Raw genomic sequence first — 57,245 nt, forward strand, 5'->3', positions numbered from 1 at the left:
CTCGGCGGCGCCGGCTGGTGGCGGATCGCCCGCCGCGAACTGCTGCCGTCGCTGGCCGCGCCCGTGGTGACGTACAGCGCGCTGCTGGTGCCCTCCAACATCGCCTCGGAGGCCGGACTGTCCTTCCTCGGCATCGGCGTCAAGCCCCCCACGCCCTCCTGGGGTCAGATGCTCTCCTCCGCGACCACCTGGTACCAGGCCGATCCGACGTACGTGCTGCTGCCCGCAGGCCTGATCTTCGTCACCGTCCTCGCCTTCACCGCGCTCGGCGACGGGGTGCGCACCGCCCTCGACCCGCGGGCGGGCAGTCGCCTGCGGGCCGTGGTGCGCCGCCGGAAGGAGGCGCGGTCGTGACGCTCCTCGCCCGTTTCGCCCTCCGCCGGCTGCTCGCGGCCGCGCTGGTCCTGCTCGTGCTCAGCGTCGCGGTCTACGCGCTCTTCTACGTCCTGCCCGGCGACCCGGCACAACTGGCCTGCGGGCCCAAGTGCACCCCGGACCAGGTCGCCCAGGTCCGCACCCAGCTCGGCCTCGACGACCCCGCCTTCGCGCAGTACGCGCACTTCCTGCACGGCCTGTTCGCCGGTTCCGACATCAGCACCGGCGTCGGCACCGAGCACTGCGGCGCCCCGTGCCTGGGTTTCTCGTACCAGAGCGGCGAGCAGGTCACCGCGCTGCTCGCGCAGCGCCTGCCGGCCACCGCCTCGCTCTCCCTGGGCGCGATGGTGCTGTGGCTGGTCATCGGCGTCGGTACCGGCGTGCTCTCGGCGCTGCGCCACGGCGGGCTCACCGAGCGCCTGCTGACCGCGCTCACCCTCGCCGGCAACGCCGTGCCCGTCTTCATCATCGGCATCCTGCTGATGCTGCTGTTCGTCTCGGTGCTGGGCTGGCTGCCCTTCCCGTCCTACGTCCCGCTGACCGAGGACCCCGAGCAGTGGGCGTGGAACCTGGTGCTGCCCTGGCTCGCCCTCGCCATCCTGGAGAGCGCCAAGTACTCCCGGCTCACCCGCAGCTCGATGCTGGACACGCTCTCCGAGGACCACGTGCGCACCTTCCGTGCCTACGGCGTCAGCGAGCGGTCCATCGTCGGCCGGCACGCGCTGCGCGGCGCCCTGCCGCCGGTCATCGCGCTGACCGCGCTGGACCTGGGGACGATGTTCGGCGGTGCGGTGCTCACCGAGTCGCTCTTCGGCATCCCCGGGCTCGGCAAGAGCCTGGTGGACGCGGTGAAGACCGAGGACCTGCCGGTCGTCGTCGGGCTCGTGCTCGTCACCGGCTTCTTCGTGGTCCTCGCCAACGCCCTCGCGGACGTCCTGTACGCGGTGGCCGACCGACGGGTGGTGCTGGCATGACGTCACCGCTGATCGAGGTCGAGGACCTCACGATCGACTTCCCCACCGGCACGGGCACCGTCCGCGCCGTGGACGGGCTCTCCTTCTCCGTGGCGCGGGGCGGGGCGCTCGGCATCGTCGGCGAGTCCGGCAGCGGCAAGAGCGCCACCGCCTTCACCCTGCTGGGACTGCACCGCGGCAGCGGCGCGCGGATCGGCGGCTCGGTGCGCGTGGCCGGCGTCGACGTCCTGACCGCGGGGGAGAAGGAACTGCGCGGGCTGCGCGGCGGGCTGGCGGCGATGGTGTTCCAGGACCCGCTGTCCTCGCTCGACCCCTACTACGCGATCGGCGACCAGATCGCCGAGGTGTACCGGGTGCACCACCCGCAGGCGTCCCGGCGGGCGGCCCGCGAGCGGGCGGTCGCGGTACTCGACCGGGTCGGCATCGCCGACGCCCCGCGACGGGCCCGCCTGCGGCCGCACGAGTTCAGCGGCGGCATGCGCCAGCGGGCGCTCATCGCCATGGCGCTCGCCTGCGAACCGCGGCTGCTCGTCGCGGACGAACCGACGACGGCGCTGGACGTCACCGTCCAGGCCCAGATCCTCGACCTGCTCGGCGACCTGCGGCAGGAGACCGGGATGGGGCTGCTGCTGGTCACCCACGACCTGGGCGTGGTGGCCGGGAGCGTCGAGGAGGTGCTGGTGATGAAGGACGGCCGCGCCGTGGAGCGCGGACCGGTCGGCAGCGTGCTGGGCGCGCCCCGGCAGACGTACACGCGGGACCTGGTGGCCGCCGTCCCGCGGGTGGGGACGGCGAAGCCGCGTGCCGCCGCCGCGGGCGAGGTGCTGCTCGAAGCCGTCGACGTGCGGCGCGAGTTCGGCCGGCGCGGCGCCAAGGTCGCGGCGGTCGACGGCGTCTCGCTGACCGTGCGCGCGGGCGAGACGCTCGGCGTCGTCGGGGAGAGCGGCAGCGGCAAGACCACGCTGGGGCGGATGCTCGTGGGGCTGCTGGAGCCCACGGGCGGCGAGCTGCGGCGGCCGGGCGCGCGCCCCGGCGCGCCGGGGCTGCAGATGGTGTTCCAGGACCCGGTGTCCTCGCTCAACCCGCGACGCAGCATCGGCGAGTCCATCGCGGACCCGCTGCGCACGGCCGGGGTGCTCGACGACGCCGCGATCGTCGCCCGGGTGCGGGAACTGCTGGAACGGGTCGGGCTCGACCCCGGCTGGTACCACCGCTACCCGCACGAGTTCAGCGGCGGACAGCGCCAGCGGGTCGGCATCGCCCGGGCGCTGGCGCCCGAGCCGCGGCTGATCGTCTGCGACGAGCCGGTGTCCGCACTCGACGTCACGACGCAGGCCCAGGTCATCGCGCTGCTGGGCGACCTGCAGCGGGAACTGGGACTCGCGCTGGTCTTCATCGCCCACGACCTGGCCGTGGTGCGCCAGGTCAGCGACAACGTCGCGGTGATGCGGGCGGGCCGGGTCGTGGAGTACGGGCCCGCCGGGCAGGTCTACGAGGCGCCGGAGCACGAGTACACCAAGGGGCTGCTCGCGGCGGTCCCGGTGCTCGACCCGGAGGAAGCCGCCGCCCGCCGCGCCGCCCGCGGCGCCCTGGCGGCCACTGCCTGAGGCGGCCGGGGCGCGCCCGGCCCGGTCGGACGGGCGCACCCCTGTGCCCCGCCTCGCGCGAGGTCAGGCGGCGTCCTCCGGCTCGGGCCACAGCTCGACGCCGTGCACGTCCACGGCCGCGCGGACGCGCTCCGTTCCCTTGGGGACCATCCGGCGAACGTCTACTCGGTCCCAACGCGCAACGCCGGGGAAAGTCACGTCTCTTCACCCCTTTCGGTGGCACGGCGGACAACCGTCCGTCGTGCCCCCACTTCGCCGGAATACGGTCATCGCGCCCGAACAGACCGGTGCCGAGAGGGGGCAGACGTGCGTATCGCATTACTCGCGGAGGGTGGTTATCCGTACGCCCGGGGTGAGGGGGGCGCCTGGGTCGACCGGCTCGTGCGCGGGCTCACCGGGCACGAGTTCGCGGTGTACGCGCTCGGCCGGAGCGAACGGGCCGAGGCGGCGGGGATGCTGCCGTTGCCGCCCCAGGTACGGCACGTACGCACGCTGCCGTTGTGGGGCCAGGGGCCAGGGCCCGGGGCCGGGCCCGGCAAGGCCCGCCGACGGCGGGCGCAGGCGCTGGAGCGGTACCGGGACCTCGTCGGGGTGCTGGCGGGGGACGCCGGGGCCAATGGTGCGGAGGACCGTTTCGCCTCCGCGCTGTACGGCCTCGCCGAACTCGCCCGCGAGGACGGCGGCGTCCCGGCGCTGCTGCGCTCCGAGCACGCGGTGCGCGTGCTGGAGGAGGTCTGCCGGGCGCCCGGCGCGCGACCCGTGGCCGGGGAGGCCGGCGTGGGCGACCTCCTGCTCGCCGCCGATCAGTTGGAGCGCGTGCTGCGGCCGCTCTCCGCGCCCTGGTACGACGATTTCGGCGACGCCCTCGCCACCTCCGACCTCTGCCACGCCGTGACGGGCGGCACCGCGTTGCTGCCCGCCCTCCTGGCCAAACGGTTCTTCGGCACACCGCTGCTGGTGACCGAGTACGGCGTGCGGCTGCGCGAGACCCTGCTGCTGCACCGCGCCGCGGGCGTGTCCGCCCCCGTACGCGCCCTGCTCGCCGCCTTCCACCGCCACCTCGCCGGCGAGGCGTACCGCCTGGCCGCCCTCGTGACCCCGGGCAACGCCCACGCGCGCCGCTGGCAGGAGCACTGCGGCGCGCACCGGGACCGCGTCCGTACGGTCTACCCCGGCTACCAGGGGTCCGTGCCCGAGCCCCCGGCCGATGCCGAGGGCGACGACCCGGCGCTGGTGTGGGTCGGCCGGGCCGACCCGGGCAAGGACCTGGTCGGGCTGCTGCACGCCTTCGGGGAGGTGCGCAAGAAGGAGCCCGGAGCACGGCTGCGCGTCGTCCTCGCCGGTGAGGGTGACCCCGCGTACCTGGAGCAGTGCCGTTCCCTGGCGGCGCAGCTCTTCCCCGACGAGGCGGCCGACGCCGTCACCGCGGGGGAGAACCCGGTCACCTTCGAGGAGCTCGGCTCGCCGGGCGCCCCGGCGCTGCCCGACGCGTACGCGGCCGGGGACGTGGTGGTCCTCTCCAGCGTCGTCGAGGGATTCCCGGTCACCCTGGTCGAGGCCATGTTCTGCGGCCGGGCGACCGTCTCGACGGACGTCGGCGCCGTACGGGAGGTCATCGGCGGGACCGGTCTGGTCGTGCCGCCGCGCAACCCGAAGGCGCTCGCCGAGGCCTGCGTCGCCCTGCTGTGCGACCCCGAACGCCGGCAGCGGCTCGGCGCCGCCGCCCGCGAACGCGCCCTGGAGCTCTTCACCGTCGAGCGGAACCTGGCGGCGTTCCGCGAGATCTACCTCGACCTGGTCGCCCACGCGCCCGGCCGGCACGCCCCGCTGCGCGATCCCGACGGCATCCCCGTCCCCTTCGGAAGGCCCGCCGAATCCCACGTCCCCGGCCGCTGGACGGCCGCGCCGGCCTGGGCGCTCGCCGCGCGCGAGCCCGCGTACGCCGGAGCCGAGAGGCGGGAGCGCACATGAGCGACGTGCAGGAGACCGAAGCCGGCGCCCGTAGGAGCGGCCCCCGCAAACGCGGCCCCGCCGACCCCGTCCGGGCTCTGATGCACCGTCACCAGGAGTTGTGCGCCGAGGCGGTGGACCCGCTGGAGATCGTGGCGGGACTGGAGGCGCAGGGCGTCACCGACCGCGTCGCGGGGGGCTTCCGGCACCGCGACGTCTTCACCCTCGCCGAGGAGCTCTACGCCCGGGTGCCCCGCGCCATCGCCCCGCCGGCCACGGGTCTGCCCGTGGACCGCCCCGGCCTGCTGCTCACCCTCGCCCCGGGCGCCGTCTGCGCCGCCGCGAGCGGGGCGCTGCGCGTGCTGCCACCGGTCACCGTCGTCGCCGTGGCCGTGCCGCTGCTCCTGCTCGCGCTGCTCGCCGCCCTGCGCCGCGGACCGCTGCGGGCGCCGTACGGCACGGGCCCTGGCGGCGTGGTGTGGAGCTGCTGGCTGGTGGGGTTCGGGCTGTTCGGGCCGCGCGCCGTCGACGGCTTCGCCGGGGGTGTTCTGCCCGCCGCGGACGCCGCGGAGCTGACCGCGCTCGCGCTCTCCCTCGCACCGGCCGTCTGGTGCGCCCACCGCTTCGCGGTGCGTTCCCGCGGGCATCTGCTGCACAGCCGCACCCTGGAGGAGTTCGGCGGCGCCGTGCGGCCGCTGCTGGCGGGCACGCTCGCGCTCTTCCTCGCCTGCGTACTCGTGCTGCTGTGCGCCGCCCGCGCGGTGACAGGCGCCTCGTTCACGGCCGCCGCACTGGCCGCGCCCGCGGCGCTCGCGCTGCTGCTGTTCACCGCCCGCCTGCTCGCGGTGCACGGCCACCCCGACCCGGCCGCCATCGGCACCGGGCTCGCCTGCGCCACCGAGGCCGTGGCCCTCGCCACCGCCCTGCTGGACCGGTTCCCCCTGCCGCCGGCGGCCGTCCCCGCCCTGGCCTGTGCGGCCGCCGCCCTGGCGCTGGCGGCCCACGCCCTGACCACGCTCTCGCGCGCCTCGGCGCACACGGCCGCGGCGGCGCCGCGATGAGCGGGCGGCGGCCGGGTCGGCCCGGCACACCCCGCAGTTCCGAAGAAGAAGCCAAGGAGCGACCCACGATGACCCACCCGCACCCCCGGCCACGGCACGCGCAGCGGAGGCGCTCGCTATGAGAGTCCTCCTCCTGGGCGCCAACGGATTCGTCGGCCGCCACGTGGCCGAGCGACTGCTGGCCGACCCCGCGGTGCAGCTGACCGCGCTCGGCCGCAGCGACGACGCCGACGTGCGCTTCGACCTGTCGTCCGGCAGCCCCGGCGCACTGGCGCGCTTCATGGACGCCGTCCACCCCGGGGTCGTCGTCAACTGCGCGGGCGCCACACGCGGCGGGGCACGCGAACTCACCCGGCACAACACGATCGCCGTCGCCTCCGTGTGCGAGGCCATGCGCCGCAGCGCCACCTCGGCCCGGCTGGTCCAGGTGGGTTGCGCCGCGGAGTACGGGCCCTCGCCCGTGGGCTCCTCGACGGCCGAGGACGCCGTGCCCCGGCCGGGCGGCCCGTACGGGGTCAGCAAACTCGCCGGGACGGAACTGGTGCTCGGCTCCGGGCTCGACGCCGTCGTGCTGCGGGTCTTCACCCCGGTCGGGCCGGGCACGCCCACCGCCTCGCCGATCGGGCGGCTCGCGGAGGCGATGCGCCGGGCCATGCAGACCGGCGACGGCGAGCTGAAACTGACCGGCCTCGGTGTGCAGCGGGACTTCGTGGACGTGCGCGACGTGGCCCGCGCCGTGCACGCGGCCTCGCTCTCCGCCGCCCAGGGCCTGGTCAACATCGGCACGGGCCGCGCAGTGCCGCTGCGCGAGGTGGCCGCGGTCCTGGCCAACGCCGCGGGCTACGCCGGCGCCCTCCACGAGGTCGAGGACCCGCACCTGATGGTGAACGGCAGCGGGCACCCCCACTACCCGGACGGCTGCGGGGCCTGGCAGCAGGCCGACGTCCGCACCGCCCGCGACCGCCTGGGGTGGCGCCCGCGCATCGCTCTTGAGGAATCCCTGGCCGACGTCTGGATGGAGGCGGCATGCCGCGTGTGACACCGAGCGGCCTGCGCAGGCCGATCGACCGCTGTGACGGACTGGGCTTCGGGGTCCCCGCGTACGCGCACCCGCTGGTCGCCCCGGGCGAGTGGGCCGAACTGGCCCGCCCGCAGGCCCCGGTGCACTGGGTGGTGCTCAACGTGGCGCGCGGCCCCGGCGCCCGGATCGACCCGCTCTGCATCGAGGCGTGCGCCCGGCTGCGCGACGCGGCCGTGCCCGTGCTCGGCTACCTGGACACCCGGCACGGGGCGCGGCCCTTCGGCCAACTGGTCGCCGACGCGCACCGCTTCCTCGACTGGTACCGGGTCGACGGCTTCTACCTCGACCGTGCCCCGACCACGAGTTCGGAGCTGTCCGACTGCCGGCGGGTGATCACCACCCTGCGCGCACTGCTGAGCGTGGCGGGCGGCAGCACCGGGCACGTGGTGCTCGGTCACGGCTGCCACCCGTACGAGGGCTATGCCGAGGTCGCCGACCAGCTGGTGACCTTCGCCGGGCCGTGGACGCAGTACCGCTGGTCGGAGGCCCCGGAGTGGACGGCCGCGTACCCGCCGGAGCGCTTCTGTCACCTGGTGCACGGCGTTCCCGCACCACACCTGGAGAACGCCATGCGGATCGCCCGCTGGCAGGGTGCGGCGACCGTCTACTTCACCGACCGCACCGACCACGCGGCCTGGGACGGCCTGCCGGGTTACTGGGACGAGGCGTCGCGCATGCTGCGGCGTCAGCCGCCGCCCAGCATGTGACCAAGAACCGTCTCGCCCCTCGGGACGGCGGTCTCGGAATGAAGAAGGGCGTGGCAGTGTTACGGGAAGAACAACCGTAGTGATCGATCGACAAACGGAGTCCCCGTGTCGCTGCCACCCCTGGTCGAGCCGGCCGCCGAGCTCACCGTCGACGAGGTCCGCAGGTACTCCCGCCACCTGATCATCCCCGATGTGGGGATGGACGGGCAGAAGCGGCTGAAGAACGCGAAGGTGCTCTGTGTGGGCGCCGGCGGTCTCGGCTCGCCCGCCCTGATGTACCTGGCCGCCGCCGGTGTGGGCACGCTCGGCATCGTGGAGTTCGACGAGGTCGACGAGTCCAACCTGCAGCGCCAGATCATCCACAGCCAGGCGGACATCGGCCGCTCCAAGGCGGAGTCCGCCCGCGACAGCGTCAAGGGCATCAACCCCTACGTCGACGTGGTCCTTCACGAGGAGCGGCTCGAGGCCGACAACGTGATGGACATCTTCAGCCAGTACGACCTGATCGTCGACGGCACGGACAACTTCGCGACCCGCTACCTGGTCAACGACGCGTGCGTGCTGCTGAACAAGCCGTACGTATGGGGCTCCATCTACCGTTTCGACGGCCAGGCGTCGGTCTTCTGGTCCGAGCACGGCCCCTGCTACCGCTGCCTCTACCCCGAGCCCCCGCCGCCGGGCATGGTCCCCTCCTGCGCCGAGGGCGGCGTCCTGGGCGTGCTGTGCGCGTCCATCGGCTCCATCCAGGTCACCGAGGCGATCAAGGTCCTCACCGGCACCGGCGAGCCGCTGGTCGGCCGGCTGATGATCTACGACGCCCTGGAGATGCAGTACCGCCAGGTCAAGGTCCGCAAGGACCCGGACTGCGCGGTCTGCGGTGAGAACCCGACCGTCACCGAACTCATCGACTACGAGGCCTTCTGCGGCGTCGTCTCCGAGGAGGCGCAGGAGGCGGCGATGGGGTCGACGATCACTCCCAAGCAGCTCAAGGAGTGGATCGACGACGGCGAGAACATCGACATCATCGACGTCCGCGAGCCCAACGAGTACGAGATCGTCTCCATCCCGGGCGCGCGTCTGGTCCCCAAGAACGAGTTCCTCATGGGCGACGCCCTCCAGGACCTCCCGCAGGACAAGAAGATCGTCCTGCACTGCAAGACCGGTGTCCGCTCCGCCGAGGTCCTCGCCGTCCTGAAGTCCGCGGGCTTCTCCGACGCGGTCCATGTCGGCGGCGGCGTCATCGGCTGGGTCAACACGATCGAGCCGGACAAGCCGGTCTACTGACCTGTGCGAACGAAGGCCCACGGCGCCGACCCGGTTCGGACGCCGTGGGCCTTCGCCGTTGCCGGGGGCCGGACGTCACGGACCCGCCGGTGTGGTCTCGGCGGGCCCGGGCCGGGCCGGGCCCGCGATCCGGGAACGGCCGGGCGCGAGCAAGGACTTCCAGGAGCGGTTCCGCTTGAAGGGCGCCTCGAAGATCCGGGCGAACAGCCACGCCCCCAGCACCGAGGCGGGCAACGCCAGCACGAGGGTGAACCAGAACGTGGGCAGCCCCGGGGAGACGAACCGCGGGGCGACGCGCCGGATGACGGTCATCACGACCGGCAGGTGGACGAGGTAGAGGCTGTACGAGAAGCCGCCGAGTCCGCGGACCGGACGCGCGGTCAGCAGTCGCAGCGGCAAGGCGGGTCTTCCGGTGGCGACCGCGGAGATGAGCATCGTCATGGCGGGCGCGACGGCCAGGTCCACCCAGAAGTAGTGGTCCGCCGTCCAGACCGGGCCCTTGACGGCGGCGAGCGCCGCGACCGGCACGGCGGCCAGAACGGCGAACCAGTGCCACGGCAGGCGCCGGACCCGGGCGGGGGCGACGACGATCCCCGCGCCCGCCAGGCCGGCGGCGAACACCGGGGCCAGATGCGGGGTGAGCCAGTTGTTCCCCTCCACCGGGGTCGCGCCCGGCGCCGTCAGGCCGTGAGCGACGACCGGCAGTGTCACGCCGGCGAGCAGCACGACGGCGCCCAGCCGGCGCCGGACGAGCAGGAGGAGCGGGAAGAGGAGGTAGAGCTCCGCCTCCACGCCGATCGACCAGAACGTGCCGTTCGGTGTCGGCGCGGTGAACACGTCCTGGGCGACGAGCCCGTACACCACGACCGTCGCGCCGGTGGGTGGCCCGAAGTGCGAGGCCGGCACCACGAACGAGGCGATGACCAGGCTCATCGCGAGGGCCGCCCAGTACGGGGGAAGGATGCGCCAGGCCCGGCGGCGCAGGAAACGGCCGGCGCCGCCCAGCCGCCAGCCGTGCCGCGCCGCGGGGATGGCCAGGGAGAACCCGGACAGCACCAGGAAGAAGACGACGGCGAGACGGCCGTACATGAGCCCGTCCAGCCACCAGGGGGCCGAACTGTCGGGATACCCCGGGAACGTGTAGAGCCAGCAGTGGAACAGCAGTACGTACAGTGCGGCCAGGCCGCGCAGTCCCTCGAGGCCCGGCACCTCCCGCCGGCGGTGCGCTGCGCGGTCGCTGCTGACGGTACGGCTCGATTCCACGGGGATCGCTGGGCCCTTTCCTGCGGTGTCGGCGACGCGGTGCCACCCACGGTGACTGATACGTCGCGTTCGGCCGAGCGGTTCAACGGGCCGCACACGCACCCGTCCGGGTCACTCCACGCCGTTACGGATGACGTCCGGGCGGTTGGTGATGATGCCGTCGGCGCCGAGGGCCGCCATGCGGACGGCGGTGGTGAGGTCGTCGACCGTCCACGCGTTCACGCGCAGCGGCTTGCCGTCGGGGCCCTTCTGGCTGTGCACCGCCTGCACGTAGGCGTAGGTGACGTCCTTCTCGTCCGGGTTGATCTGGTCGGCGAAGGCCGCGTACTCCTTCAGGCGGGAGACGGGCGGGCTGCCCAGGAAACCGGTCTCGATGGCCGGGCGCAGCTCGTGGGTGCGGCGCAGGGCGTCGGCGCTGAAGCTCTGGACGACCAGGCGGCCGTTGAGGTGCGCCTGGTCGAGCCAGCCGGCCTTCTGGAGGGCGTCGACGGTCTGCTTCTCGATGCCGGGGTACAGCTCGGGCTGCTTGAGCTCCAGCAGCAGGCCCTGCTGGTCGCGGTCGAGGAGGGCCAGGTACTCCTGGAGGGTGGGGACGCGCTCGCCGCGGAAACGGGGGGCGAACCAGCTGCCGGCGTCGAGCCGGCGGATCTCGGCGAGGGTGAAGTCGGCGACGCGCCAGGGGGCGCGGTCCGGGAAGACCTGCTCGACGTCGGTCGTGCGGTTCAGCGTCGAGTCGTGGATCACGACCAGGGCCCCGTCCTTGGTGCGCTGGACGTCGTTCTCGATCCACTTGATGTGCTGCTCGTGGGCCCGGCGCACGGCCGCCAGGGTGTTCTCGGGGGCCTCGGTGGAGGCGCCCCGGTGGGCGAAGACCGTGGGGGAGGAGGGGGCCGCGGGGGCCGCGTGGGCCGGCATCGTGACCAACGCGGAGGCTCCCAGGAGGGCGGCGGCCGCGGCGGTACGGGCGAGGTGCTGGTGCATGCGTACTCCTCACGACGGCGCGGGACCCCTCCCGACCGAGGGTCGCAGTCCGTACCCGGACACAGCAGTGCACGACATGACAAAAGGGTGATTATCATCAGTCCATTCCCCCGTCAGGGTGGCACGGATGGCGTCCGTCCGCAGGTCGTGGGGAGTGCCCGGGCGGGCGGCGGGCCGTCCGGAGCACCGCTGCGGGCGCCCCGGACATCTCGCCGTCACGGAACGTGAGGTTCTGGCGTGGTCATGGGGGGTCAGCGGTCGCGGCCCTCCACCATCGCCTCCAGCGTGTCCCGGTGCGGGATCAGCGCGTCCGCGTCGGCCGGCATCTCGCGCTCCCCGAAGTGGACCTGGCGGTGGCCGATCCGCAGCATCACGACCGCGTGCCGCAGCGCGGCGTAGGCGAGGTGGAAGCCGAGGTCGCGCGGGGTGTGCCCGGTGAGCTCCGCATAGGTCGCGGCGACGCGGTCGCGGTCGAGGAAGCCGGGCATGCCGGGGAAGCCGGCGGCGACGGTGAGGTCCTGGAAGAAGCGGTGCAGGTGCACCAGCCAGGCCAGGTCGAGTTCACGGGGGCCGGAGGAGGCCATCTCCCAGCCGAGGACGGCCACGGGGCTGAAGTCGGCGTCGTAGACGATGTTCCCGATCCGGGCGTCGCCCCAGCTGAGCACGGACGGCCCGGGGTCGGTGGGCCAGTGCTTCTCCAGCCAGGCGAAGGCGCGCTCGATGACAGGGGAGCGGGGCGCCTTGTCGACGACCCACTCGTAGTAGGCGCGCTGGGCGTCGACGTGCGCGCGCAGTGTCCCCTCGCCGGGAACGGTGTGGAGTTCGGCGAGGACGCGCACCGTCGAACGCTCCAGCCGCGCCCGGTCCTCCTCGGAGGCATCGAAGAGCCAGTTGCCGCCGTGGGTGTAGGGCATGACGTCCGGCGGGACGCGTCCCGGGACGCGCTCCATGACGAAGAAGGGCGCGCCGAGCGGCCCCGGGTCGGGCTCCAGCCACAGCAGCTCGGGCACGGGGACGCGGGTGCGGGCGGCCACTGTCCGGATGACGCGGTACTGCGCGGCCATGTCGTACGTCGGGAAGACGGTGTACGCGTCGGGATCGCCGGCCAGCCGCAGCACGCAGGGGCGGATGCGCTGGCGCGCGGTGCCCGCCGGGTGGGGGACGGCCAGGTCGAACAGGACGGTCTCGCTGGACAGGCCGTTCGTGGAGGGGAGGTGCACGCCGCGGCTGTGGGCGCCGGGGTGCTTCGCGGCCAGCCACTGGTCGAGGCGGCTGCGCAGCAGCCGGGGATCGCGGGTGGTGGTGCGCACCGTTGTCACATGGCCTCCTGACCGGTGAAGCCGCTGGGGGTGTGGCGGCCGAAACCGCCGTGCTCAAAGATGCCGTAGCCGACCCGGCCGTCCCAGGCGAAACGCGCGGCGTGGCCGGTGACTCCGTACGCGGCGGGCGCCATGACCGCCGGATCCGTCAGGTCATACGCACGGCGGCCGAGCCGGCCCCGGCCCTTCCACCGGCCGTGCTGCCAGTCGGGGGCAGCCGGGTAGCCGGCCCCGGCGAGCGGGCAGTCGTGGGCGTCGCGGTCACCGGTCGCGACGTGGCGCGTGGAACGGGCGGTCCGATGGACCGGGTACTCGTCCGGGGGCACGGGTCGAGGCGCGGGCATGCGCCTGATGATGCGTCAGCGACGACCGCCGTGGGAAGGGGGCGTGCCGTACCGTCAGACCTCGCTCCCGGCGGGGCCCGGCTTGTCCCTGGCCCGGCTGGGCTGCACCCGCGGCGGCTCCCCGGGCATCTTGGGGTGGTCCGGCGGGTACGGCATGTCGCCCAGCCCGCGGTCGTGTTCGTCGCGCTCGGCCAGCTCCAGGACGGCGTCCAGGCGGAAGGCGTGCTCCTCCATGCCGGCGTGCACGTCGCCCAGCTCCGCGTACCGTGCGGGCATGGTGGCCAGGTCGAAGTCCCGCGGGTGCACCTGCGGCACCTCCTCCCAGCGCAGCGGCGCGGACACCGGGGCGTGCCGCCCGGGCCGTACGGAGTAGGCGGAGGCGATGGTGCGGTCGCGCGCGGTCTGGTTGTAGTCGACGAAGATCTTCTCGCCGCGCTCCTCCTTCCACCAGGCGCTGGTGACCTGGCCGGGCATCCGCCGTTCCATCTCGCGGGCGATGGCGATGGCGGCCCGCCGCACCACGGTGAACGTCCACGCGGGCTCGATGGGGACGAAGACGTGCAGGCCCCGCCCGCCGGAGGTCTTGGGCCAGCCGCGCAGGCCCAGTTCCTCCAGCAGCCCGCGCAGTTCGCCGGCGACGCGCACCGCGTCGGCGAAGTCGGTGCCGGGCTGCGGGTCGAGGTCGATGCGCAGCTCGTCGGGGTGGTCGAGGTCGCCGCGCCGGACCGGCCAGGGGTGGAAGGTGAGGCAGCCGAGGTTGGCTCCCCAGACGACCGCGGCCGCCTCGGTCGGGCAGATCTCGTCGGCGTGGCGGCCGGAGGGGAAGCGGATGCGGGCGGTGGGGATCCAGTCCGGGGTGTTCCCCGGCGCGCGCTTCTGGAAGAACGACTCGCCCGCGACCCCGTCAGGGTAACGCTCCATCGTCGTCGGCCGGTCGCGCAGCGCCCGCAGGACGCCGTCACCGACCGCGAGGTAGTAGCGGGCCACGTCCAGCTTGGTGAAGCCCGGTTCCGGGAAGTACACCTTCCCCGGGTTCGAGATCCGGACCGTCCGCTCGCCGACGGTCAGCTCGACCGCCTCTGCCATGCCGTCACCGCCTCTCCCGTCCCCGACACGGTAGGCCCGACGGGCGGGCCGCGCCCGTCGGGCGGACAATCGCGGCATGGACCTGCCGGTGATGCCGCCCGTGAAGCCGATGCTCGCCAAGTCCGCCGCCGAGATCCCGCCCGGCATGCTGTACGAGGGCAAGTGGGACGGGTTCCGCGCCATCGTCTTCCGGGACGGCGCCGAGGTGGAGATCGGCAGCCGCACCGGCAAGCCCCTGACCCGCTACTTCCCGGAGGTCGTCGAGGCGGTCCGCGCCGAGCTCCCGCCGCGCGTCGTCGTCGACGGGGAGATCGTCATCGCCCGCGAGGGCCGGCTGGACTTCGACGCCCTGCTGGAACGCATCCACCCCGCCGACTCCCGGGTGCGGCAGCTCGCCGAACGCACCCCCGCCTCCCTCGTCGCCTTCGACCTGCTGGCGCTCGGCGACCGCTCCCTGATGGCGGACCCGCAGACCTGGCGCCGCCAGGCCCTGGTCGACGCGCTCGGCCCGGCACGGGCCCCGGTCCATGTCGCCCCCGCCACCACCGACATCGAACTCGCCCGGCGGTGGTTCGAGCAGTACGAGGGCGCGGGACTGGACGGCGTCGTCGCCAAGCCCACCGACGTCGGCTACCGCCCCGACGAACGCGTCATGGTCAAGGTGAAGCACGAGCGCACCGCCGACTGCGTGCTCGCCGGCTTCCGCCGGCACAAGTCCGGTCCCGTCGTCGGTTCCCTCCTGCTCGGCCTGCACGACGCCGCCGGCCGCCTCCAGCACGTCGGCGTCTGCGCCTCCTTCTCCATGCGCCGCCGCGAGGAACTGGTCGCCGAACTGGAGCCGCTGCGCATGGACTCCGCCGAGGGCCACCCCTGGGCCGACTGGGCCGAGGCAGAGCCGGGCGGCCGCATGCCCGGGGCGCAGAGCCGCTGGAGCGCCGGGAAGGAGCTGTCCTGGATCCCGCTGCGGCCCGAGCGTGTCCTGGAGGTCGCGTACGACCACATGCAGGGCGACCGCTTCCGGCACACCGTCCGGTTCCGCCGCTGGCGGCCCGACCGCGACCCGGCCGGCTGCACCTACGCGCAGCTGGAGGAGCCGGTCGGCTACGACCTCGGCGACGTCCTGCGCTGAGGCCCCGGAACGCGCACCGGGGCCAGCCGCAGCCGCTGCGGCGGCCGCAGCAAGCGCCGCTCCGAGCCGGAGGGCGGTACGGGCTCCTCGGGACCCTCGCCGGCCTCCGTGAAGGCGGCGAACCAGACCACGACGTCCTCGCCGGTGCGCACGGGCAGCGCCGGGAAGCCGTTGGCCGCGTGCTCGGTGCGGTGCACGGCGCGGGCGGACGCCGGGGGCGCGAAGCCGGCGGGGTCGGCGGGGTGGCAGACGGTCGCCACGACCAGCCCGGCGTCGTCCGGCACGCGGTAACCGGGGCCGCGCAACAGCAGGACGTCGTCGGAGTCGACCATGGTCGCGTTGGCCTCCTCGCGGTGCGCCCGCCAGACGGGGCCGTCGTAGAAGGCGTGCAGGGCGCGGGTCCTGGCCGCCATGTCGGGGAAGGCGCGCATCCACACGAAGCGGTCCGGGTCGTCCAGGTCGGTGAAACGGCCGCCGACCCGGATCCCGGCGGCCTCCTGACCGGTGACGAACTCGCGCTCGAACAGCTCGACCAGGGTGTCCCGGGCGCCGGGGTGCAGGGTGTACTGCCGCAGTTCGACGATGTGCGTGGTGTCCATGACCGGGGACCGTAGGCGCGGCCCACTGACATCTGCTGTCAGTGGGTCCGCGTCACAGCGCCTGCCGCCTGGTGAGCTGGGTGAAGGCCAGCCAGCCGGGCAGCACCGGCAGCCAGAAGGTCAGCACCCGGAACAGCAGCACCGCGGAGGTGGCCGTCGCCGAGTCCAGGTGGCCGATGGTGGTCAGACCGGCGATGAGCGCGCCCTCGACCGCGCCCAGTCCGCCCGGGGTGGGGGCGGCCGAGCCCAGCGCGTTGCCCGCGAGGAAGATCACCGCGATCGTCGCGAAGTTCACCTCGCCGTGGAAGGTCCGGATGCTCGCGTCCAGGCACAGCACGAAGGCGAGGGTCAGCAGCAGCGTGCCGCCGATGCCCGTGGTGAGCTTCATCGGCTGTTGCAGCACGTCCAGCATGCGCGGCACCACCCCGGCGAACAGCGCCCGCACCCGCGTGGAGACGAAACGCCGCAGCGGCGGGACGGCGGTGACCACCAGGAAGAGCACACCGGCCGTCAGCAGACCCGCCATCACCGTCCGGGACGGCGACAGGGACGGCGTCTTCTCGGTGCCGGTGATGTAGCCGAACACCAGCAGCAGGCTGATGTGCGAGCCGAGGCCGACCAGCTGTGAGGCCCCCACGCTCGCCACCGCGAGCCCGGGGCGCACGCCGGACTTCTGCAGGTAGCGCGTGTTGAGCGCCACACCGCCGATGGCCGCGGGGGCCACCAGCTTCACGAAGGAGCCGGCGACCTGGGCCAGCGTGGTGCGGACGAAGGACAGCTTCTCCGGCACGAAGCCGGACAGCGCCATCGCCGCCGCGACATAGCTGAGCGCGGAGGCCAGCACGGCCACGATCACCCAGATCCAGTTCGCCTCCGCCAGCAGCGTCGCCGGGTCGATGCTGCTGATCTGGGAGAGCAGGAAGTACGCCGCGAAGGCGCCCGCGATGATGCTGATCAGCGTGCGCGGCCGCACCCGCTCCAGCCTTACGGGCTCCACCGGGGCCTGCGGGCGGATGAGCAGCACTTGGTGGCGGATCCGGGTGAGCAGATCCTCCTCGCGGGCGCCGTCCAGCGCGTCCTCGAGCGCCTTCTTCTCGGCCCGCCGCTCGGCCTTGGTCTCCTTGGTCTCCTTGCCGGCGTCCTTGCCGCCGGCCTCACCGGCTTCCCCGTCCGTCCGTCCGGCCCGGGACGCGGCGAGTACGGCCTCGCGTTCGCGCTGCGCGCGTTCCCGGGCGAGCTGCTTGAGCGTGGCCCGGGTGGTGCGGCTCAGCGCGATCGGCTGCAGCAGCGGCAGGGAGTCGGCGACGGCGTCGGGCCCCAGCACGGCCACGGCGGAGGCCACCGACCGCTCCGGGCCGACGCGCAGCGCCAGGGTGGTGAGCAGTTGCGCCACGTCCATGCGCAGCACGATGTCGCCCGCCGCGATCTCCCCGCCGCGCAGGTCGGTCAGGAAGACGTTGCCGGAACGATCCATCTTCAGCGCCTCACCGACCAGCCTGCGGTGCGCGATCCGCCGCGACTGCAGCGACCGCACCTGCTCCCAGGCGCCGTGCAGCACCTCGTCGGTGATCTCCTCGTCCGACAGCGCGTCCAGCGAGCGCCCGCCCAGGTGCTCGTACACCAGCATCACGGCGTCCGGGCCCAGCTCGGAGGTGGCGATCAGCCGCGGGGCGTGGGCGCCGGCGGCGATGGCGGCGTAGGCGAGCAGCGCCTCCTGCTCCAGCGCCTGGCGCAGCGACTGCAGGCTGCGCCGCTGGGTGATCCCGCGCAGCTGGAGCCGGCGCCACATACGGTAGAAGAAGCCGTGCGCCTGCTGTTCGCGGTCCACGACCGTGACGTCCAGCAGGGGGCCGTCCTCCAGGGTGACCAGATAGCGGCGGCCCCGGTCGGAGTCGGGCGCGTCGGGGAACTCGTCCTCCGCGCGGACCGCCGTCAGCGGGGCGAAGCCGACCCGGCGCAGGCCCGCCATCAGGTTCTGGCCGGTCGGGCGGACGTTCGGCGAGCCGACCCCGTAGAGCGTGCCGTACGCCACGGTCCAGCCGATGAGCACGGTCACGATGATCGAGAACGGTGTCGTGTAGCCGCCCACCAGCACCGCGAAGGAGTCCACGACCAGCACGAACCACAGCGCCACCCGCCAGCGCGGGCGCCGGGCCATGCCGACCGCCGTCATGTAGGCGATCACCGGGGCCAGATAGCCGTGGACGGGGTCGGTGATCCCGCCGCCGGGCGCGTCGCGGGTGAGCGCGTCCCGGATCGCCACCGGTGCCGCGTCCGACACCCACAGGTCGGTCGCGAGCGACACGCCGTGCGCCAGGACCGCGGCCAGCACGCCGTCCGCGATGCGCAGCCCGTCCCGTTTGATCAGCCGTTCCACGGCGAACGCCACGGGCACGATCAGCACGGCCACGGTCGCCAGCAGCCCGGCGATCGTGATCAGCGGCTCGGGCGCGTGCGTCGCGCCCTCGGCGATGTCCTGCTCCACGCCGGAGGTCGTCGCGTGCGCGAAGCCCGCGATCATCAGCAGGATCGCGATGCCGAGGAGCCCGAACAGGAAGCGCATGAGGTCGACGGGCCGGTGCACGCGCGCGGGCAGCAGCGGCTCGTCCCGTGCCACCGGGTCGGTGTGCGGGGCGGTGCCGGTGGCGGGCTCCCCGGCGGCGCCGGGGCCATCGGTGGTGTCGGGGATGCCGGGTTCACCCAAAGTGCCGGGTTCATCCGGGATGTTGTCCCCGGAGCGCGCGGGCACCACCGCCGGCACTCCGGCCAGGGCCCCGGATGTGGCACGGGTCTCACCGCGCGGGGCGTCACCGGACGTGGACACGGCCTGCTCGGCTCGCTCGTCCGGGGTCGCCGGGGTGCCGTCCCCGCGGCCCTCGGAGGCAGCGGGGACCGCGCGAGCGGCTCCGTTCCCGCTCACGTCGTGCTCTCCGGCTGTCTCTTTTTGATCTCGTATCACCAGTCACCGCCCGGACGATGGTGGCACGAGCGGCCCGCGCATGGGCGCAGGAGGGGGCAATTCGCCGTCCCGAGCGCCCCCGCGCGCTCCCGCCGACCGCGACTGTCGGTGCCCTGGGGCACCATGTGACGGATGAGCAAGGACACCGCGCACGACCCGGACGACGGTCCGGACGACGTCCCGGAACTGCCCGCGTACGCGGAGCGCGTGCTGGACGTCGCCGAGCGGATCCCGCCCGGACGGGTCATGACGTACGGCGACGTCGCCGAGTGGCTGGGGGAGGGCGGCCCCCGGCAGGTGGGCCACGTCATGGCGCTGTACGGCGGGGCCGTGCCGTGGTGGCGCGTGGTGCGCGCCGACGGCGGGCTGCTGCCGGGCCACGAGCTGCGCGCCCTGGAGCACTACCGCGCGGAGGGCACCCCGCTGCGCCCGGCCCCGCGGGCCGCGAAGGGCCACATACCGCGCCTCGACATGCGCGAGGCCCGCTGGGACGGCACGGACCCCGCGCCCGGCCCCGGCGGGGACGACTGACGACCGCACGCTCACACCATCCAGCTTCCGCCATCCGGGACCGGTTGATGCGATCGGCCGTCCGGACGGAGTACGGCGCCCCGCGCCCCGGCGCTCCCGCATCCGTACGGGAAGCACGGGACGCGCGGCGGCCCCGGTGACCGGTGGCGTACCGTCGGCACCTGGCCTCCCCCGGCCACCGGCGGTACAGGCCCCCGCACACGCACCCGCACGCACACGGAACCGGCGAACCACGTGACCTCCTCCTCCACACGGCAGACGGACGCCGCCGCACGGCGCTCCGGGGGGACGGTCGGGCCTTCCGGCGGCTACCGGCTGCTACGGACCGCTCCGGAACCGGTGACGCCCCCTGAACTGGACGCCGCACAGCGCGCGGTGGTTGAGCACTCCGGCGGACCGCTGCTCGTCCTGGCCGGTCCCGGCACCGGGAAGACCACCACCCTGGTCGAGGCCGTCGCCGAACGCGTGCGGCGCGGCACGGACCCGGAACGGATCCTCGTCCTCACCTTCAGTCGCAAGGCCGCGGGTGAACTGCGGGACCACATGACCGCCCGGATGGGCGGCGCGGCCGCGCCGCAGGCCACCACCTTCCACTCCTTCTGCTACGCCCTGGTCCGCGCCCACCAGGACCCCGCGCTGTTCGCCGACCCGCTGCGGCTGCTGTCCGGCCCCGAGCAGGACCTGGCGGTGCGCGAGCTCCTGGCGGGCGAGGCCGAACTGGAGCGGCGGGGGCGGACCCGGGTGCGCTGGCCGGACGAGCTGCGCGCGGCCCTGACGACCCGCGGCTTCGCCGACGAGGTGCGGGCCGTGCTGGCCCGCACCCGAGAGCTGGGCCTCGGCCCGCGCGCCCTGGCCGCGTTCGCCGGCCGCACCGGGCGCCCCGACTGGTCGGCGGCGGCCGGCTTCCTCGCCGAGTACCTGGACGTCCTCGACCTCCAGGGCGTCATCGACTACGCCGAACTGGTGCACCGCGCGGTGCTCCTGGCCGGGCGACCCGAGGCGGCCCGGCATCTCGCCGGCGCCTACGAGGCCGTCTACGTCGACGAGTACCAGGACACCGACCCGGCGCAGGTGCGGCTGCTGCAGGCGCTCGCCGGCGGCGGCCGCCACCTGGTGGCCTTCGGTGACCCCGACCAGTCCATCTACGCCTTCCGCGGCGCCGACGTGAACAACATCCTCGGCTTCCCCGAGGCCTTCCGGCACGCCGACGGCCGCCCCGCCGGCGTCCGCGTCCTCACCACGTCCCGCCGCTCCGGCGCCGCCCTGCTGGCGGCGACCCGGCTCCTCACCCGGCGGATGCCGCTGACCCGGCTCCCGGCCGCCGCCGTACGCGCCCACCGCGAACTCACGCCGGTGCGCGACGGGGGCTCGGTCGCCGTCCGCACCTACCCCACGCCCGGCGCCGAACTCGACGGCATCGCCGACGTCCTGCGCCGCGCCCACCTTGAGGACGGCGTCCCCTGGTCCGAGATGGCCGTCCTGGTCCGCGCCGGGTCCCGCTCGCTCCCCGTGCTGCGGCGGGCCCTGACCTCCGCCGGGGTGCCGGTCGACATCGACGGCGACGACCTCCCACTGCGTGACGAGCCGGCCGTGGCCCCGCTCCTGCTGGCCCTGCGGGTCTGCGCCCACGCCGCCCTGCCCGAGACCCCGGAGCCGGGCCTGCGCGTCGAGGACGCGCTCACCCTGCTCGTCTCTCCGCTCGGCGGTATGGACGCCGCCGACCTGCGCCGCCTGGGCCGCGCCCTGCGCGAGGAGGAGCGCGCCGCCGGGGTCGCCGTGCCGCGGCCGTCGGACGAGCTGATCGCGCAGGCGCTGGCGGAGCCCGAGCGGCTGGTGGCGCACGAGCCGTCGTACGCGCGGGGCGCCCAGCGGCTCGGCGGGCTGCTGCGCAAGGGACGCGAACTGCTGGCCGGCGGCGGCACCGCCGAGGAGGCGCTGTGGGAGCTGTGGGACGGCACCCCCTGGCCCGGCCGGCTGGAACGGGCCGCGGCGCGCGGCGGCGCGGCCGGGCGCAACGCCGACCGGGACCTGGACGCGGTGTGCGTGCTCTTCGACACCGCCGCCCGTGCCGAGGAGCGCACCGGCGGCCGTGGCGCGCTGAACTTCCTGGAGGAGCTGTCCGCCCAGGACATCGCCGCCGACGTGCTGACCCGCCGCGCCGTCCGCCCCGACGCCGTACGGCTGATGACCGCCCACCGCTCCAAGGGCCTGGAGTGGCGGCTCGTCGTCGTCGCGGGCGTCCAGGAGGGGCTCTGGCCCGACCTGCGCCGACGCGGCTCGCTGCTGGAGGCCGACCGCATCGGCCGTGACGGCCTCGCGGAGCCGCTCACCCCGGGCGCGCTGCTCGCCGAGGAGCGCCGGCTGTTCTACGTCGCGGCCACCCGGGCCCGCGAGCGGCTCGTCGTGACCGCCGTGAAGGCCGCCGCCGACGACGGCGACCAGCCCTCCCGCTTCCTCACCGAACTCGGCGTCGAGCCCGTCGACGTCACCCAGCGGGTCCGCAGGCCGCTGTCGGTGGCGGCCCTCGTCGCCGAGCTGCGCGCCACGACCGTGGACCCGGCCGCCTCCCCGGCCCTGCGCGAGGCCGCCGCCCGGCGCCTCGCGCGGCTCGCGGCGCTGGAGGACGCCGGCCAGCCGCTGGTCCCCGCCGCCCACCCCGAACGCTGGTGGGGCCTCTACGAGCAGACCCGCTCCGAGGTCCCGCTGCGCGACCGCGACCAGCCGGTCACCCTCTCCGGCAGCGCGCTGGACCAACTGGCCAACACCTGCGCCCTGCAGTGGTTCCTCGGCCGCGAGGTGAAGGCCGAGCCCCCCTCCACGGCGGCCCAGGGCTTCGGCAACGTCCTGCACGTCCTCGCCGACGAGGTCGCCTCCGGCAGCACCCCGGCCGACCTGGACGTGCTCATGGAGCGGCTGGACTCGGTGTGGAACGCGCTGGCCTTCGACGCGCCCTGGAAGTCCCGGCAGGAGAAGGAGAACGCCCGCGCCGCCCTGGAGCGTTTCCTGCGTTGGCACGTCATGGAACGCGGCCGCCAGACCGTCGCCTCCGAGCACGGCTTCGAGGTCACCCTGGAGACCGGGGAGGTGGCCGTCCGCATCCGCGGCAGCATGGACCGCGTCGAGACCGACGCGGACGGCAACGCCTACGTCGTCGACTTCAAGACCGGCAAGGCCAAGCCCACCGCCGCCGAGGTCGAGAGCCACCCGCAGCTCGCCGTCTACCAGCTCGCCGTCCGCGAGGGCGCCGTCGACGAGCTCTTCCACGGCACCCGGCCCGCCCCCGGCGGCGCCGAGCTCGTCCAGCTGCGCATCGGCGCCGCCCGCCGCGACGGCGGCGACACCCAGCCCACCGTCCAGCACCAGGAGGCGCTGAGCGGCGACTGGGCCGACGCCCTGCTCGCCGGCGCGGCCGCGCGCGTCCTCGACGAGCGCTTCACGCCCTCCACCGGCCAGCACTGCGAGAACTGCGCTTTCCGCGCCTCCTGCAGCGGCCGCCCGGAGGGGCGGCACGTCGTGGAGTGACGGGGGCGCGGCTCAGCCGCCCGGAGCCTCGGCGGGCGGTCGGTAGGGAGGAATACGCCCGAGCAGGTGACCCCGGTGGACCGGGTGCGGCTCGGCCCGGTGTCGGTGGCGCCCGATAGCCTCCCCTTTGTGTCGTCCCGCATCACCGGCCCCGAGCAGCTCAAGGAGCTGCTGGGCATCCCGTTCACCCCGGAGCAGCTGGCGTGCATCACCGCGCCGCTCGCCCCGCAGGTGATCGTGGCCGGCGCCGGGTCGGGGAAGACGACCGTGATGGCGGCCCGCGTGGTGTGGCTGGTCGGCACCGGGCAGGTCGCGCCCGAGCAGGTGCTGGGGCTGACGTTCACCAACAAGGCGGCCGGAGAACTGTCGGAGCGGGTGCGCAAGGCCCTCGTCCGGGCCGGCGTGACCGATCCCGACCCGGCCGACCCCGACCACGCGCCGGGCGAGCCGCAGATCTCCACGTACCACGCCTTCGCCGGACAGTTGCTCAAGGAGCACGGGCTGCGCATCGGGCTGGAGCCGACCGCGCGGCTGCTCGCCGACGCGACGCGCTACCAGCTGGCGGCACGCGTCCTGCGGGCCGCGCCCGGCCCCTTCCCGGCGCTCACCAAGGGCATCCCGAACCTGGTCAGCGATCTGCTGGCGCTTGAGGGCGAGCTGGCGGAGCATCTGGTGCCGCCCGAGCGGCTGCTCGCCCACGACCGGGAGTGGCTCCGCGTCCTCGACGGCGTCCGGCTCACCAACGCGGATCTGCGCAGGCTTCCCGACACGGCGCGCGCCCGCATCGACCTGACGGGGCTCGCCGCCGCTTACCGCGCCGAGAAGAAGCAGCGCGACCTGCTCGACTTCGGCGACCAGATCGCCCTGTCGGCGACCCTGGCCCGCACCCGCCCCGAGGTCGGCCGCATCCTGCGCGAGCAGTACGCGGTGGTGCTGCTCGACGAGTACCAGGACACCTCCGTCGCCCAGGGTCTGCTGCTCTCCGCGCTGTTCGGAGACGGCACGGGCCATCCGGTGACCGCGGTCGGCGACCCCTGCCAGGCCATCTACGGCTGGCGCGGTGCCTCGGTGGCCAACCTCGACGACTTCCCGCTCCACTTCGCGCACGCCGACGGGACGCCCGCCCGGCGCCAGTCCCTGTCGGAGAACCGGCGCAGCGGCGGCCGGCTGCTCGACCTCGCCAACGTCCTCGCCACCGAGCTGCGCGAGCGCCACGAGGGCGTCGAGGCGCTGCGCCCCGCGCCCGGCGCGGAGCGGGACGGCGTCGTGCGCTGCGCGTTGCTGCCCACCCAGGAGGAGGAGATCGGCTGGCTCGCCGACTCCATCGCGCACCTGGTCCGCACGGGCACCGCGCCCGGCGAGATCGCCGTGCTGTGCCGGGCGGCCGGTCACTTCGCCGACATCCACGCGGCGCTGGTGGCCCGCGACGTGCCGGTGGAGGTGGTCGGCCTGTCCGGGCTGCTTCACCTGCCGGAGGTCGCCGACCTGGTCGCCGTCTGCGACGTACTGCAGGACCCGACGGCCAACGCCGCCCTCGTCCGGCTGCTCACCGGGCCGCGCTGGCGGATCGGGCCGCGCGACCTGGCCCTGCTCGGACGGCGGGCAAGGCTGCTGGTGCCGGGCCGCGGCGACACCGCGGACCGGCTGGCGGCCGCGGTGGAGGGCGTCGACCCGGCCGAGGTGATCTCGCTCGCCGACGCCGTGGAGACCTTCGTCGACGGCGAGCCCGAGGACCGCCTGCCCTTCTCGGCCGAGGCGCGAGTGCGCTTCGCGCGCCTGGCCACCGAGATACGCGAGCTGCGCCGCTCCCTGGCCGATCCGCTCATGGACGTCCTGCACCGGGTGCTCGCCGTCACCGGCCTGGAGGTCGAGCTCTCCGCCTCCCCGCACGCGCTGGCCGCCCGCCGCAGGGAGACCCTGCACGCCTTCCTGGACATCGCGGCCGGCTTCGCCTCCCTGGACGGCGAGGCCACACTGCTGGCCTTCCTCGGCTTCCTGCGTGCGGCGGCGCAGTACGAGAAGGGCCTGGACAGCTCGCTGCCCGGCGGCGAGAACACGGTGAAGGTGCTCACCGCGCACAAGTCCAAGGGCCTGGAATGGGATGTCGTCGCCGTCCCCGGGCTGGTGCGCAAGGGCTTCCCGAGCGAGCGGGGCCGCGAGTTGTGGCACTTCAACGCCAAGGTGCTGCCGCACGCGCTGCGCGGTGACGCCGCCACCCTCCCCGACGTGGAGGAATGGTCCCGGGCGGGCCTTGCGGGATTCAAGGCGGCCATGGCCGAGCACAACCGGGTCGAGGAGCTCCGCCTCGGCTACGTCACCTTCACCCGGCCCCGCTCCCTGCTGCTCGGCTCCGGCCACTGGTGGGGCCCCAGCCAGAAGCGGCCCTTCGGCCCGTCCGCCTTCCTCGAGGCCCTGCGCACGCACTGCGAGGCGGGCCACGGCGAGGTCGAGCACTGGGCCGAGGAGCCCGGCCCCGAGGACGGCAACCCGGCCCTGGCGCGTACGGCCGAGACACCGTGGCCGCTGCCCCTGGACCCGTCCGCCCTGGCCCGCCGCCGCGAGGCCGCGCGCAGGGTGCTGGCCCACCTGCGGGCCCCGGCCGCGCCTGCGTCGGCGGCCCCGGCCGACCCCGACTGGCCGCCGCCCCCCGAGGACGAGGAGGAGCCGCCGTACGACATCCACGAGGCGTACGGCGATCCCGAAGAAGATCCGTACGGCGAGGAGGACACCGACGGCTGGGAGGACTGGCCGGCCGCCCGGCCCGCCATCCCCGATCAGCCAGGTCCCCGGCCAGGCCCCCCGCCGGGTCCCCCGCGAGGCCCCGCGCCAGGGCCGGCAGCCGCGTCCGGGTACGGCCGGGCGGAGGTCCTGCTCCCCGAGGAGGCGCGCGTCGTCGCGTCCTGGGACCGGGACCTCGACGCCCTCACCGAGGAGCTGCTCCGCTCCCGCGCCGCCGTCCGCGACGTCCCGCTGCCCACCACGCTCAGCGCCTCCGCGCTGCTGCGGCTGGCCGCCGACCCCGACGGCTTCGCCCGCGAGCTGGCCCGCCCCATGCCCCGCCCGCCGCGGCCCGCGGCCCGGCGCGGCACACGCTTCCACGCCTGGGTCGAGTCCCGCTTCGAGGAACTGCCGCTGATCACCCCCGAGGAGCTGCCCGGCATCGAGGGCGACGACGAGATCGCCGACGAACGCGACCTCGCCGCGCTCAAGGAGGCCTTCCTGCGTACCCCGTACGCCGAGCGAACCCCCTACCGGGTCGAGGCGCCGTTCCAGACCGTCCTCGCCGGGAGGGTGATCCGCGGCCGGATCGACGCGGTGTACCGGGAGGGTGACGGCTACGAGATCGTCGACTGGAAGACCGGGCGGGCCGGCAGCGCCGACCCGCTGCAGCTCGCCGTCTACCGGCTCGCCTGGGCCGAGCAGCGCGGCGTGCCGTTGTCGCAGGTCACGGCCGCCTTCTTGCACGTAAGGACGGGAGAGCTGAGCCGGCCCGGGCCGCTGCCCGACCGGGCCGCGCTGGAACGCCTGCTGCTGGGCGAGCCGGACCCCGGGCCGCAGGCCGCGCCCGGTGCCGACGCCGGGGGTTCCGGCGTCGCCCGATAGGCTCAATGCCATGAGCACCACCCCGGACAGCGCCGTCCGCACGTACGTCGAAGCCCATCGCGACACCTTCCTCGGCGACCTCGCCGAGTGGCTGCGCATCCCCTCGGTCTCGGCCGATCCGGAGCGCGCCGCCGACGTACGGCGCAGCGCCGAGTGGCTGGCGGCGAAGCTGAAGGAGACCGGCTTCCCGGTGGCCGAGGTGTGGGAGACCCCAGGTGCCCCGGCGGTCTTCGCCGAGTGGCCCTCCGACGCCGCGGACGCGCCCACGGTGCTGATCTACGGCCACCACGACGTGCAGCCCGCCGCCCTCGAGGACGGCTGGGACGGCGAGCCCTTCGAGCCGCGGATCCGCGACGGCCGGATGTACGGACGGGGCGCCGCCGACGACAAGGGGCAGGTGTTCTTCCACACACTCGGCGTCCGCGCGCACCTGGCCGCCACCGGCCGAACCGCCCCCGCGGTCAGCCTGAAGCTGCTGATCGAGGGCGAGGAGGAGTCCGGCTCCCCGCACTTCACCGACCTCGTCCGCGCCCACGCCGGGCGGCTGGCCTGCGACACCGTGATCGTCTCGGACACCGGCATGTGGGACGAGGACACCCCCACCGTGTGCACCGGCATGCGCGGCCTGGCCGACTGCCAGATCGACCTGTACGGCCCCGACCAGGACATCCACTCCGGCTCCTTCGGCGGCGCCGTTCCCAATCCGGCGACCGAGGCGGCCCGGCTCGCCGCGGCCCTGCACGACGCGGACGGCCGCGTGACGGTCCCCGGCTTCTACGACGGCGTCGTCGAGCTCAGCGAGCGCGAGCGCGAGCTGTTCGCCCGGCTGCCCTTCGACGAGGAGCGCTGGCTGCGCACCGCCAAGTCGCACGCGACGAGCGGCGAGGCCGGCTACTCCACCCTGGAACGGGTCTGGGCCCGGCCGACCGCCGAGGTCAACGGCATCGGCGGCGGCTACCAGGGCCCCGGCGGCAAGACGATCGTGCCGTCCTCGGCCCAGCTCAAGCTGTCCTTCCGGCTGGTGGCCGGGCAGGACACCGACCGGGTGCAGCGGCTGGTCGCCGACTGGGTCGCCGCCCGCGTCCCGGCCGGGATCCGGCACGAGATCACCTTCTGGGGGGCCACCCGCCCCTGCCTGACCCCGCTGGACCATCCGGCGCTGCGTGCGGTGACCCGGGCGATGGGCCGGGCCTTCGGCAAAGAGGTCCTGTTCACGCGCGAGGGGGGTTCGGGCCCGGCGGCCGACCTGCAGGACGTGCTCGATGTCCCCGTCCTGTTCCTGGGAATTTCCGTGCCGTCCGACGGTTGGCACTCGGTGAACGAGAAGGTGGAACTCGACCTTCTGCTCAAGGGCGTGGAGACGTCCGCGTACCTCTGGAGCGAGTTCACGACTCTGTAAGCATCCGCATCCATCCGCGCGCTACGGGGAGTTGACAGTAATCTTGTCCGATACGTCCGGAACCGACACCAACTTCGACGCGACCGCCTTCCCGCCGCCCCTCGCCCGGTCGTCCGGCGTGGACCGCGCCGCCGAGCACCGGCTCGACGAGGCGTGGCTGGCGGCAGCCTGGAGCCACCCGACGACGCGGGTGTTCGTGGTCTGCGGGGGACAGGTCCTGGTCGAGGAGACCCCGGACGGCCGCACCGAGCTGGTCATGATGCCGAGCTTCGAGGCGCCGGAGAGCGAGGTGCACCGCTACTTCCTCGGCATCGACGAGGAGGGGGTGCGCTACTTCGCGCTGCAGAAGGACTCGCTGCCGGGGCGCCTGGACGACGCGGCCCGCCCGGCCGGGCTGCGCGAGGTCGGGGCCCTGCTGTCGGACCGCGACGCGGGCCTGATGGTGCACGCGGTCGCGCTGGAGAACTGGCAGCGCATGCACCGCTTCTGCTCGCGCTGCGGCGAGCGGACCGTGGTGGCGGCCGCGGGTCACATCCGCCGCTGCCCGGCCTGCGGCGCGGAGCACTACCCGCGCACCGACCCGGCGGTGATCATGCTGGTCACCGACGAGGAGGACCGGGCGCTGCTGGGCCGCCAGGTGCACTGGCCGGAGGGGCGCTTCTCGACGCTCGCGGGCTTCGTGGAGCCGGGGGAGTCCCTCGAGCAGGCCGTGGTGCGCGAGGTCGCCGAGGAGGCGGGTGTGACCATCGGCGAGGTGTCGTACGTCTCCAGCCAGCCCTGGCCGTTCCCCTCCAGCCTGATGCTGGGCTTCATGGCGTGCGCCACGTCCGCGGAGATCACTGTGGACGGCGAGGAACTGCACGAGGCGCGCTGGTTCTCCCGCGAGGAGTACCGCAAGGCGATGGAGACCGGGGAGGTGCTGCCCCCGTACGGGATCTCCATCGCCGCGCGGCTGATCGAGCGCTGGTACGGGATGCCGCTGCCGGCGCGCCGCTGAGCGCGGTCCCGTCCGGCCCCGGCCGCGCCCGCGGCGCGGCCGGGCCGGGCCGGCCTCAGCCCGCGAGGGCCTGCTTGACCTGGGCGAGGCTCGGGTTGCTGAGCGCGACCGCTTCGGCGCCGCTCTTGGGGGACACCAGGAGCGTCGGGACGAGCTGGTTGCCGCCGTTGACGCTCTCGACGAACTTCGCCGAGTCCGGGTCCTGCTCGATGTTGACCTCCGTGTAGGCGATGCCCTCACGGTCCAGCTGGCCCTTCAGGCGGCGGCAGTATCCGCACCACGTGGTGCTGTACATCGTCACAGTGCCGGACATCGGTGTTCGCTCCTTCAAGGCTGGTGATGACGTCGATCCCGAGAACGCTAACCCCTCGCCTCGGCATTCCTTGCAATCGTTCGCGGTACGACCATCCCACCTCAGCTGTGGATAACTTTCCCGGCCCTCTCCCGGGACCTGGCAGCATGGCGGGGTGACTGCAGCAACACACTCCCCGCTCTTCCCGGACTTCCCCGCCGTCCCGGACTCGGCGGACGCCGTGCTCGCCGGGCTCGACCCCGAGCAGCGCGCGGTCGCCACCGCCTTGCACGGCCCGGTGTGCGTGCTGGCGGGAGCCGGCACGGGCAAGACGCGCGCGATCACCCACCGGATCGCGTACGGGGTGCGGGCCGGGATACTGCAGCCGGCCAGTGTGCTCGCGGTCACCTTCACCGCCCGTGCGGCGGGGGAGATGCGCGGGCGGCTGCGGCAGCTCGGCGCGGGCGGTGTGCAGGCGCGCACCTTCCATTCCGCGGCGTTGCGCCAGCTGCAGTACTTCTGGCCGCGGGCCGTCGGCGGGGAGATGCCGCGGCTGCTCGAACGCAAGATCCAGCTCGTCGCGGAGGCCGGTGCCCGCTCCCGCATCCGGCTGGACCGCAACGAGCTGCGCGACGTCACCGGCGAGATCGAGTGGGCCAAGGTCACCCAGACCGCCCCCGAGGACTATGCGGCGGCCGCCGCCAAGTCCACCCGGGACGTGCCCCGCGACCCCGCCGAGATCGCCCGGATCTACACGACCTACGAGCAGCTCAAGCGCGACCGCGGCGCGATCGACTTCGAGGACGTGCTGTTGCTCACCGTCGGCGTCCTGGAGGACCGGCCGGACGTCGCCGACGCGGTCCGCTCCCAGTACCAGCACTTCGTCGTCGACGAGTACCAGGACGTCAGCCCGCTGCAGCAGCGCCTGCTGGACCTGTGGCTCGGCGGCCGGGACAGCGTCTGCGTGGTCGGTGACGCCTCGCAGACCATCTACTCCTTCACCGGCGCCACCCCGGAGTTCCTGCTCGGGTTCCGCAGCCGGCACCCGCAGGCCACGGTGGTCAAGCTGGTCCGCGACTACCGTTCCACCCCCCAGGTGGTGCACCTGGCCAACGGGCTGCTGTCCCAGGCCCGGGGCCAGGCCGCCCAGCACCGCCTGGAGCTGGTCTCGCAGCGCGAGGCCGGCCCCGAGCCGGTCTACACCGAGTACCCCGACGAGCCCGCCGAGGCCGAGGGCACCGCCCGGCGGATCCGCGAGCTGATCGACGACGGCGTGCGGCCCAGCGAGATCGCCGTGCTCTACCGGGTGAACGCCCAGTCCGAGGTCTACGAGCAGGCGCTCGCCGACGCCGGTGTGCCCTACCAGCTGCGCGGCGCCGAGCGCTTCTTCGAGCGCCCCGAGGTCCGGGAGGCCGGGATGCTGCTGCGCGGCGCCGCGCGGGCGGGCGGCGGCTCCGACCCGGGCCTGGACGACGCGGACCTGCCCGCGCACGTGCGGGCGGTGCTCGGCAGTCGCGGCTGGTCCACCGAGCCCCCGGCCGGATCGGGCGCGGTCCGTGACCGCTGGGAGTCGCTGGCGGCCCTGGTGCGGCTCGCCGAGGACTTCTCCCGGGCCCGGCCGCAGGCCTCGCTCGCGGACTTCGTCGCCGAGCTGGACGAACGCGCCGGCGCCCAGCACGCCCCGACCGTCGAGGGCGTGACCCTGGCCTCCCTGCACGCGGCCAAGGGCCTGGAGTGGGACGCGGTGTTCCTGGTCGGCCTGACCGAGGGCACCATGCCGATCACCTACGCCAAGACCGACGAGCAGGTCGAGGAGGAGCGCCGGCTGCTCTACGTGGGCGTCACCCGCGCCCGGTTCCACCTCGCCCTGTCGTGGGCGCTGTCCCGCTCGCCCGGGGGGCGCGGCGGCAGGCGGCCCTCGCGCTTCCTGGACGGGCTGCGGCCGGGTTCGGCGGCCCGGGGCAGGGCGGGCGGCCGTTCGGCCGCCGCGGGGGGCGTGGAGCGCGGCTCGGGCGGCAGGAAGCGGCGCGGGCCGGTGCAGTGCCGTGTGTGCGGCCGCACCCTGTCCGACGCGGGCGAGATCAAGCTGATGCGCTGTGAGGACTGCCCCTCCGACATGGACGAGGCGCTGTACGAGCGGCTGCGCGAGTGGCGGGTGGAGCAGGCGAAGGCACTGGGCCAGCCGGCCTACTGCGTCTTCACCGACAAGACGCTGCTGGCGATCGCGGAGGTACGGCCCACCACGGAGGGGGAGTTGTCCGTCATCTCCGGGGTGGGGGCCCGCAAACTGGACAAGTTCGGTGCCGACGTCCTGGCGCTGTGCACGGGTCGGGAGCCCGGCGGTGAGGCCGGTGACGAAGCTGTTGCAGAAGAGCCCGGAAAATAGTTTGCGCGCCCCGAGGAAATCCCCATAGCCTGCGTGAGCGCGGACGGCGCGGCTCTGTGAAGGACCTTCCCGGAGCGGTGCGATCCGTGATGTACTGACCCAGCACCACCTGTCAGACCAGCCCGACGAGACGCCGAGAGGAGGCGAGACCAGTGATCAGCTTCATGACGAAAATGACCGATCGTCCGGTCGTCGCCGCCTGCTCCCTTGGTGCCTCGCTCCGTGGCACCGGTCTGTCCAGCCGCCTGTCCGGCGGTCTGCCCACCACCGCTCTCTCCATTCGGGAGCGCGGCGGCGAGCGACCGACGCAGGCGCCGGCGGTGGCAGTAATGGCTGAGGCTCAGGCCTATGCCTTTGCGGCGACCAATGGTGCCGGAAACCAGAAGCAGCAGCACCCGAAGTGGGCCCTCCGCGGGCTCGAACCCTGGAGTGATCCAGTCTGATCGACGATCAGGCCGGCGCCTTCAGGGCCGCGGAATCCCAGACCGGGATCCGCGGCCCTTCTGTTTTCCCCACCCCCCGACAAACAGATGAGGAACGAAGCGATCGTGCATCTCACCTCGCACGCACCGTCCGTACCCGCCCCAGTTCGCCCGCCTGACCCGGAGGTCCCCTTGCTGCCCCTCACCGAGCTCGACGACGAGATCGACCGCCTCGGCGTCCCCGTCCCGTGCCGGACCTACGACCCGGAGGTCTTCTTCGCCGAGTCCCCGGCCGATGTCGAGTACGCCAAGTCGCTGTGCCAGACCTGCCCGGTCCGCGAGGCCTGCCTCGCCGGTGCGAAGGACCGCCGTGAGCCCTGGGGTGTCTGGGGTGGAGAGCTCTTCGTCCAGGGCGTCGTGGTGCCGCGCAAGCGTCCCCGTGGCCGCCCGCGCAAGAACGCGGTTGTGGCATGAAGCGTCCAGCCGTCGGAACGATCGACCGTCCCCTCACGCACGACCCCAAGAAGCAGGCCCCGATGAACCCGTCCGTCACCGAACGCCCCGCCCCGCCGTCCGACGCTCCCGCTGAGCGTCAGAACAGGAACCTCGAAATGCAACTCATGCCAGAAGCCCTGGCCCGTGCCCATATGCAAGAGCGCCTCTACGAGGCCGAGCACGAACGGATGGCCCTGCGCGTGCTCAACGCCCGGCGCCTGCAGCGCCGCGCCGAACGCGCTTCGCTCCGCGCCCGCCGGGCGCTGGCGATGGCCGTGATGCAGTAGCGCTCGCACATCGGCAACGACACACAACCGCGGGGCCGGTCGATTTCGACCGGCCCCGCGGTATCGTCACGAAGTGGACCAGAAGACTCAATTCGAACGGGTCGGGACTGCTCCCACGACGACGACGTGCGCCCGGTGCGGGGCCGTCGCCGAGGGACTCCCCCTCACCTGGACCTGCTCCGTCGAGAACGGCAGCCGCGTGTACTTCTGCGACGACTGCGCCCGCACCAACATCCGCAGTATCGAGGGCCGGCTGGACTCCTCCTGGTGGTAGGGCCGGCCCGGCCGCCCTGCGCCTAGGCCGAGGCGTCCTCGGTCTCGGGCAGCGGGGCCGGCTCCTCCCCGGAGAAGCCCGGCAGCCACTGGAGCAGCTCGTCCCGCAGCCTGACCGTGGCCGCCAGCTGGCACAGCACCCCGATGGTGCTGAGCGTCACCCGGTGGATGAGCAGGTACGAGGGCGGCAAATTGAGCTGCTTGCCCAGCTGGTGTGCGGGTGAGCGCGGGTCGGCGATCCGCGCCGCCTGCGCGCGCATCCAGCCGCGCGCGAAGGTGAACTCGTCCACCGCCGCGGGCTCGATGATCGGCCGCAGGTAGTCCAGCACGGCGTCGGGGTCGAGTGCGATCGTCGGCTTGACGAAGCCCTCCTGGCGGAGCATGGAGTGCACCGACTCCGCGTCGTCCGCCAGCGCCAGCCGCAGCGCCGTTCCTATCGGCAGCGGCAGACCCTCGGGGAGGCGGTCCACCGTGCCGAAGTCCAGCACACCCAGCCGCCAGCCCTCCGCCGGGCCGTCGTCGACCAGCAGCCGGAAGTTGCCCGGGTGGGGATCGGCGTGGAGCAGCCCGGTGCGGGCCGGACCTGCGAAGAGGAAGTGCGCCAGCAACTGACCCGCGCGGTCGCGCATCTCCGCCGTGCCCCGCGAGATCACCTCCGCCAGCGGCACCCCGTCCATCCACTCCGTGACCAGCACCTGGTTCGTGCGGTGCACCACATCCGGCACCACCACGTCCGGGTCGTCGGCGAACTCCACCGCGTGGGCGTGCTGCGCCTGGGCCTCCAGCTCGTAGTCCAGCTCCTCCGAGACCCGGTCGCGCAGCTCCGAGATCAGCGGCTTGATGTCCATGCCGGGGATGAGCGGCCCGAACAGCTTGGCCACCCGGCCGAGTTGGTTGAGGTCCGACAGCAGGGCGTCCCCCGCGCCGGGGTACTGGACCTTCACCGCGACCTCGCGGCCGTCGTGCCACACGGCCCGGTGCACCTGGCCGATCGAGGCGGCCGCCGCCGGCTGGTCCTCGAACTCGGTGAAGAACTCGCGCCAGTCCTCGCCGAGGCGCTCGGCCAGCACGGCGTGCACGGTGCGCGCGGGCATCGGCGGCGCCGCGTCCTGCAGCTTGGTGAGGGCGGCGCGGTAGGGGCCCGCGACCTCCTCGGGCAGGGCTGCCTCGAAGACCGACAGGGCCTGCCCGAACTTCATGGCACCGCCCTTCAGCTCGCCGAGGACCTTGAAGAGCTGTTCGGCCGTCCGCTCCTGCAACTCGACGGCGACCTCTTCCGCGGGGCGCCCGCCGAGCCGCTTGCCCAGTCCCAGTGTCGCCCGCCCGGCGAATCCCAGTGGGAGCGCCGCCAACTTGGCGGTGCGGGTCACCGCTTTGCGCGGAAGATCAGACATGCGCCCCCTCTTTCCCGATCGGTCACGTCGTCATTGTCCCCCGCCCCTCCCGAAGCATGGCACCGACCGTGTCACAAACCTCCGGCGTCGTCGGTCGCTCCGGCAGCCGCGGCGTGCGCACCGCACCCGCATCTGCGGTCCCCGGGCACCGGCCGCACGTCCGTCGTCAGCCGGGCGAGGCCCATCTCGACGCGACCGCCGCAGCTCGGCGGCCGGCCACCGTCGACGAAGGCCAGGGCGTGGGCCGCGGCGAGCCCCGCGACCATGGTCGCCAGCGCGACGTCGCAGGCGGGGACCCCGCCCCGGCCGGAACGCAGCTGCGCCAGCACCCTGGGCCAGGCCGCGTCGGCGTCCGCCATCCGCAGCCCCAGGCATCCCGCGCACCCCGTACTCCCCGGCACCACCAGGGGACCCACCACCCCCCGGCCTTCCAGCACCCCCGCGTACAGATGGGGGATCCCGGCGGCCATCAGCGGCTCGGCCTCCTGCGCGTCGGGGGCGTAGGCGGCCAGGCCGTCGCGCGGCGCGACCACCACCAGCGACAGCGCGGGCTCCGGCGCAGCGGACGGCCCCCGGCGGCCCACGGCCGACGCGCGCGGATCGGGTGCCGCCCTGCGCACCAGCCCGCGCGCCGCCGCGTCCCGGCGCTCGCCGATGTGCTCGGCGGGGATGCCGCCCGGCGCGGTGTCCCAGGGCTCGACCCGGCCGCCGTCGCGCACGTCGACCCGGCCCACCCCCGCCGCGGACAGGACCGCCGCGAGCGTGGCGCCGACCCGGCCCGCCCCGGCCACCCGCACCCGTGCGGCCCGCCGCCGGCCCATCCGGTCCGCCGCACCGCCGGGGTCGGAGTGCACCACGGACAGTGCCGCCAGGTCGGGGCGGAGCCGGTCCAGCGCGGCCGAGTGGTGCCGTATCGTCTCGGAGAGCTCGGCGTGCGCCGTCGCGTCGTCCAGCACACCGCCCTCGGCCAGCAGCCCGAGCAGCCGCCGGGCCTGCGGGGGCCGCAGCCCCAGCGATTCGGCCTCGCGGGCGAGCGGACCGAGTCCGCGCGTACCGTCGAGCAGGTCGAGGAAGGCGGCGGCCGCGCCGTCCACCGGGTCCAGGACGACCGCGTGCGCGGGGTCGACGCCGAATTGCAGACTTTCCCGGCTGCGCCAACTGCGGCGCATCGCCGGCTTGAGCATGGGACGCATCGCCACCCCCGTGGGCTCAGTTCCCGATCGAGAGATCGTTCCGATTCCGTGTCAGCCCAGCATGCCCGGAATCCGCGGACGGGCCGTGAAAGTTATCCACAGGTCCTGCGAATGATCACTCGATATGACCGCCACCCGGCATCTTCCCGCCCCCCTTTTTCACCCGGGACCCCCGGGGGCGGGACTTCCCGGACCCGGTGCGGGTAACGTCGGGGCGTGTCCGCCGACCCCGCCCAGAGCCTTTCCGGCCAGCCCCCGCGCGCCCCCCGGACCAGCGCGGTGGAAGTGCGCCGAAGCGCCCGACGACGCCGGACGGTCTCGGCGTACCGTGAGGGCGACGTCACCGTGGTCCTCATCCCCGCCCGGATGTCCGTCGCCGAGGAGAAGCGCTGGGTCACGGTCATGCTCGACAAGCTCGCCGCCCAGGAGAGCCGCCGCCGGCTCGGCGACGACGAGCTGGCCGCCCGTGCCGCGCAACTGTCCGCGCAGTACCTCGGTGGCCGCGCGATACCGCGAAGCGTGCGCTGGGTCACCAACCAGAACTCCCGCTGGGGCTCGTGCACACCGGCCGAGGGCAGCATCCGCCTGTCCCACCGGCTCCAGGGCATGCCCGAGTACGTCGTCGACTATGTGCTCCTCCATGAACTCACCCACCTCCTGGTGCCCGGCCACGGTCCGGACTTCTGGAAGCTGCTGGAGTCCTACCCCCGCACCGAACGCGCGCGCGGGTACCTCGAGGGCGTCGTCGCCGCGGCCCGCCTGCCGCACCCGCCCACGGCACGCGAGGAATAACAGGGGAATAGCCCCTGTCACGGCCAGCGGTTAGCCTGGCGCAACGCAACAAGTACGTACGGATGGGGGGACGGTCCTTAGCAATGGCCAGGGAATTCCAGCGCGGCCACAAGGCCAAGATCAGTGACCTGACCGCAGGGACGGATCTGTACATCGGCGTACAGATCAGCGGCCCCGGTCTCGGCTTCGACATCAGCTGCTTCGGGCTGGACGCCGGGGAACAGCTCTCCGACGACCGGTACTTCATCTTCTACAACCAGCCCAAGTCGCCCGAGGAGGCGATCCAGCAACTGGGGGCGCAGGCCGGGGACACCGAGTCCTTCCGGGTGACGCTGGACCGGATCCCCGCGCAGATCCAGAAGCTGAGCTTCACGGCGACGATCGACGGCGCCGGGCAGATGTCGCAGATCGGCCCGGGCTACGTCAGGATCGTCGCCGGGGGCGAGGAGGTCGCCCGCTACTCCTTCACGGGCGGCGAGTTCAGCACCGAACGCGCGGTCATGCTCGCCGACCTCTACCTCAAGGACGTCTGGCGCTTCGCCGCCGTCGGCCAGGGCTTCGACGGCGGACTGGACGCCCTGCTGAAGAACTTCGGCGGCGAGGTCGCCGAGGAGCAGCAGACCGCGCAGCAGACCGCCGCGGCACCGGGCTTCGCGCCTCCGGCGGGCCCCGCGCCCGGCTTCGCGGCCCCGGCGGCCTCCGCTCCGCCCTCCCCGCCGCAGCCCGCACCGGCCTTCGGCGCTCCGCCCTCCCCGGCTCCGGCCCCCACTCCGGCCCCCGCGCCCGTGCACGCCGCCCCCACCATGGGAGCGCCGATGACCGCGCCGCCGCAGGCGCCCCCCGGCCAGCCGCCGTTCGGCCAGGTCCCGCCGCCGCAGGCCCCTCCGGGTCAGGTTCCCGGCCAGATGCCAGGCCAGCCGCCCTTCGGCCAGCCCCCGTTCAACCAGCCCGCGCCGGGCCAGGCGCCGTACGGCCAGCCCGTCCCCGGCCAGCCGATGCCGGGTCAGGGCATGCCCGGCCAGCCCGCCTTCGGCCAGCCGCCGCAGGCCCCGCACGCCGGCCAGATCCCGCAGACCCCGGGCGCCGGTCTGGCGGCCGCGATGCAGAAGTACCGCGAGCTGCCCACCGGACAGCGCTGGACCCAGCAGAACCCGAAGCTGATGCGCGCCGACCTCGCGCAGGCCGGCGGCCAGCCCGTGCTCGCTCGCCAGGGCAGCATGGTGCTGTACCAGGGCAAGGTCGAGTTCGGCTACAAGGGCGCCGGTTTCACCGGGCGCATCGTCGGCAACATGACCGGCCAGGAGATGCAGCTGATGCGCTGCACCGGCCGCGGCCAGGTCTTCTTCGCCGAGGAAGCGTCCTACCTGCACCCGATCGAGCTCCAGGGGGACGCCATCTGCGTCTCCGCCGAGAACGTGCTCGCCTTCGACGAGTCCCTCCAGCACGAGGTGCGCCGCATCGAGGGCCACGGCATCCCGGGCGGCGCCCTGTTCACCATGCAGTTCCAGGGCACGGGCACGGTCGTGGTCAAGACCCACGGCACCCCGGTGGTGCTGCCGGTCACCCCGACCACATACGCCGACAGCAACGCGATCGTCGCCTGGTCGGCGGCCTCGCAGGTGGTGCTTTCCAGCCAGGTGCGGCTGCGCAGGAACGCCTACCCGGGACACAGCGGGGAGACCGTGAACCTCCAGTTCCGGGGCGCCCCCGGCAACTTCATCATCGTCCAGCCGTACGAGGTCTGAGGGGAGCCCGTCATGGACCAGTCACTGATCTCCGGGTACGCCCCGGCACCGGTCACCGCCCGCATGGAGAACCACGGCAGCAGCATGCTGAAGGTGGCCATGAGCAGCGGTCAGGACCTTTACGCGCGCACCGGCTCGATGGTCGCCTACGAGGGCTTCGTCCAGTACGAGCCCAACCCGCCCGCCGTGCGCCAGATGGCCTCGCAGTGGCTCACCGGCGAGGGCGCACCGATCATGAAGTGCTCCGGCGACGGACTGCTCTACCTCGCCGACTACGGAGCCGACGTCGTCTGCGTGTACCTCAACAACGAGGCGCTGTCGGTCAACGGCAGCAATCTGCTCGCCTTCGACGCCCATCTGCAGTGGGGCGTGGAGCGGGTGAAGGGCCTGGCCAAGTTCGCCGGCCAGGGCCTGTTCAACGTCGGGATCTCGGGCACCGGATGGGTGGCCGTCACCTCGCGCGGCACCCCGGTCGTGGTCGACTGCGGCCGCGGCGAGGACGAGACCTATGTCGACCCGGACGCGCTCGTGGCCTGGTCGAGCGGGCTGAAGACGAAGGCGAAACGCAGCTTCAAGGCGTCGGCCCTCATCGGGCGCGGCAGCGGTGAGGCGTTCCAGATCGGCTTCTCCGGTCAGGGCTTCGTCGTCGTACAGCCCAGTGAGGACAGCACCGACCGCCTCCGAGTCCGGGGCTGAGGGGGAGCAGACACCATGCAGAGCCCGCTTTTCGGCTACACCGAGGTCCAGACCGAGGACCAGTACGCACTCCAGAACCCCTATCTGCTGCGGGTCAAGCTCGACGGCCGTACCGACTGCCTGGCCCGCAAGGGCGCGATGGTCGCCTACCAGGGCCTGATCGAGTTCGACGGCGAGTACCAGAGCCACGCCCAGCGCAACGCCCGTCGACGCACCGGTGAGGGCCTGGACCTGATGCGCTGCTCCGGGCAGGGAACCGTCTACCTCGCCAACCTCGCCCAGCACATCCACGTCGTCGACGTGGATCAGGAGGGCCTGACCGTGGACGGCGCCTATGTGCTGGCGCTCGACTCCGGGCTGCACTGGGAGGTCATCTCCGTCGACAGCCAGTTCGGCATCTCCGGCAGCGGCGCCTACAACCTCAACATCTCGGGGCACGGCAAGGTCGCGCTGATGACCTCGGGCAAGCCGCTGCTGATGCCGGTCACCCCGGACAAGTACGTCTCCGCCGACTCCGACGCGGTCGTCGCGTGGTCGTCCTCGCTCCGGGTGCAGATGCAGGCGCAGACCAGTTCTTCGGGCGTCTGGCGGCGGCGCGGCAACACCGGCGAGGGCTGGGAGCTCAACTTCCTCGGCCAGGGCTACGTCCTGGTGCAGCCCAGCGAACTGATGCCGCCGCAGAACGCCCAGCTCGGCGGCGGCGTCGCCGCCCAGTACGGCTTCGGCCAGCAGGGCGCGCACGGCATGAACCAGGGCAACATCTTCAGCAACCGCTGAGCGCCCGCCGCCGGTCCCGCCCCGCGCGCCGCCTCAGAGCAGCGCGCGGGTGCGGGCCAGCAGCGTCCGGACGGAACCGTCCGCGACGTCGGCGACCTCCTCGTAGGTGAACCACTTCAGGTCGAGCGACTCCTCGCTGATCTCCGCCACCGCGTCGGGCGGCGCGACGGCCGCGTACTGCACGTCGAGGTGCCAGGCGCACGGCGTCGGGTGCCGGTCGAGGTTGACCGGCCCGGGACGCAGCAGGGTCAGTCCGCGGATGCCCGACTCCTCGACGCCTTCGCGCAGTGCGGCGGCGGCCAGCGAGGTGTCCTCCGGCTCGCAGTGACCGCCCATCTGCAGCCACATCCCGAGCTTCTTGTGCAGGGTCAGCAGCACCCGGCCGTGCTCCGGGTCCACCACCAGGGCGCTGCCCGTGATGTGTCCCTCGGCGCAGGACTTCCACATACCGTCCGGGTGCGCCTCCAGGTGGGCCAGGTAGGTCTCACGGAGCCGTTCCTGTCCCTTGTCGGGCGCGGACCAGTCCTTCAGGACGCGTACGGCGTCGTCGTGCAGGCTCACTTCTCGTCGTCGCCCTTGCCCTCGTCGGTGCCGTCGGGCTTGTCCCCGTCCCGCCGGACGTCCTGCGCAGGGCCGCCTGCGGCCTCGCCGAGGATCTTGTCGAGCTCGGAGAAGTCCAGCTGCTCGCGGTGGACGAAGCCGTCGGGGTCGTCCAGGTCGGCGGCGGTCGGCAGCATGTCGGGGTGGGCCCACAGCCCGTCGCGCCCGTCGACGCCGCGCGCGTCGGTGAGCGAGGCCCACAGCCGGGAGGCGTCCCGCAGCCGGCGGGGCCGCAGCTCCAGGCCGATCAGCGTGGCGAAGGTCTGCTCCGCGGGTCCGCCGCTCGCCCGGCGCCGCCGCAGCGTCTCGCGCAGCGCCCCGGCCGACGGCAGGTGCGGGGCGGCCGCCGCGTGCACGACCGCGTCCACCCAGCCCTCGACGAGGGCGAGTGCCGTCTCCAGACGGGCCAGCGCCGCCTTCTGCGCCGGGGTGTCCTCGGGCTGGAACATGCCCTGCTGCAGGGCGTCCTGGAGCGCCTCGGGGTTCGCCGGGTCGAGCTGGCCGACCGCGTCCTCCAGCTTCGCGGTGTCCACCTTGATACCGCGGGCGTACCCCTCGACGGCGCCGAACAGGTGTGCCCGCAGCCACGGCACGTGAGCGAACAGCCGCTGGTGCGCCGCCTCGCGCAGCGCCAGGTAGAGCCGGACCTCGTCCTGCGGCACGCTCAGGCCCTCGCCGAAGACCTCCACGTTGACGGGGAGCAGCGCGGCCTTGCCGGCCGGGCCGAGCGGCAGGCCGATGTCGGTCGAGCCCACGACCTCACCCGCCAGGGTGCCCAGCGCCTGCCCGATCTGCGTGCCGAACATCGCGCCGCCCATGGAGCGCATCATGCCGAGCAGCGGGCCGGCCATGGCCTGCATCTCCTCGGGCAGCACATCGCCCATCGCCGTGCCGACGCGCTCGGCGACCGGGTCGACCAGCTCCTTCCACACCGGCAGCGTCGCCTCGACCCACTCGGCGCGGCTCCACGCCACGGCCGAGCCGGCGCCGGAGGGCATCGACGTCACGCCGTCGAGCCACAGGTCCGCCAGCCGCAGCGCCTCCTGGACCTTCGCCCGGTCCGCGGGGCCCACGCTGGCGTCCTTCGAACCCCCGGGGGTGCCCTGGGCCACCGTCTGCCGGGCGATGTCCTTGGCCATGTCCCAGTTCACCGGGCCGCCCTCGTACGAGAGCATCTGCCCCAGCTGCTGGAAGGCCGCGCCCAGGTCGTTGGGGTTCAGCGAACCGAACATGGCGGCGAAGGGGTTGTCCCCGCCGGGGCCACCGAAGGGATTCCCGCCGCCGAAACCGAAGGGACCGGCCGGGCCCCGGGAGCCGCCGCCGGAACCGCCCGGCTTCTTGCCGTCGTCCCCTTCCTCGGGCTCCTCGGGAGGGACTCCGAATCCGAATGGGATGTCGCTCACGGTTTCCTCGGCTCTGTGTGTTGTGGGCTGTACCTCCAGCCTAGACACCCGTCAGGCAGGATGGCTGCGTACGGACCGCGGTTGCGGACCGCGCACCCGGTACCAGAGACAACCGTGGGAGACACCTGGTGAGTTCCCCAGAACCGACCGTTCGCCCAGAGCGGAGCGGCGGCAGGGCCCACGCCGGACCTGTGGTCGCCGTCACCGGCGCCGCCTCCGGTGTCGGCCTGCGGCTGGCCCTGCGGCTGGCCGAATCCGACCAGGTCAAGAAGGTCGTGGCGATCGACGAACGCCGCGGTGACGTCCCCGGCGCCCAGTGGGCGGTGCTCGACGTACGGGACCCGGCGATCGCCGAGCGGCTGCGCGGCGTGGACGTCGTCGTCCACCTCGCGCTCGACCTGGACCTGGAGTCCGACCCCAAGGCGCGCAGCGCCTTCAACGTGCGCGGCACGCAGACGGTGCTCACCGCGGCGGCCGCCGCGGGCGTGCGGCGTGTGGTGCTGTGCACCTCGGCCATGGTCTACGGCGCCCAACCGGACAACGACATCCCGCTCGCCGAGGACGCGCCGCTGCGCGCGACCGCGGAGGCGTCCTTCGTGGGCGACCTGCTGGAGATCGAGCGGCTCGGCAAGCGCGCCCCGCGCGCCCACCCCGGCCTCAATGTGACGGTCCTGCGCCCGGCCGTGCTGGTCGGCGGCACCGACACCGCGCTCACCCGCTACTTCGAGTCGCCGCGACTTCTGGTGGTGGGCGGCAGCCGCCCCTGCTGGCAGTTCTGCCACGTGGAGGACCTGGTGACGGCACTGGAGCACGCGGCGCTGGAGAAGGTCGACGGCGAGATGGCCGTGGGGTGCGACGGCTGGCTGGAGCAGGAGGAGGTCGAGGAGCTCTCGGGGATCCGCCGCATGGAACTGCCGCCCGCGGTGGCGCTCGGCGCGGCCTCCCGGCTGCACCGGCTCGGGCTGACCCCCTCCCCGGCGGGCGACCTGGCGTACACGATGCACCCGTGGGTGGTCAGCGGCAGCCGGCTGCACGAGTCGGGCTGGCGGCCGAAGTGGACCAACGAGGAGGTGCTGGCCGTCCTGCTGGAGGAGGTCGCCGGCCGCAACTCCGTCGTCGGGCGGCGCCTGGGGCGCAAGGACGCGGCCACGCTCGGCGCGGCGGGTGCGACGGTCGCCCTGGTGGGCACGGCGGCTATGGTGCGGCGGGCGCGCAGACGCCGCGGTGTCTGAGCGTCGTCACGCGAACTCGCTCCGGAACGGGGTTTTCGCATGGCGGGAGATGGGGCAGCATGAGCGGCATGGCACAGACGAACGACGAACCCCTCCGGCTCATCGCGATCCGGGACACGGAACTGTCCGTGGACGAGGTCTTCCGCGCCGTCGGGCACGACTCCGCAGGAGGCACCGCGCTGTTCGTCGGCACGGTACGTGACCACGACGGTCCCTCGGACGCCGGGGTGACCGGGCTCGGCTACTCCGCGCACCCGAGCGCGGAGGCCGAACTGCGGCGGGTCGCGGAGAAGGTCGCCGCGGACTTCCCGGTCAAGGCGCTGGCCGCCGTCCACCGGGTGGGCGAACTGCGGGTCGGCGACCTCGCGGTCGTCGTCGCCGTCTCCTGCCCGCACCGGGCCGAGGCCTTCGCCGCCTGCCGGCGGCTGATCGACGACCTCAAGCGCGAGGTTCCCATCTGGAAGCACCAGGCCTTCGCCGACGGGACCGAGGAGTGGGTCGGCGCCTGCGCCCACTGACCTCCGCGCCCGGTTCCCACCGGCCTGCCCACTGGGTGGCCCACCTGCGGTTGCGTAACCTGCGACCCGCTCTGAACGTTGTAGCAGCAGAAGATTAGTCTGCTCATAGTTCTTGATCGGCATGCGCGTCCAGGAGGCCGAAGTGGCAGCGCTCGCATGGTTGCTCATCCCGCTGGTCGCCGCGATCGCCGCGGCCGTCTGGGGAAGCTGGGCGGCGCGTACGCGCTCCACCGGGGACGGCGCCTCGCTCGCGGACTACGAGCGCTTCCGCGAGGCCATGCAGCGCACCGGATCGGGCGGACCGGCCTGAGGCCCCACGGGGCGGCTGGCGGCTCCGTACCGTACTGTCGTTCCATGCCACGCCGCACCGCGACGCTGCTCGCATCAACCCTGACCTTGATAGCGCTGCTGTGCGGCGCGCTCCTGTGGCCCGTCCCGTACGCGGAGATGTCGCCGGGTCCGACGGTGAACACGCTCGGGTCGCACGACGGGGCTCCGGTGCTGCAGATCTCGGGGCACAAGACGTACCCGACCAGCGGTCATCTCAACATGACCACGGTGCGGGTGACGAGCGCGGACTACTCGATGAACCTGGTCGAGGCGGTCGTCGGCTGGCTGGCGCACGACCAGAAGGTCGTCGAGCACGACACGCTCTACCCCAAGGGGCAGACGGCCGAGCAGGCCGACCAGGAGAACGCCGAGGAGTTCACCCAGTCCCAGGACAGCGCGAAGGTCGCGGCGCTCGACGAGCTCGGCATACCCGTCGGGTCCCGCGTGATCGTCGCCGCCGTGGTCAAGGGCGCCCCCGCCGAGGGCGAGCTGCACGCCGGCGACATGATCAAGGCCGTGGACGGCCGGCCGGTCAAGGCGGCGGGTGACGTCGCGGAGCTGGTCACCAAGCACCAGCCGGGGCAGAAGGTGGTCTTCACCGTCGTGCCCAAGGGCGCGAAGGGCGACGCCACCCAGGACGTGACGATCACGACCGCGAAGTCGGACGACGGCGGCGAGGCCAGGGCGGTCGTGGGCATCCAGGCCGGCGTCGAGCACACCTTCCCGTTCAAGATCGACATCAAGCTGGCGGACGTCGGCGGCCCGAGCGCCGGCCTGATGTTCGCGCTGGGCATCGTCGACAAGCTCACCCCGGAGGACCTCACCGGCGGCAAGTTCGTCGCGGGCACCGGCACGATCGACGACGAGGGCAAGGTCGGCCCCATCGGCGGGATAGACATGAAGACCATCGGCGCGCGGCAGAAGGGCGCCGAGTACTTCCTGACCCCCGCGGACAACTGCGCGGAGGCGGCGGCCGACACCCCGAGCGGCCTCACCCTGGTGAAGGTGAAGACCATCGACGACGCCCTGGACGCGCTCGAGGACATCCGCGAGGGCAGGACATCGGCGCTGCCCTCCTGCACCACGGGCTGAGCCCGGACGCATCCGTACGGCCGAACGGCCCCGGGGACTTCCCCGGGGCCGTCGGCGTCAGTCCTCGAAGGTCGCCGCCAGGGCCTCGGCGAGCCCCGGCACCAGCCCGGAGCCGGTCAGTACCTCGGTGGGGGAGTCCTTCTCTCGCAGCCGCACCGCCGACTCCCGGGACCCGTCCCGCAGCACGCCCACGGTCATGCGGACCTCCTGACGGTCGGGGTGCTCGGCGACCCATCGGGCCAGCGCGGCGTCGTCCAGCCCCTGCGGGATGGACTCCTCCGCGGACGGCGGCAGCATCAGCCGCTCCACGGTGAGCGCGCAGCCGCTGACGACGTCGGGCCAGGCGATGGTGGCGAGGAACTCGTCCAGCGCGGCACCCGGCGGCAGCTCGTCCTGCTCGATCGGGGTCAGCCCCGCGGCTGCCTCGGCGCCGAGGCCGAGCTCCTCGGCCAGTTTCGGCTCCTGCGCGCGCAGCGCCGCGGTGTCGACGAGGGCGAACAGCCGGGCGGGCTGGTCCCAGCCCAGGCCGGAGGCGTAGCCGTCGATTTCCAGGACGGCACGGGTGAGCGGGTTCGCGGCGAGCGGCGCACCCTCGGACGTGATGTTGGACATGCTCAATATCCTGCCTGTTCTGTGACCCGCATCCCCAATCGGGAGCCTTGGGGAACTGAGTAAACGCTGAGTAAGTTGCATCAGTGGGCGCCGGGACGGCGTCCGACGGAGACCGACACTTCGAGGTGCGCACCTTGGTATTCCAGATGCCGGACCGTGGCGGGGGTCCGCACGGGCCACGGATCAGAGTGGGCCGCCCTTCGCGGCGGGCCCGGACACTGCTCATGACCTTGGGCGTACTGGCCGTGCTGGCCATGGCCTTCGTCATGTTCTCGGGCTTCTGGACCGACTGGCTCTGGTACCGCTCCGTCCACTATTCCTCGGTGTTCACCACCACGCTGTGGACCAAGATCGGCCTGTTCTTCGTCTTCGGTCTGCTGATGGCCGCGGCCGTGGGCGTCAACGTGTACCTCGCGCACCGGCTCCGGCCGCCACTGAGCGCGATGTCGGTGGAACAGCAGAGCCTCGACCGCTACCGGATGGGCATCGCCCCCTACAAGAAGTGGGTGCTGCTCACCGTCTGCGCGCTCGTGGGGCTGATCGCCGGGGCGTCCGCCTCCAGCCAGTGGCGCACATGGCTGCTGTGGACGAACTCGACGTCGTTCGGCACCAAGGACCCGCAGTTCCATGTGGACATCGCCTTCTACGCCTTCGACCTGCCCTGGTACCGCTTCCTGCTGAGCTTCGGCTTCGCGGCGGTCGTGCTGTCGCTCCTGGCGGCGGCGCTGGTGCACTACCTGTACGGCGGCCTGCGGCTCACCTCCCCGGGCGGCCGGGCGACGGCGGCGGCGACCGGGCACCTGTCGGTGCTGCTGGGCCTGTTCGTCACCCTGAAGGCGGTCGCGTACTGGCTGGACCGCTACTCACTGGCGGTGAAGTCCGGCAACCTCAGGTCGGGCGACTGGACGGGCCTGCGCTACGTCGACGCCAACGCCTACCTGCCGGCCAAGACGATCCTGTTCGCCATCGCCATCATCTGCGCGCTGCTGTTCTTCGCCACCCTGTGGCGGCGGACCTGGTCGCTGCCGCTGATCGGCTTCGGCCTGATGGTGCTGTCGGCGATCCTGATCGGCGGCCTGTACCCGGCGATCGTGCAGAAGTTCCAGGTGCAGCCCAACGAGGCCGCCAAGGAGCAGCCGTACATCCAGAAGAACATCGACGCCACGCGTGAGGCGTACGGCATCGCGGGTACCGAGGGGTCCTCCTACACCGGCACCAACCCGGTCGACGACGGCAACCGGCAGCAGCTGCGGGCGGCCTCGGACACCACCGCGTCCATCCGGCTGCTCGACCCCAACGTGGTCTCCCCGACGTTCCAGCAGCTGCAGAAGGTGAAGGGCTACTACGCCTTCCCCTCCACGCTCGACGTCGACCGGTACACGTTGGACGGCAAGGAGCAGGACACCGTGGTCGGCCTCCGCGAGCTGAACCTCGCGGGCATCCCGCAGCACAGCTGGATCAACGACCACTTCAAGTACACCCACGGCTACGGCGTGGTCGCCGCGAAGGGCACCACCGCGACCGAGGGCGGCGAGAAGACCGGCGGCGAGCCGGTGTTCACCGAGTACGACCTGCCCACCAAGGGCATGCTCGGACGGTACGAGCAGCGGATCTACTACGGCGAGGAGACCAAGCAGTGGTCCATCGTCGGCGACAAGACCACCCCGGAGATCGACTACACCAACGACTACGGTGAGAGGACCTACACCTACACCGGCAACAGCGGCGTCGCGCTGAAGAACCCTGTGACCCGGCTCGCGTACGCGGTGTCCTTCGGTGAGCCGCAGATCTTCTACTCCGGCGCCGTCGGCGACGACTCCCGCATCCTGTACAACCGCACCCCCAAGGAGCGGGTCGAGGCGGTCGCGCCCTGGCTGACGATCGACGGGGACTCGTACCCGGCGGTGGTCGACCACCGCGTGGTGTGGATCGTCGACGCTTACACGACGAGCAACGGCTACCCGTACTCCTCGCGCACCACGCTCGGCGACACCACCGCGGACTCGCTGACCGACGGGCAGCGCGCGGTGCTGGCCCAGCAGAACCAGGTCAACTACATCCGCAACTCGGTGAAGGCGACCGTGGACGCCTTCACCGGCCGTGTGACGCTGTACCAGTGGGATTCGAAGGACCCGGTGCTGAAGACCTGGATGAAGGCCTTCCCGAACACGGTGCAGCCGAAGAGCAAGATCAGTGACGATCTGATGGCGCATCTGCGCTACCCGCAGGACCTGTTCAAGGTGCAGCGCCAGCTGCTGACGCGCTACCACGTCACCAAGGCGTCGACCTTCTACAGCGGCAGCGAGGTGTGGCAGGTCCCCAACGACCCCGCCGCCAAGACGGGCAAGGCGGTGCCGCCGTACTACCTGAGCCTGCGGATGCCGGAGCAGAGCGGCCAGACATTCTCGCTGACGTCCACGTACACGCTCAACCGGCGTGACAACCTGGGCGCCTTCATGGCCGTCAACGCGGACGCCACAAGCAAGGACTACGGCACGATCCGGTTGCTCACCCTGCCGTCCAACACCCAGGTGTACGGACCACAGCAGGTGCAGGCCCAGTTCAACTCCGACCCGGCCGTGGCGGAGAAGATCAAGCTGCTCAGCGGCGGCGGCGGTTCGACGATCGAGTACGGCAACCTGCTGACCATCCCGCTGGAGGGCGGACTGCTCTACGTGGAGCCCGTCTACCTGCGTGGCGCCGACCTCAACTACCCGCTGCTGAAGAAGGTGCTGGTCTGGTACGGCGGGCGGGTCGAGTTCGAGGACACCCTCGGCGAGGCGCTCAACGCGCTCTTCGGCACCGCCTCGGGCGGCACCACGCCGCCACCGGCGACGGGCGGGGGCGGGGGCACCGAGCCGCCGGCCGCCGGCAACCCGACGGTCGCCCAGGCCCTTGAGGACGCCCAGGAGGCGTACGACGCGGGCCAGAAGGCGCTCAAGGAGGGCGACTGGGGTGCCTACGGCCAGGCGCAGAAGGATCTGGCCGACGCGCTGAAGCGGGCCCAGAAGGCGGAGCAGCAGGCACAGAAGACGGGCTGAGGGAGTCCACCCCGCGTCGTGATACGGTTGGTGCACCGACGCGGGGTGGAGCAGCTCGGTAGCTCGCTGGGCTCATAACCCAGAGGTCGCAGGTTCAAATCCTGTCCCCGCTACTGTTGGAAAGGGCCCGGAGTCAATAGACTCCGGGCCCTTTCACTTGTACGGGGGAACTGGTAGTGCTGAGGTTTCGGCCGGCATCATGTCGGGAAGTCGACAAAACGCTGTAGTGACCTACGAAGTGACCAACTGGGATTCGGCCGAGCTGTGCAGGTTTGCCGCATACCAGGTGTACTGCGGGTACGGGTGATGCGACGATGGACCTCATGGGGGATGGTGCAAGGCTGCTGAACACTCGTCAGATCCGGGATCCCGGGTCCACGGGTCGGACGACCGTGCCCGCGGCCGCGGCCGCGCTCGTGCCGGCCGTCGCCGACCTGCTGCCCGGCCCGCGGGTGGGCGGTCTCGACGAGGAGCGCCTCATCGAGTCCGAACTCCCGGACCAGGAGACCCTGGAGGCCCGCGAGGAGGCCGAACTCGAGGCGCGCCACCGGCGGGCCGCCGAGCACGGCGACATCGGGGCCATGAGCGTCCTGGGCACCATGCTGCTGCGCCGCGGCGACCTCGAGGGCGCCGAGCCCCATCTGCGCGGTGCCGCCGCCGGAGGGGACCGTCCCGCCGCCAACAACCTGGGCCTGCTGCTGCACCAGCGCGGTTACGCCGACGAGGCCGCCGCCTGGTGGCGCATCGCGGCGGTCGCCGGTTCAGCCGCGGCCGCCCACGCGCTCGGCCGGCACTTCCGCGAGCGCGGCGACGAGCCCGCCGCCGAGTACTGGCTGCGCCAGGCCGCCGAGTCCGGGCACACCCTGGGCGCCTACGCCCTCGCCGACCTCCTGGACCACCGGCGAGACGTCGGCGCCGAGCGCTGGTTCCACGCCGCCGCCGAGCACGGCCACCGCGAGGCCGCCTACCGGCTCGCCGGCATCTGCGCCGAGCGCGGCGAGGAGCGCGAGGCCGAGCAGTGGTACCGGCAGGCCGCCGCCCGCCGGCACCGCAGGGCAGCCCTGCGCCTCGGCACGCTCCTGGAGGAGCGCGGCGAGTTCGAGGAGGCGAAGCGCTGGTATCTGACCGCCGCCCGCGACGGGGAGCCGCGCGCCGCCTGCGCGCTCGGCTTCCTGCTGCGCGACGCCGGTGACGTCGACGGCGCGGCCACCTGGTGGCGGCGCGCCGCCAACGCCGGCGACGGCAACGCCGCCAACGCACTGGGCGCGCTGCACGCGCAGGAGGGCGAGACCCAGACCGCCGAGCGGTGGTACCGGGCCGCGCTGGAGGCGGGGGACATCAACGGCGCCTTCAACCTCGGTCTGCTGTGCGCCGGCCAGGGCCGCACGGCCCAGGCCGAGCAGTGGTACCGCAAGGCCGCCTACACCGGCCACCGCGAGGCCGCCAACGCGCTCGCCGTGCTCCTGCTGCAGCGCGGCGACGCGGCGGGCGCCGAGCCGTGGTTCTCCAAGGCCGCGGAGGCGGGCAGCGTGGACGCAGCCTTCAACCTCGGCATCCTGTACGCCGGGCGGAGCGATGACGCCACCGCGCGGCGCTGGTACGAGCGGGCAGCGGGCAGCGGGCACGGCGAGGCGGCGCTCCAGGTGGCCATCGCCCTGCAGAAGGAGGGCGACACACACGGCGCCGAGCGCCACCTGCGCTGCGCCGCGGGCGGCGGCAGCCCGGAGGGTGCCTTCCGGCTCGGCGCGCTGCTGGACGCCCAGGGCACGCAGGAGGCCGCCGCCGAGGCCGAGGAGTGGTACGCCCGCGCCGCCGGCCAGGGGCACCGCCGTGCCCAGGTACGCCTGGGCATGTGCGCCGCCAAGCGCGGAGACGTCGTCGAGGCGGCCCGCTGGTACCGGGAGGCCGCCGAGGGCGGCAGCCGCAACGGGGCCTTCAACCTCGGGCTGCTCCTCGCCCGTGAGGGCGCGGAGCCGGAGGCGGCCCTGTGGTGGACCCGTGCCGCCGACGCGGGGCATGGACGCGCCGCGCTGCGGCTGGCGCTGCTGGCCGCACGGCACGGACAGCTCGCGGACGCCCAGGCGTGGTGCGCCCGCGCGGTGGAGTGCGGCCCCGCCGAGGTGGCCGAGCGGGCGGCCCGGCTGACCGACGCCCTGGAGCACGAGCTCTCCGCCTGAGAAGCGATTTGCGCTGCTCAGGGCCGGGAGGTTAATCTAGGGACACAACGACGCGGGGTGGAGCAGCTCGGTAGCTCGCTGGGCTCATAACCCAGAGGTCGCAGGTTCAAATCCTGTCCCCGCTACTGAAGAGAAGGCCCGGAAGCCATGGCTTCCGGGCCTTCTCGTATGCGTTGGGTACAGGCCGGGCATGGATCGGGCAAAAGGGAGAGGGCGATCCTGGGCCGGCCGGCGCCGGTGCGCGATCCTGAGGACAGACGCTCAGGCGGCGCGAGGAGGCGGGGTTGCTGCGCAGGCGGCGTAAGCGGCGGCCGACGGAACTCAGGGATGTGACGCGGTGGGGTCGCCTGTGCGCGGCCGCGGACGCCGACGGGCTGCTCCGTGAGCTGTGGGACGCCGCCGGCGACGAGGACGCCGCCTACGACCGTGCGGCGGCGCTGAAGGCACTGGCCGCGGCCCCGCCCCGGCTGTGGCTGCTGCTGGACCGGGCCGCCCGGGTGCGGGAGGGCACCGCCCTGGCGCCAGGCGCCGGTGAACCCCTGCGCCTGCTGCTGGCCGCGATGGACCGGGACGGCCGCACCCGGCAGGCCGCCGTGGAGGAGCTGGCGGTGCACGGCGGACCACTGGTGGCGTCCGCCCTCGCGCTGCGGACGGCGGACTGGGTGGACCAGGTCCGCGACCGTGCCATGGCGGCGCTGCTGCGCCGTACCGCCCCGGACGAGGCGGCCGCGGCCGTACGGCTGCTGCTGAGGCTGCGCGGACGGAGCCGGGCGGCGCACACCCCCGAGGCGTACCGCGGGGTGCTGGCGGCGCCCGAGGCCCGGCGGGCGGTGCGTGCGCTGGCGGCCGACGCGGACCCGCTGACCCGGCGGTTCGGGGTGGAGCTGGCCCTGGAACTGGGCGAGTTCGTACGCGGGGACCTGGTGCGCACGGCCCTGCGCGACCCGGATCAGGTGTGCCGCAGGCTGTGCGCCGAGCGGCTGCTGCAGATGGACCCGGACCAGGCGGGGCGGCTGCTGTGGGCGCGTTCGGCGGCCGTGCGGGAGCTGGCGGTCGCGGCGCTGCCGGACGACGTGCCCGCGGCCCGGCTGACCGCGCCGCTGGCCGACCCGTCGCGGATCGTCCGCGCCCAGGCCCGCTGGCGGCTGTACAGCAGAGGCGAACCCCCGGCGCTGGCCTACCGCAGGCAACTGCTGCGCTGCGGCCCGCAGAGCCCGCCGCGGCTGGTGGCCGGGCTGGTGACGGGGCTGGGGGAGTGCGGGGACGCCTCGGACGCGTCGCTGCTGCTGCGGCTGGCGCGTGAGGCGCGCACTCCGTGGCCGCCGGCCGTGCGCCGGGCCGCGGTGCGCGCTGCGGGCCGGCTCGTCCCGCGCGAGGCCTTGCTGCGCCGGTTGGCACCGCTGGCGGTGGACCCGGACCCCGGCGTGGCCAGGGAGGCATTCGAGGCGCTCTCCAAGGTCGCCGGCCAGGTGCCGGTGGAGACGGTGTGGGTGGGCCGCACCCGGCCGGAGCCGGGGGTGCGGAAGGCCGCGGAACGCGTGCGGCGGGCGGCGCAGCGTCAGGCGCAGGCGGGGCACAGGCCCCGGTAGGTGACCTCCACCCCGGAGACCGCGAACCCGAAGCGCTCCGTGCCGGGCAGGTCCGCCAGCGGGTCGCCGTGCGGGTGGACGTCCCGGACGGTGCCGCAGCCGGAGCACACCAGGTGCTGGTGCGGGCGGTGGGCGTTCGGGTCGTAACGCTTGGCGCGGCCGTCGGTGGCGACCTCTATGACCTCGCCGAGCGACACCAGTTCGCCCAGGGTGTTGTAGACGGTCGCGCGAGAGATCTCGGGCAGTCGCGCCGCCGCCCGGGCGTGCACCTCGTCGGCGGTCAGGTGGACGTGGTCGCCGTCCAGGACCTCGGCCACGACGCGCCGCTGCGCGGTCATCCGCCATCCGCGGCCGCGCAGTCGTTCCAGCAGGTCACTCATTCCATTTCACCTATCAGTGGGATGCGAACAGCTTAACAGTGACAGTCCGTGTTCCGACCAGGTACTACTTTGGTGCTCTTCTTGACTTGGACTGTGTCCATTGTAGGATCGCTTCCGGCGCAAGCCACGGCACAGCACCAACCCCAGGGAGAGGCACGTGACGGTTCAGGAGACCGGCCCGCTGACGACGGAGGCGGGCGCCCCGGTCGCGGACAACCAGAACAGCGAGACCGCGGGCCTCGGAGGACCGGTCCTGATCCAGGACCAGCAACTGCTGGAGAAACTCGCCCGCTTCAACCGCGAGCGCATACCGGAGCGCGTGGTGCACGCCCGCGGCGCCGGCGCCTACGGCACCTTCACCGTGACCGCGGACGTGACGCGGTACACGCGGGCGAAGTTCCTCTCCGAGGTCGGCAAGCGGACGGAGACCTTCCTGCGGTTCTCCACCGTGGCCGGCAGCCTCGGCGCGGCGGACGCGGTGCGTGACCCCAGGGGCTTCGCGCTGAAGTTCTACACCGAGGAGGGCAACTACGACCTCGTCGGCAACAACACCCCGGTGTTCTTCATCAGGGACGCCATCAAGTTCCCCGACTTCATCCACACCCAGAAGCGCGACCCGTACACCGGCTCCCAGGAGGCGGACAACGTCTGGGACTTCTGGAGCCTGTCCCCGGAGTCGACGCACCAGGTGACGTGGCTGTTCGGCGACCGCGGAATCCCCGCCGGCTACCGCCACATGAACGGCTACGGCTCGCACACCTACCAGTGGACCAACGAGGCCGGCGAGGTCTTCTGGGTCAAGTACCACTTCAAGACCGACCAGGGGATCAGGAACCTCACCCAGGAGGAGGCCGGCCGCCTCGCCGGTGAGGACCCCGACTCCCACCAGCGTGACCTGCGCGAGGCCATCGAGCGCGGCGAGTTCCCCAGCTGGACCGTGCAGGTGCAGATCATGCCCGCGGCCGAGGCGGCGACCTACCGCTTCAACCCGTTCGACCTCACCAAGGTGTGGCCGCACGAGGACTACCCGCCGATCGAGATCGGCAGGCTGGAGCTCAACCGCAACCCGCAGAACATCTTCGCCGAGGTCGAGCAGTCGATCTTCTCCCCGGCGCACTTCGTGCCCGGCATCGGCCCGTCCCCGGACAAGATGCTGCAGGGCCGGCTCTTCGCCTACGGCGACGCCCACCGCTACCGCGTCGGCATCAACGCCGACCATCTGCCGGTGAACCGCCCGCACGCGACCGAGGCGCGCACCCACGGTCGCGACGGCGCCCTGTACGACGGCCGACACGGCGGGGCCAGGAACTACGAGCCGAACAGCTTCGGCGGCCCGGCCCAGACCGACCGCCCGCTCTGGTCGGCCACCGCCGTCGCCGGGTACACCGGCAACCACGAGGCGCCCTCGCACGCCGAGGACGACGACTTCGTGCAGGCGGGCAACCTCTACCGGCTGATGTCGCAGGAGGAGAGGGAGCGCCTGGTCGCCAACCTCTCCGGTGCCATCGCCAAGGTGTCGCGCGACGACATCGCCGAGCGTGCGATCGGCAACTTCCGCCGTGCCGACGAGGACTTCGGCAAGCGGCTGGAGGCCGCCGTCCAGGCCCTGCGCGGCTGACCGGCGTCCGTCCCTCCCGCAGTCCCGGAGGGGGCCGGGTGCGTCCAGGCACCCGGCCCCCTCCGATCCATGTGCAGGCCGTCAGCCGGCCAGGGCGTGCGCCGGCTGCCAGCAGCGCACGATGTCGCGTACGGAGACCATGCCGACCGGGTTGCGGTCGTCCAGCACCACCAGGTGCCGGAAGCCGCCGCGCACCATCGCGGCGGCCGCCTCTTCGAGGGTCCACTGGGGCGCGGCGAAGACCACGTCCGTGGTGGTGTGGGCGGCGGCGAGTTCGTGGTCCGGGTCGAGCCCCGCACCGATGGCGTTGAGGATGTCGCGCTCGGTCAGGATGCCGAGACCGCAGGTGTCGGGATCGAGTACCACCGCCGCGCCCACCCGTCGGGCGGACATCAGCCGGGCGGCCTGGCGGAGGGTGTGAGCGGGACCGACCGTGAGAACGACCGTGCTCATGGCGTCGCGTACGAGCATGGGATACCCCTCGGGCTGCGTCGTGGCCGTCTTGAGAACCGTTTCACAAATGCACAAGCTCACGCATTCTCATGTTCACATGCGCTGCGGTCCGCAGCAAGGGGCGTGCGGAGGGTGATCGGTAGTGTGAGGGGTCGGTCGGTTACGGGCGGTTCAGGAAGGCGAGCATGTCCTCGTGCAGCAGCCCGTTGGAGGCCGCCGCGTTCCCGCCGTACGGTCCCTCGGTCCCGTCCAGGCTGGTGAAGCGCCCACCGGCCTCGCGCACGATCACCTCGTTCGCCGCCATGTCCCACAGGCTCAGTTCGGGCTCGGCGCAGATGTCCACCGCGCCCTCGGCGACCATCATGTACGGCCAGAAGTCGCCGTACGCGCGCGTCCGCCAGCAGGAGCGGGTCAGGTCGAGGAAGCCGTCCAGCCGGCCCTGCTCCTCCCAGCCGCTCAGCGAGGAGTAGGCGAAGGAGGCGTCCTCCAGCCGGCTCACCTGGGACACCCGCAGCCGCGTGGCCGAGGCCAGGCTGCGACCGGTGTACGCCCCGCCGTCCTTCACCGCCCACCAGCGGCGCCCCAGGGCGGGCGCGGACACCACGCCTACCACGCCCTGGTCGCCCCGCTCCCCGCGCACCATCAGCGCGATCAGGGTGGCCCACACGGGAACCCCGCGGACGTAGTTCTTGGTGCCGTCGATCGGGTCGATGATCCAGCGCCGTGGGCCGCTGCCCTCCGTGCCGTACTCCTCGCCGAGCACGGCGTCGCGCGGTCTGGCCCGGCCCAGCTGACTGCGGATCAGCTCCTCGGCGCGCTTGTCGGCCTCGCTGACCGGCGTCATGTCGGGCTTGGTCTCGACCTTGAGGTCCAGGGACTTGAAGCGCTCCATGGTGGCGGCGTCGGCGGCGTCGGCAAGGATGTGCGCGAGGCGCAGATCATCGTTGAAGTCCGGCATGAGGCGAACAGTATCGATCGTGGGAGGTCGAGGTCACGCAGGGTGCGCGGGGAGGGTTGACACGGACCGACGGCGCGTCAATTCTGGCCCCACAGCCCTCTGAGACCGCTCGTTAGGGTCGAGGCCGCTTGAGACCGCTTGGAGGCGATCGTGCCGACAGCGCGTGAATCACTCCTGGACGCGGCGTTGTCCGCACTGGGCGACCGTTCCTGGGCGACGATCAGGATGGTCGACGTCGCGGCCACCGCCGGGGTGTCGCGGCAGACCCTCTACAACGAGTTCGGCACCAAGGAGGGGCTCGCGCGGGCCCTGGCGCGGCGGGAGACGGAGGGCTTCCTGGCGGGTGTGGAGCGCGCCCTGGACACCGCCGGACGGCAGGGCGCCGACGTCGGCGACTGCTTCGCCGCCGCGACCGCCTGGACCCTGCACAGCGCCCGCCGCAGCCGGCTGGTGCGCGCGGTGCTCACCGGCTGCCGCGGGGACCGGGTCCCCGCGGCAGCCGTCGTGCCGGTGCCGCTGCCCCGGCTGCCGGGCCGGCGGCTGCGCAAGGACGACGCCCCGCTGGCCCCGGCCGAACTCCTCGACGACTTCCGGGCACGCGCCGTGACCGTGCTGGGGCGGCGCTTCCCCACGCTCGACCGGGCCGAGGCCGACTGGGCCTGCGAGACCGCGGTGCGCGTCACCGTCTCCTACGTCGTCGCGCCCGCGGTCTCCGACGAGGAAGCGTGCCGGCGGGTCGCCCGGCTGGTCCGGGGGCTGCTCCAGCGCGGCTGGTGACGGGATCGGCCCCGTCCCCGGTGCGGCCGTGTCCGGGGGGTCAGTGGGCGGAGCCGGAGAGCTGGAGCCCGATGACGCCCAGGACGACCAGGCTGATGGAGATCAGCTTGAGGGTCGAGACGACGTCGCCGAGGAAGGCCATGCCGTAGATCGCCGTCCCGGAGGCCCCGATGCCCGTCCACACCGCGTACGCGGCCCCGACGTCCAGCTTCTTCAGTGCCAGCGTGAGCAGGCCGAAGCTGCCGAGGGCGAAGGAGCAGAACGCGATGGTCGGCCACAGGCGGGTGAACCCGTGGGAGAGCTTGAGGCAGACCGCGAAGCCGGTTTCGAGGAGTCCAGCGACCACCACGAGGAGCCAGGCCATCGAGCGCCCTCCCGTTTCCGTCCGTCGATGAGCGATCATCACACAGCATGCCCGGAAATGGCGCCTCAGTCCCCTTCCTTGCGCTCACGCGTCGCGAGCAACCGTCGCAGCGAGAACAACCGGGCGGGTTCCGCGTGCCCGTCGGCGACCCAGGCGTCCAGCGCGCAGTCGGGTTCGTCGTGGCTGCAGGCGCGCGGGCAGTCCGCCGTGCCCGGCTCCAGGTCGGGGAAGGCGTGGATGACGCGCGACGGGTCGATGTGGGCCAGGCCGAAGGAGCGCACGCCCGGGGTGTCGATGACCCAGCCCTGCTCGGAGCGCAGCGGCAGCGCGAGCGCGGAGGTCGTGGTGTGCCGCCCGCGGCCGGTGACCGCGTTGACGTGGCCGGTCGCGCGCTGACGCTCCACCAGCGCGTTGACCAGGGTGGTCTTCCCGACGCCGCTGTGGCCGACGAAGGCGGTGATCCGGCCCTCGAGCTGCTCGCGCACGGCCTCCGTCGCCGCGGCGTCGAAGTTCTCGTGGCTGGTCACCACATAGGGGACGCCCAGCGGCGCGTACGTCTCCAGCAGCGGCCCGGCGGG

48 protein-coding genes, 2 tRNA genes and 2 pseudogenes (2 of these 52 only partly in view) are annotated in these 57,245 nt (G+C 73.3%); 34 read left to right on the forward strand and 18 right to left on the reverse strand.

The features are described 5' to 3' along the window. The 8 genes and pseudogenes from ACRWNP_RS08235 to moeZ all read left to right on the forward strand — a co-directional run. Positions 1-354, forward strand: a pseudogene (locus tag ACRWNP_RS08235) (ABC transporter permease); its annotated part reaches 573 nt to the left of the window's first position; the annotation flags it as partial. Next, positions 351-1,349 (forward strand): ABC transporter permease, encoded by a 999-nt coding sequence (locus ACRWNP_RS08240; RefSeq protein ID WP_431960361.1) that lies wholly within the window; start codon positions 351-353, stop codon positions 1,347-1,349. The pseudogene ACRWNP_RS08235 and the gene ACRWNP_RS08240, both read left to right, overlap by 4 nt. Further along, entirely contained in the window at positions 1,346-2,956 is a 1,611-nt protein-coding gene (locus ACRWNP_RS08245) for a dipeptide ABC transporter ATP-binding protein (RefSeq protein ID WP_431960362.1), read from the forward strand. Before ACRWNP_RS08240 ends, ACRWNP_RS08245 begins: the two co-directional genes overlap by 4 nt. A gap of 306 nt (positions 2,957-3,262) precedes the next feature. Then, positions 3,263-4,927, forward strand: a complete 1,665-nt coding sequence (gene pelF, locus ACRWNP_RS08250) for a GT4 family glycosyltransferase PelF (RefSeq protein ID WP_431960363.1) — start codon at positions 3,263-3,265, stop codon at positions 4,925-4,927. Beyond that, positions 4,924-5,967 (forward strand): hypothetical protein, encoded by a 1,044-nt coding sequence (locus ACRWNP_RS08255; protein ID WP_431960364.1) that lies wholly within the window; start codon positions 4,924-4,926, stop codon positions 5,965-5,967. Before pelF ends, ACRWNP_RS08255 begins: the two co-directional genes overlap by 4 nt. 118 nt (positions 5,968-6,085) lie before the next feature. Beyond that, positions 6,086-7,006: an NAD-dependent epimerase/dehydratase family protein gene (locus tag ACRWNP_RS08260; protein ID WP_431960365.1), complete on the forward strand. Its 921-nt coding sequence runs from the start codon at positions 6,086-6,088 to the stop codon at positions 7,004-7,006. Beyond that, a complete protein-coding gene (locus ACRWNP_RS08265) occupies positions 6,994-7,755 on the forward strand; it encodes a spherulation-specific family 4 protein (protein WP_431960366.1) in 762 nt (253 codons plus the stop codon). The genes ACRWNP_RS08260 and ACRWNP_RS08265 overlap by 13 nt, the downstream gene beginning before the upstream one ends. Before the next feature lie 105 nt (positions 7,756-7,860). Then, positions 7,861-9,039 (forward strand): adenylyltransferase/sulfurtransferase MoeZ, encoded by a 1,179-nt coding sequence (moeZ, locus tag ACRWNP_RS08270; protein WP_431960367.1) that lies wholly within the window; start codon positions 7,861-7,863, stop codon positions 9,037-9,039. Between the two features lie 75 nt (positions 9,040-9,114). Here the strand turns inward: moeZ and ACRWNP_RS08275 are convergent, their stop codons facing one another. The 5 genes and pseudogenes from ACRWNP_RS08275 to ligD all read right to left on the reverse strand — a co-directional run bounded on the left by ACRWNP_RS08275 (position 9,115) and on the right by ligD (position 14,032). Next, a complete protein-coding gene (locus tag ACRWNP_RS08275; RefSeq protein ID WP_431960368.1) occupies positions 9,115-10,302 on the reverse strand; it encodes an acyltransferase family protein in 1,188 nt (395 codons plus the stop codon). Positions 10,303-10,413: 111 nt separating this feature from the next. Next, positions 10,414-11,283, reverse strand: coding sequence for a glycerophosphodiester phosphodiesterase (locus ACRWNP_RS08280; RefSeq protein ID WP_431960369.1), 870 nt, complete (start codon positions 11,281-11,283; stop codon positions 10,414-10,416). Between the two features lie 251 nt (positions 11,284-11,534). Further along, complete coding sequence (locus ACRWNP_RS08285) at positions 11,535-12,602, reverse strand: phosphotransferase family protein (RefSeq protein ID WP_431960370.1); 1,068 nt, start codon at positions 12,600-12,602, stop codon at positions 11,535-11,537. After that, positions 12,599-12,847: pseudogene (locus ACRWNP_RS08290) on the reverse strand (hypothetical protein); the annotation flags it as partial. The pseudogene ACRWNP_RS08290 and the gene ACRWNP_RS08285, both read right to left, overlap by 4 nt. Positions 12,848-13,000: 153 nt before the next feature. Continuing rightward, positions 13,001-14,032, reverse strand: coding sequence for a non-homologous end-joining DNA ligase (ligD, locus tag ACRWNP_RS08295; protein WP_431960371.1), 1,032 nt, complete (start codon positions 14,030-14,032; stop codon positions 13,001-13,003). A gap of 76 nt (positions 14,033-14,108) precedes the next feature. Here ligD and ACRWNP_RS08300 point away from each other — a divergent pair, with 76 nt between their 5' ends. Continuing rightward, a complete protein-coding gene (locus tag ACRWNP_RS08300) occupies positions 14,109-15,161 on the forward strand; it encodes an ATP-dependent DNA ligase (protein WP_431960372.1) in 1,053 nt (350 codons plus the stop codon). On the opposite strand, the gene ACRWNP_RS08305 is transcribed toward ACRWNP_RS08300, so the two are convergent. Together ACRWNP_RS08305 and ACRWNP_RS08310 are read right to left on the reverse strand one after the other, a co-directional pair. After that, on the reverse strand, positions 15,134-15,760 hold the full coding sequence (locus ACRWNP_RS08305) for an NIPSNAP family protein (protein WP_431960374.1): 627 nt from the start codon (positions 15,758-15,760) through the stop codon (positions 15,134-15,136). The two genes, ACRWNP_RS08300 and ACRWNP_RS08305, sit on opposite strands and share 28 nt — an antisense overlap. Positions 15,761-15,812: 52 nt before the next feature. Then, on the reverse strand, positions 15,813-18,680 hold the full coding sequence (locus tag ACRWNP_RS08310) for a lysylphosphatidylglycerol synthase domain-containing protein (protein ID WP_431960375.1): 2,868 nt from the start codon (positions 18,678-18,680) through the stop codon (positions 15,813-15,815). A gap of 171 nt (positions 18,681-18,851) precedes the next feature. Here ACRWNP_RS08310 and ACRWNP_RS08315 point away from each other — a divergent pair, with 171 nt between their 5' ends. The 5 genes from ACRWNP_RS08315 (at position 18,852) to nudC (ending at position 28,771) form a co-directional block, all read left to right on the forward strand. Continuing rightward, positions 18,852-19,250 (forward strand): MGMT family protein, encoded by a 399-nt coding sequence (locus ACRWNP_RS08315; RefSeq protein WP_431960377.1) that lies wholly within the window; start codon positions 18,852-18,854, stop codon positions 19,248-19,250. 234 nt (positions 19,251-19,484) lie between these two features. Continuing rightward, complete coding sequence (locus tag ACRWNP_RS08320; protein WP_431960378.1) at positions 19,485-22,772, forward strand: ATP-dependent helicase; 3,288 nt, start codon at positions 19,485-19,487, stop codon at positions 22,770-22,772. 129 nt (positions 22,773-22,901) lie between these two features. Beyond that, positions 22,902-26,375 (forward strand): UvrD-helicase domain-containing protein, encoded by a 3,474-nt coding sequence (locus ACRWNP_RS08325; RefSeq protein ID WP_431960379.1) that lies wholly within the window; start codon positions 22,902-22,904, stop codon positions 26,373-26,375. Between the two features lie 10 nt (positions 26,376-26,385). Next, a complete protein-coding gene (locus ACRWNP_RS08330) occupies positions 26,386-27,774 on the forward strand; it encodes a dipeptidase (RefSeq protein WP_431960380.1) in 1,389 nt (462 codons plus the stop codon). A 43-nt stretch (positions 27,775-27,817) separates the two neighbouring features. Beyond that, positions 27,818-28,771, forward strand: a complete 954-nt coding sequence (nudC, locus tag ACRWNP_RS08335; RefSeq protein ID WP_431960381.1) for an NAD(+) diphosphatase — start codon at positions 27,818-27,820, stop codon at positions 28,769-28,771. A 55-nt stretch (positions 28,772-28,826) separates the two neighbouring features. Here the strand turns inward: nudC and ACRWNP_RS08340 are convergent, their stop codons facing one another. Then, positions 28,827-29,084: a mycoredoxin gene (locus ACRWNP_RS08340; protein ID WP_431960382.1), complete on the reverse strand. Its 258-nt coding sequence runs from the start codon at positions 29,082-29,084 to the stop codon at positions 28,827-28,829. A 154-nt stretch (positions 29,085-29,238) separates the two neighbouring features. On the opposite strand from ACRWNP_RS08340, the gene ACRWNP_RS08345 reads away from it, so the two are divergent. From ACRWNP_RS08345 to ACRWNP_RS08365, 5 genes are all read left to right on the forward strand, one after another. Next, positions 29,239-31,449, forward strand: a complete 2,211-nt coding sequence (locus ACRWNP_RS08345) for an ATP-dependent DNA helicase UvrD2 (protein ID WP_431960383.1) — start codon at positions 29,239-29,241, stop codon at positions 31,447-31,449. 164 nt (positions 31,450-31,613) lie between these two features. Next, the gene (locus ACRWNP_RS08350) at positions 31,614-31,892 is read left to right on the forward strand and encodes a hypothetical protein (RefSeq protein ID WP_431960444.1); all 279 of its coding nucleotides are present in this window, start codon (positions 31,614-31,616) and stop codon (positions 31,890-31,892) included. Between the two features lie 105 nt (positions 31,893-31,997). Beyond that, positions 31,998-32,345, forward strand: a complete 348-nt coding sequence (locus ACRWNP_RS08355) for a WhiB family transcriptional regulator (RefSeq protein ID WP_431960384.1) — start codon at positions 31,998-32,000, stop codon at positions 32,343-32,345. Then, positions 32,342-32,653 (forward strand): hypothetical protein, encoded by a 312-nt coding sequence (locus tag ACRWNP_RS08360; protein WP_391577641.1) that lies wholly within the window; start codon positions 32,342-32,344, stop codon positions 32,651-32,653. The genes ACRWNP_RS08355 and ACRWNP_RS08360 overlap by 4 nt, the downstream gene beginning before the upstream one ends. A gap of 73 nt (positions 32,654-32,726) precedes the next feature. Continuing rightward, complete coding sequence (locus ACRWNP_RS08365) at positions 32,727-32,927, forward strand: hypothetical protein (protein WP_326572546.1); 201 nt, start codon at positions 32,727-32,729, stop codon at positions 32,925-32,927. Positions 32,928-32,949: 22 nt separating this feature from the next. Here ACRWNP_RS08365 and ACRWNP_RS08370 read toward each other — a convergent pair whose 3' ends face one another. Further along, the gene (locus ACRWNP_RS08370) at positions 32,950-34,320 is read right to left on the reverse strand and encodes an ABC1 kinase family protein (RefSeq protein WP_431960385.1); all 1,371 of its coding nucleotides are present in this window, start codon (positions 34,318-34,320) and stop codon (positions 32,950-32,952) included. A 71-nt stretch (positions 34,321-34,391) separates the two neighbouring features. Further along, positions 34,392-35,513, reverse strand: coding sequence for a TOMM precursor leader peptide-binding protein (locus ACRWNP_RS08375; RefSeq protein ID WP_431960445.1), 1,122 nt, complete (start codon positions 35,511-35,513; stop codon positions 34,392-34,394). Positions 35,514-35,729: 216 nt separating this feature from the next. On the opposite strand from ACRWNP_RS08375, the gene ACRWNP_RS08380 reads away from it, so the two are divergent. From ACRWNP_RS08380 to ACRWNP_RS08395, 4 genes are all read left to right on the forward strand, one after another. Continuing rightward, complete coding sequence (locus ACRWNP_RS08380; protein WP_431960386.1) at positions 35,730-36,305, forward strand: M48 metallopeptidase family protein; 576 nt, start codon at positions 35,730-35,732, stop codon at positions 36,303-36,305. Between the two features lie 83 nt (positions 36,306-36,388). Next, positions 36,389-38,050 carry a TerD family protein gene (locus ACRWNP_RS08385; RefSeq protein WP_431960387.1) on the forward strand — a complete coding sequence of 554 codons (1,662 nt, stop codon included), beginning with the start codon at positions 36,389-36,391 and terminating at the stop codon, positions 38,048-38,050. A gap of 12 nt (positions 38,051-38,062) precedes the next feature. Beyond that, complete coding sequence (locus tag ACRWNP_RS08390) at positions 38,063-38,746, forward strand: AIM24 family protein (protein ID WP_431960388.1); 684 nt, start codon at positions 38,063-38,065, stop codon at positions 38,744-38,746. A gap of 15 nt (positions 38,747-38,761) precedes the next feature. Then, a complete protein-coding gene (locus ACRWNP_RS08395) occupies positions 38,762-39,523 on the forward strand; it encodes an AIM24 family protein (RefSeq protein WP_431960389.1) in 762 nt (253 codons plus the stop codon). Between the two features lie 33 nt (positions 39,524-39,556). Here ACRWNP_RS08395 and ACRWNP_RS08400 read toward each other — a convergent pair whose 3' ends face one another. After that, positions 39,557-40,084, reverse strand: a complete 528-nt coding sequence (locus ACRWNP_RS08400; protein WP_431960390.1) for an NUDIX hydrolase — start codon at positions 40,082-40,084, stop codon at positions 39,557-39,559. Continuing rightward, complete coding sequence (locus ACRWNP_RS08405) at positions 40,081-41,526, reverse strand: zinc-dependent metalloprotease (RefSeq protein WP_431960391.1); 1,446 nt, start codon at positions 41,524-41,526, stop codon at positions 40,081-40,083. The genes ACRWNP_RS08400 and ACRWNP_RS08405 overlap by 4 nt, the downstream gene beginning before the upstream one ends. Before the next feature lie 128 nt (positions 41,527-41,654). Between ACRWNP_RS08405 and ACRWNP_RS08410 the strand changes: the two genes are divergently transcribed. The 4 genes from ACRWNP_RS08410 (at position 41,655) to ACRWNP_RS08425 (ending at position 44,698) form a co-directional block, all read left to right on the forward strand. Beyond that, entirely contained in the window at positions 41,655-42,758 is a 1,104-nt protein-coding gene (locus tag ACRWNP_RS08410) for an SDR family oxidoreductase (protein WP_431960392.1), read from the forward strand. Between the two features lie 59 nt (positions 42,759-42,817). After that, positions 42,818-43,276 carry a molybdenum cofactor biosynthesis protein MoaE gene (locus ACRWNP_RS08415; RefSeq protein ID WP_431960393.1) on the forward strand — a complete coding sequence of 153 codons (459 nt, stop codon included), beginning with the start codon at positions 42,818-42,820 and terminating at the stop codon, positions 43,274-43,276. Positions 43,277-43,418: 142 nt separating this feature from the next. Beyond that, positions 43,419-43,586 carry a hypothetical protein gene (locus tag ACRWNP_RS08420; protein ID WP_179279782.1) on the forward strand — a complete coding sequence of 56 codons (168 nt, stop codon included), beginning with the start codon at positions 43,419-43,421 and terminating at the stop codon, positions 43,584-43,586. Positions 43,587-43,630: 44 nt separating this feature from the next. Then, complete coding sequence (locus tag ACRWNP_RS08425) at positions 43,631-44,698, forward strand: YlbL family protein (protein ID WP_431960395.1); 1,068 nt, start codon at positions 43,631-43,633, stop codon at positions 44,696-44,698. 57 nt (positions 44,699-44,755) lie between these two features. Here the strand turns inward: ACRWNP_RS08425 and ACRWNP_RS08430 are convergent, their stop codons facing one another. Further along, positions 44,756-45,310, reverse strand: a complete 555-nt coding sequence (locus tag ACRWNP_RS08430; protein WP_431960396.1) for a PPA1309 family protein — start codon at positions 45,308-45,310, stop codon at positions 44,756-44,758. 146 nt (positions 45,311-45,456) lie between these two features. On the opposite strand from ACRWNP_RS08430, the gene ACRWNP_RS08435 reads away from it, so the two are divergent. From ACRWNP_RS08435 to ACRWNP_RS08455, 5 genes are all read left to right on the forward strand, one after another. Further along, complete coding sequence (locus ACRWNP_RS08435) at positions 45,457-48,351, forward strand: UPF0182 family membrane protein (RefSeq protein WP_431960446.1); 2,895 nt, start codon at positions 45,457-45,459, stop codon at positions 48,349-48,351. 39 nt (positions 48,352-48,390) lie between these two features. Beyond that, a tRNA-Met gene (locus ACRWNP_RS08440) sits at positions 48,391-48,464 on the forward strand. Between the two features lie 201 nt (positions 48,465-48,665). Beyond that, the gene (locus ACRWNP_RS08445; RefSeq protein WP_431960397.1) at positions 48,666-50,528 is read left to right on the forward strand and encodes a tetratricopeptide repeat protein; all 1,863 of its coding nucleotides are present in this window, start codon (positions 48,666-48,668) and stop codon (positions 50,526-50,528) included. Positions 50,529-50,579: 51 nt separating this feature from the next. After that, positions 50,580-50,653, forward strand: a tRNA-Met gene (locus ACRWNP_RS08450). 204 nt (positions 50,654-50,857) lie between these two features. Beyond that, positions 50,858-52,117 carry a HEAT repeat domain-containing protein gene (locus ACRWNP_RS08455; protein ID WP_431960398.1) on the forward strand — a complete coding sequence of 420 codons (1,260 nt, stop codon included), beginning with the start codon at positions 50,858-50,860 and terminating at the stop codon, positions 52,115-52,117. On the opposite strand, the gene ACRWNP_RS08460 is transcribed toward ACRWNP_RS08455, so the two are convergent. Beyond that, positions 52,087-52,497 carry a Fur family transcriptional regulator gene (locus ACRWNP_RS08460; protein ID WP_431960399.1) on the reverse strand — a complete coding sequence of 137 codons (411 nt, stop codon included), beginning with the start codon at positions 52,495-52,497 and terminating at the stop codon, positions 52,087-52,089. The two genes, ACRWNP_RS08455 and ACRWNP_RS08460, sit on opposite strands and share 31 nt — an antisense overlap. Before the next feature lie 157 nt (positions 52,498-52,654). Between ACRWNP_RS08460 and ACRWNP_RS08465 the strand changes: the two genes are divergently transcribed. Then, positions 52,655-54,115, forward strand: coding sequence for a catalase (locus ACRWNP_RS08465; protein ID WP_431960400.1), 1,461 nt, complete (start codon positions 52,655-52,657; stop codon positions 54,113-54,115). 81 nt (positions 54,116-54,196) lie between these two features. On the opposite strand, the gene ACRWNP_RS08470 is transcribed toward ACRWNP_RS08465, so the two are convergent. After that, positions 54,197-54,586, reverse strand: coding sequence for a CBS domain-containing protein (locus ACRWNP_RS08470; RefSeq protein ID WP_431960401.1), 390 nt, complete (start codon positions 54,584-54,586; stop codon positions 54,197-54,199). Between the two features lie 142 nt (positions 54,587-54,728). Beyond that, positions 54,729-55,526, reverse strand: a complete 798-nt coding sequence (gene hisN, locus ACRWNP_RS08475; protein WP_431960402.1) for a histidinol-phosphatase — start codon at positions 55,524-55,526, stop codon at positions 54,729-54,731. A 150-nt stretch (positions 55,527-55,676) separates the two neighbouring features. Here hisN and ACRWNP_RS08480 point away from each other — a divergent pair, with 150 nt between their 5' ends. Next, positions 55,677-56,303: a TetR/AcrR family transcriptional regulator gene (locus ACRWNP_RS08480; RefSeq protein ID WP_431960404.1), complete on the forward strand. Its 627-nt coding sequence runs from the start codon at positions 55,677-55,679 to the stop codon at positions 56,301-56,303. A 40-nt stretch (positions 56,304-56,343) separates the two neighbouring features. Here the strand turns inward: ACRWNP_RS08480 and ACRWNP_RS08485 are convergent, their stop codons facing one another. Next, positions 56,344-56,667 carry a DMT family transporter gene (locus ACRWNP_RS08485; protein WP_431960405.1) on the reverse strand — a complete coding sequence of 108 codons (324 nt, stop codon included), beginning with the start codon at positions 56,665-56,667 and terminating at the stop codon, positions 56,344-56,346. Positions 56,668-56,732: 65 nt separating this feature from the next. After that, positions 56,733-57,245 carry the 3' portion of a ribosome small subunit-dependent GTPase A gene (gene rsgA / locus ACRWNP_RS08490; protein WP_431960406.1) on the reverse strand. 489 nt of this gene lie beyond the right edge of the window, so 513 of the gene's 1,002 nt are visible here — the last part of the coding sequence; the start codon falls outside the window, past its right edge; it ends in the stop codon at positions 56,733-56,735.

The sequence above is a fragment of the Actinacidiphila sp. bgisy160 genome (assembly GCF_965342435.1).
In the GTDB taxonomy this organism is placed as follows: Bacteria; Actinomycetota; Actinomycetes; order Streptomycetales; family Streptomycetaceae; genus Actinacidiphila.

Excerpts from the sequence above, each read along its gene's own strand:
- ACRWNP_RS08245 (WP_431960362.1), top strand. The coding sequence starts at position 1,346 with ATGACGTCACCGCTGATCGAGGTCGAGGACCTCACGATCGACTTCCCC.
- ACRWNP_RS08255 (WP_431960364.1), top strand. The coding sequence starts at position 4,924 with ATGAGCGACGTGCAGGAGACCGAAGCCGGCGCCCGTAGGAGCGGCCCC.
- ACRWNP_RS08260 (WP_431960365.1), top strand. The coding sequence starts at position 6,086 with ATGAGAGTCCTCCTCCTGGGCGCCAACGGATTCGTCGGCCGCCACGTG.
- ACRWNP_RS08265 (WP_431960366.1), top strand. The coding sequence starts at position 6,994 with ATGCCGCGTGTGACACCGAGCGGCCTGCGCAGGCCGATCGACCGCTGT.
- ACRWNP_RS08280 (WP_431960369.1), bottom strand. The coding sequence starts at position 11,283 with ATGCACCAGCACCTCGCCCGTACCGCCGCGGCCGCCGCCCTCCTGGGA.
- ligD (WP_431960371.1), bottom strand. The coding sequence starts at position 14,032 with ATGGCAGAGGCGGTCGAGCTGACCGTCGGCGAGCGGACGGTCCGGATC.
- ACRWNP_RS08300 (WP_431960372.1), top strand. The coding sequence starts at position 14,109 with ATGGACCTGCCGGTGATGCCGCCCGTGAAGCCGATGCTCGCCAAGTCC.
- ACRWNP_RS08305 (WP_431960374.1), bottom strand. The coding sequence starts at position 15,760 with ATGGACACCACGCACATCGTCGAACTGCGGCAGTACACCCTGCACCCC.
- ACRWNP_RS08315 (WP_431960377.1), top strand. The coding sequence starts at position 18,852 with ATGAGCAAGGACACCGCGCACGACCCGGACGACGGTCCGGACGACGTC.
- ACRWNP_RS08330 (WP_431960380.1), top strand. The coding sequence starts at position 26,386 with ATGAGCACCACCCCGGACAGCGCCGTCCGCACGTACGTCGAAGCCCAT.
- ACRWNP_RS08340 (WP_431960382.1), bottom strand. The coding sequence starts at position 29,084 with ATGTCCGGCACTGTGACGATGTACAGCACCACGTGGTGCGGATACTGC.
- ACRWNP_RS08350 (WP_431960444.1), top strand. The coding sequence starts at position 31,614 with ATGACGAAAATGACCGATCGTCCGGTCGTCGCCGCCTGCTCCCTTGGT.
- ACRWNP_RS08360 (WP_391577641.1), top strand. The coding sequence starts at position 32,342 with ATGAAGCGTCCAGCCGTCGGAACGATCGACCGTCCCCTCACGCACGAC.
- ACRWNP_RS08370 (WP_431960385.1), bottom strand. The coding sequence starts at position 34,320 with ATGTCTGATCTTCCGCGCAAAGCGGTGACCCGCACCGCCAAGTTGGCG.
- ACRWNP_RS08375 (WP_431960445.1), bottom strand. The coding sequence starts at position 35,513 with ATGCGTCCCATGCTCAAGCCGGCGATGCGCCGCAGTTGGCGCAGCCGG.
- ACRWNP_RS08385 (WP_431960387.1), top strand. The coding sequence starts at position 36,389 with ATGGCCAGGGAATTCCAGCGCGGCCACAAGGCCAAGATCAGTGACCTG.
- ACRWNP_RS08390 (WP_431960388.1), top strand. The coding sequence starts at position 38,063 with ATGGACCAGTCACTGATCTCCGGGTACGCCCCGGCACCGGTCACCGCC.
- ACRWNP_RS08395 (WP_431960389.1), top strand. The coding sequence starts at position 38,762 with ATGCAGAGCCCGCTTTTCGGCTACACCGAGGTCCAGACCGAGGACCAG.
- ACRWNP_RS08415 (WP_431960393.1), top strand. The coding sequence starts at position 42,818 with ATGAGCGGCATGGCACAGACGAACGACGAACCCCTCCGGCTCATCGCG.
- ACRWNP_RS08425 (WP_431960395.1), top strand. The coding sequence starts at position 43,631 with ATGCCACGCCGCACCGCGACGCTGCTCGCATCAACCCTGACCTTGATA.
- ACRWNP_RS08430 (WP_431960396.1), bottom strand. The coding sequence starts at position 45,310 with ATGTCCAACATCACGTCCGAGGGTGCGCCGCTCGCCGCGAACCCGCTC.
- ACRWNP_RS08435 (WP_431960446.1), top strand. The coding sequence starts at position 45,457 with ATGCCGGACCGTGGCGGGGGTCCGCACGGGCCACGGATCAGAGTGGGC.
- ACRWNP_RS08445 (WP_431960397.1), top strand. The coding sequence starts at position 48,666 with ATGGACCTCATGGGGGATGGTGCAAGGCTGCTGAACACTCGTCAGATC.
- ACRWNP_RS08460 (WP_431960399.1), bottom strand. The coding sequence starts at position 52,497 with ATGAGTGACCTGCTGGAACGACTGCGCGGCCGCGGATGGCGGATGACC.
- ACRWNP_RS08470 (WP_431960401.1), bottom strand. The coding sequence starts at position 54,586 with ATGCTCGTACGCGACGCCATGAGCACGGTCGTTCTCACGGTCGGTCCC.
- hisN (WP_431960402.1), bottom strand. The coding sequence starts at position 55,526 with ATGCCGGACTTCAACGATGATCTGCGCCTCGCGCACATCCTTGCCGAC.
- ACRWNP_RS08485 (WP_431960405.1), bottom strand. The coding sequence starts at position 56,667 with ATGGCCTGGCTCCTCGTGGTGGTCGCTGGACTCCTCGAAACCGGCTTC.